The sequence below is a fragment of the Streptomyces sp. NPDC008092 genome (assembly GCF_042957285.1).
In the GTDB taxonomy this organism is placed as follows: domain Bacteria; phylum Actinomycetota; class Actinomycetes; order Streptomycetales; family Streptomycetaceae; genus Streptomyces.
On the sequence record NZ_JBIBHY010000027.1, the window covers coordinates 1 to 56616 of the forward strand.

At 70.5% G+C, this 56616-nt stretch carries 51 protein-coding genes and 2 pseudogenes (1 of these 53 only partly in view); 29 read left to right on the forward strand and 24 right to left on the reverse strand.

Going from position 1 to position 56616, the window contains the following annotated elements; genetic code table 11:
* Window positions 1-216 precede the first annotated feature (216 nt).
* Window positions 217-612: pseudogene (locus tag ACFZB3_RS47895) on the forward strand (arabinofuranosidase catalytic domain-containing protein); the annotation flags it as partial.
* Window positions 613-705: 93 nt separating this feature from the next.
* Here ACFZB3_RS47895 and ACFZB3_RS47900 read toward each other — a convergent pair.
* The 8 genes from ACFZB3_RS47900 to ACFZB3_RS47935 form a co-directional block, all read right to left on the reverse strand.
* Entirely contained in the window at window positions 706-1545 is an 840-nt protein-coding gene (locus ACFZB3_RS47900; protein WP_391389774.1) for an oxidoreductase, read from the reverse strand.
* Between the two features lie 156 nt (window positions 1546-1701).
* A complete protein-coding gene (locus ACFZB3_RS47905) occupies window positions 1702-2478 on the reverse strand; it encodes an SDR family oxidoreductase (RefSeq protein ID WP_391389776.1) in 777 nt (258 codons plus the stop codon).
* A complete protein-coding gene (locus tag ACFZB3_RS47910) occupies window positions 2475-3953 on the reverse strand; it encodes an aldehyde dehydrogenase family protein (protein ID WP_391389778.1) in 1479 nt (492 codons plus the stop codon). The genes ACFZB3_RS47905 and ACFZB3_RS47910 overlap by 4 nt, the downstream gene beginning before the upstream one ends.
* Window positions 3950-4192 carry a ferredoxin gene (locus ACFZB3_RS47915; protein ID WP_391389780.1) on the reverse strand — a complete coding sequence of 81 codons (243 nt, stop codon included), beginning with the start codon at window positions 4190-4192 and terminating at the stop codon, window positions 3950-3952. The genes ACFZB3_RS47910 and ACFZB3_RS47915 overlap by 4 nt, the downstream gene beginning before the upstream one ends.
* A complete protein-coding gene (locus tag ACFZB3_RS47920) occupies window positions 4189-5421 on the reverse strand; it encodes a cytochrome P450 (protein WP_391389782.1) in 1233 nt (410 codons plus the stop codon). The genes ACFZB3_RS47915 and ACFZB3_RS47920 overlap by 4 nt, the downstream gene beginning before the upstream one ends.
* Window positions 5422-5613: 192 nt before the next feature.
* Window positions 5614-5802, reverse strand: coding sequence for a ferredoxin (locus ACFZB3_RS47925; protein ID WP_391389784.1), 189 nt, complete (start codon window positions 5800-5802; stop codon window positions 5614-5616).
* Between the two features lie 27 nt (window positions 5803-5829).
* Window positions 5830-7044, reverse strand: a complete 1215-nt coding sequence (locus ACFZB3_RS47930) for a cytochrome P450 (protein WP_391389786.1) — start codon at window positions 7042-7044, stop codon at window positions 5830-5832.
* Window positions 7045-7245: 201 nt separating this feature from the next.
* On the reverse strand, window positions 7246-7821 hold the full coding sequence (locus ACFZB3_RS47935) for a DoxX family membrane protein (protein WP_391389788.1): 576 nt from the start codon (window positions 7819-7821) through the stop codon (window positions 7246-7248).
* A gap of 71 nt (window positions 7822-7892) precedes the next feature.
* Between ACFZB3_RS47935 and ACFZB3_RS47940 the strand changes: the two genes are divergently transcribed.
* Complete coding sequence (locus ACFZB3_RS47940) at window positions 7893-8957, forward strand: MBL fold metallo-hydrolase (protein WP_391389790.1); 1065 nt, start codon at window positions 7893-7895, stop codon at window positions 8955-8957.
* Window positions 8958-8996: 39 nt separating this feature from the next.
* Here the strand turns inward: ACFZB3_RS47940 and ACFZB3_RS47945 are convergent, their stop codons facing one another.
* Together ACFZB3_RS47945 and ACFZB3_RS47950 are read right to left on the reverse strand one after the other, a co-directional pair.
* Window positions 8997-10142 carry a CoA transferase gene (locus tag ACFZB3_RS47945; protein ID WP_391389792.1) on the reverse strand — a complete coding sequence of 382 codons (1146 nt, stop codon included), beginning with the start codon at window positions 10140-10142 and terminating at the stop codon, window positions 8997-8999.
* The gene (locus ACFZB3_RS47950; protein ID WP_391389794.1) at window positions 10139-11191 is read right to left on the reverse strand and encodes an LLM class F420-dependent oxidoreductase; all 1053 of its coding nucleotides are present in this window, start codon (window positions 11189-11191) and stop codon (window positions 10139-10141) included. Before ACFZB3_RS47950 ends, ACFZB3_RS47945 begins: the two co-directional genes overlap by 4 nt.
* Window positions 11192-11327: 136 nt before the next feature.
* Between ACFZB3_RS47950 and ACFZB3_RS47955 the strand changes: the two genes are divergently transcribed.
* From ACFZB3_RS47955 to ACFZB3_RS47970, 4 genes are all read left to right on the forward strand, one after another.
* A complete protein-coding gene (locus tag ACFZB3_RS47955; protein ID WP_391389796.1) occupies window positions 11328-12494 on the forward strand; it encodes an acetyl-CoA C-acyltransferase in 1167 nt (388 codons plus the stop codon).
* A 99-nt stretch (window positions 12495-12593) separates the two neighbouring features.
* Window positions 12594-14090 carry an AMP-binding protein gene (locus ACFZB3_RS47960; RefSeq protein WP_391389798.1) on the forward strand — a complete coding sequence of 499 codons (1497 nt, stop codon included), beginning with the start codon at window positions 12594-12596 and terminating at the stop codon, window positions 14088-14090.
* A 241-nt stretch (window positions 14091-14331) separates the two neighbouring features.
* Complete coding sequence (locus tag ACFZB3_RS47965; protein WP_391389800.1) at window positions 14332-14640, forward strand: hypothetical protein; 309 nt, start codon at window positions 14332-14334, stop codon at window positions 14638-14640.
* 21 nt (window positions 14641-14661) lie between these two features.
* Entirely contained in the window at window positions 14662-16164 is a 1503-nt protein-coding gene (locus ACFZB3_RS47970; RefSeq protein WP_391389802.1) for an AMP-binding protein, read from the forward strand.
* A gap of 221 nt (window positions 16165-16385) precedes the next feature.
* On the opposite strand, the gene ACFZB3_RS47975 is transcribed toward ACFZB3_RS47970, so the two are convergent.
* Both ACFZB3_RS47975 and ACFZB3_RS47980 read right to left on the reverse strand, forming a co-directional pair.
* Complete coding sequence (locus tag ACFZB3_RS47975) at window positions 16386-17432, reverse strand: enoyl-CoA hydratase-related protein (RefSeq protein ID WP_391389804.1); 1047 nt, start codon at window positions 17430-17432, stop codon at window positions 16386-16388.
* Between the two features lie 9 nt (window positions 17433-17441).
* Window positions 17442-18572 carry an acyl-CoA dehydrogenase family protein gene (locus ACFZB3_RS47980; protein WP_391389806.1) on the reverse strand — a complete coding sequence of 377 codons (1131 nt, stop codon included), beginning with the start codon at window positions 18570-18572 and terminating at the stop codon, window positions 17442-17444.
* An 85-nt stretch (window positions 18573-18657) separates the two neighbouring features.
* On the opposite strand from ACFZB3_RS47980, the gene ACFZB3_RS47985 reads away from it, so the two are divergent.
* Window positions 18658-19890, forward strand: a complete 1233-nt coding sequence (locus ACFZB3_RS47985) for an acyl-CoA dehydrogenase family protein (protein ID WP_391389808.1) — start codon at window positions 18658-18660, stop codon at window positions 19888-19890.
* Between the two features lie 83 nt (window positions 19891-19973).
* On the opposite strand, the gene ACFZB3_RS47990 is transcribed toward ACFZB3_RS47985, so the two are convergent.
* On the reverse strand, window positions 19974-20963 hold the full coding sequence (locus tag ACFZB3_RS47990) for an LLM class flavin-dependent oxidoreductase (RefSeq protein WP_391389810.1): 990 nt from the start codon (window positions 20961-20963) through the stop codon (window positions 19974-19976).
* Window positions 20964-21078: 115 nt separating this feature from the next.
* Between ACFZB3_RS47990 and ACFZB3_RS47995 the strand changes: the two genes are divergently transcribed.
* The 11 genes from ACFZB3_RS47995 to ACFZB3_RS48045 all read left to right on the forward strand — a co-directional run bounded on the left by ACFZB3_RS47995 (window position 21079) and on the right by ACFZB3_RS48045 (window position 32297).
* Window positions 21079-22338, forward strand: a complete 1260-nt coding sequence (locus ACFZB3_RS47995; protein ID WP_391389812.1) for a MaoC family dehydratase N-terminal domain-containing protein — start codon at window positions 21079-21081, stop codon at window positions 22336-22338.
* A gap of 105 nt (window positions 22339-22443) precedes the next feature.
* Complete coding sequence (locus tag ACFZB3_RS48000) at window positions 22444-23748, forward strand: AMP-binding protein (protein WP_391389814.1); 1305 nt, start codon at window positions 22444-22446, stop codon at window positions 23746-23748.
* 85 nt (window positions 23749-23833) lie between these two features.
* The gene (locus ACFZB3_RS48005; RefSeq protein WP_391389816.1) at window positions 23834-24598 is read left to right on the forward strand and encodes an SDR family NAD(P)-dependent oxidoreductase; all 765 of its coding nucleotides are present in this window, start codon (window positions 23834-23836) and stop codon (window positions 24596-24598) included.
* Window positions 24599-24621: 23 nt separating this feature from the next.
* Window positions 24622-25386, forward strand: a complete 765-nt coding sequence (locus ACFZB3_RS48010; protein WP_391389818.1) for a crotonase/enoyl-CoA hydratase family protein — start codon at window positions 24622-24624, stop codon at window positions 25384-25386.
* Between the two features lie 29 nt (window positions 25387-25415).
* The gene (locus ACFZB3_RS48015) at window positions 25416-26186 is read left to right on the forward strand and encodes an SDR family NAD(P)-dependent oxidoreductase (RefSeq protein ID WP_391389821.1); all 771 of its coding nucleotides are present in this window, start codon (window positions 25416-25418) and stop codon (window positions 26184-26186) included.
* A 14-nt stretch (window positions 26187-26200) separates the two neighbouring features.
* Entirely contained in the window at window positions 26201-27304 is a 1104-nt protein-coding gene (locus ACFZB3_RS48020) for an acyl-CoA dehydrogenase family protein (protein ID WP_391389823.1), read from the forward strand.
* A 5-nt stretch (window positions 27305-27309) separates the two neighbouring features.
* Window positions 27310-28437: an acyl-CoA dehydrogenase family protein gene (locus tag ACFZB3_RS48025; protein WP_391389825.1), complete on the forward strand. Its 1128-nt coding sequence runs from the start codon at window positions 27310-27312 to the stop codon at window positions 28435-28437.
* Between the two features lie 31 nt (window positions 28438-28468).
* Complete coding sequence (locus tag ACFZB3_RS48030) at window positions 28469-29653, forward strand: acyl-CoA dehydrogenase family protein (RefSeq protein WP_391389827.1); 1185 nt, start codon at window positions 28469-28471, stop codon at window positions 29651-29653.
* Window positions 29653-30459: an enoyl-CoA hydratase-related protein gene (locus ACFZB3_RS48035; RefSeq protein ID WP_391389829.1), complete on the forward strand. Its 807-nt coding sequence runs from the start codon at window positions 29653-29655 to the stop codon at window positions 30457-30459. The genes ACFZB3_RS48030 and ACFZB3_RS48035 overlap by 1 nt, the downstream gene beginning before the upstream one ends.
* Window positions 30459-31562 carry an acyl-CoA dehydrogenase family protein gene (locus ACFZB3_RS48040; RefSeq protein ID WP_391389831.1) on the forward strand — a complete coding sequence of 368 codons (1104 nt, stop codon included), beginning with the start codon at window positions 30459-30461 and terminating at the stop codon, window positions 31560-31562. The genes ACFZB3_RS48035 and ACFZB3_RS48040 overlap by 1 nt, the downstream gene beginning before the upstream one ends.
* 114 nt (window positions 31563-31676) lie before the next feature.
* Window positions 31677-32297, forward strand: coding sequence for a TetR family transcriptional regulator (locus ACFZB3_RS48045; RefSeq protein WP_391389833.1), 621 nt, complete (start codon window positions 31677-31679; stop codon window positions 32295-32297).
* Window positions 32298-32301: 4 nt separating this feature from the next.
* Here the strand turns inward: ACFZB3_RS48045 and npdG are convergent, their stop codons facing one another.
* Complete coding sequence (gene npdG, locus ACFZB3_RS48050) at window positions 32302-33039, reverse strand: NADPH-dependent F420 reductase (RefSeq protein ID WP_391389835.1); 738 nt, start codon at window positions 33037-33039, stop codon at window positions 32302-32304.
* A gap of 151 nt (window positions 33040-33190) precedes the next feature.
* On the opposite strand from npdG, the gene ACFZB3_RS48055 reads away from it, so the two are divergent.
* From ACFZB3_RS48055 to ACFZB3_RS48065, 3 genes and pseudogenes are all read left to right on the forward strand, one after another.
* Entirely contained in the window at window positions 33191-35587 is a 2397-nt protein-coding gene (locus ACFZB3_RS48055) for a CoA transferase (RefSeq protein ID WP_391389837.1), read from the forward strand.
* A gap of 324 nt (window positions 35588-35911) precedes the next feature.
* Window positions 35912-36940: a DUF2889 domain-containing protein gene (locus ACFZB3_RS48060; protein ID WP_391389839.1), complete on the forward strand. Its 1029-nt coding sequence runs from the start codon at window positions 35912-35914 to the stop codon at window positions 36938-36940.
* A 113-nt stretch (window positions 36941-37053) separates the two neighbouring features.
* Window positions 37054-37614, forward strand: a pseudogene (locus tag ACFZB3_RS48065) (MFS transporter); the annotation flags it as partial.
* A gap of 94 nt (window positions 37615-37708) precedes the next feature.
* On the opposite strand, the gene ACFZB3_RS48070 reads toward ACFZB3_RS48065, so the two are convergent.
* The 3 genes from ACFZB3_RS48070 to ACFZB3_RS48080 form a co-directional block, all read right to left on the reverse strand.
* Window positions 37709-38269, reverse strand: coding sequence for a DUF6114 domain-containing protein (locus ACFZB3_RS48070; protein WP_391389841.1), 561 nt, complete (start codon window positions 38267-38269; stop codon window positions 37709-37711).
* 37 nt (window positions 38270-38306) lie between these two features.
* A complete protein-coding gene (locus ACFZB3_RS48075; protein WP_391389843.1) occupies window positions 38307-38915 on the reverse strand; it encodes a DUF6230 family protein in 609 nt (202 codons plus the stop codon).
* A 100-nt stretch (window positions 38916-39015) separates the two neighbouring features.
* On the reverse strand, window positions 39016-39288 hold the full coding sequence (locus ACFZB3_RS48080) for a transposase (protein ID WP_391389845.1): 273 nt from the start codon (window positions 39286-39288) through the stop codon (window positions 39016-39018).
* 295 nt (window positions 39289-39583) lie between these two features.
* On the opposite strand from ACFZB3_RS48080, the gene ACFZB3_RS48085 reads away from it, so the two are divergent.
* The 4 genes from ACFZB3_RS48085 (at window position 39584) to ACFZB3_RS48100 (ending at window position 43702) form a co-directional block, all read left to right on the forward strand.
* The gene (locus tag ACFZB3_RS48085; protein ID WP_391389848.1) at window positions 39584-40729 is read left to right on the forward strand and encodes a cytochrome P450; all 1146 of its coding nucleotides are present in this window, start codon (window positions 39584-39586) and stop codon (window positions 40727-40729) included.
* Window positions 40730-41180: 451 nt separating this feature from the next.
* Window positions 41181-41492 carry a DUF485 domain-containing protein gene (locus ACFZB3_RS48090; RefSeq protein ID WP_391389850.1) on the forward strand — a complete coding sequence of 104 codons (312 nt, stop codon included), beginning with the start codon at window positions 41181-41183 and terminating at the stop codon, window positions 41490-41492.
* Between the two features lie 2 nt (window positions 41493-41494).
* Window positions 41495-43132 (forward strand): transporter, encoded by a 1638-nt coding sequence (locus tag ACFZB3_RS48095; RefSeq protein ID WP_391389905.1) that lies wholly within the window; start codon window positions 41495-41497, stop codon window positions 43130-43132.
* A gap of 366 nt (window positions 43133-43498) precedes the next feature.
* The gene (locus ACFZB3_RS48100) at window positions 43499-43702 is read left to right on the forward strand and encodes a hypothetical protein (RefSeq protein WP_391389852.1); all 204 of its coding nucleotides are present in this window, start codon (window positions 43499-43501) and stop codon (window positions 43700-43702) included.
* 498 nt (window positions 43703-44200) lie between these two features.
* On the opposite strand, the gene ACFZB3_RS48105 is transcribed toward ACFZB3_RS48100, so the two are convergent.
* A complete protein-coding gene (locus tag ACFZB3_RS48105; RefSeq protein WP_391389854.1) occupies window positions 44201-45178 on the reverse strand; it encodes a LysR substrate-binding domain-containing protein in 978 nt (325 codons plus the stop codon).
* Between the two features lie 118 nt (window positions 45179-45296).
* On the opposite strand from ACFZB3_RS48105, the gene ACFZB3_RS48110 reads away from it, so the two are divergent.
* Window positions 45297-46133 carry an inositol monophosphatase family protein gene (locus ACFZB3_RS48110; RefSeq protein WP_391389856.1) on the forward strand — a complete coding sequence of 279 codons (837 nt, stop codon included), beginning with the start codon at window positions 45297-45299 and terminating at the stop codon, window positions 46131-46133.
* A gap of 101 nt (window positions 46134-46234) precedes the next feature.
* Complete coding sequence (locus ACFZB3_RS48115) at window positions 46235-46852, forward strand: NAD(P)H-binding protein (protein WP_391389858.1); 618 nt, start codon at window positions 46235-46237, stop codon at window positions 46850-46852.
* Between the two features lie 297 nt (window positions 46853-47149).
* Here the strand turns inward: ACFZB3_RS48115 and ACFZB3_RS48120 are convergent, their stop codons facing one another.
* The 4 genes from ACFZB3_RS48120 to ACFZB3_RS48135 all read right to left on the reverse strand — a co-directional run bounded on the left by ACFZB3_RS48120 (window position 47150) and on the right by ACFZB3_RS48135 (window position 52406).
* Window positions 47150-50071, reverse strand: a complete 2922-nt coding sequence (locus ACFZB3_RS48120; protein WP_391389860.1) for a tetratricopeptide repeat protein — start codon at window positions 50069-50071, stop codon at window positions 47150-47152.
* 132 nt (window positions 50072-50203) lie between these two features.
* Complete coding sequence (locus tag ACFZB3_RS48125) at window positions 50204-50440, reverse strand: hypothetical protein (protein ID WP_391389862.1); 237 nt, start codon at window positions 50438-50440, stop codon at window positions 50204-50206.
* 108 nt (window positions 50441-50548) lie between these two features.
* A complete protein-coding gene (locus ACFZB3_RS48130; RefSeq protein ID WP_391389864.1) occupies window positions 50549-51112 on the reverse strand; it encodes a hypothetical protein in 564 nt (187 codons plus the stop codon).
* 4 nt (window positions 51113-51116) lie between these two features.
* A complete protein-coding gene (locus ACFZB3_RS48135; protein ID WP_391389866.1) occupies window positions 51117-52406 on the reverse strand; it encodes a hypothetical protein in 1290 nt (429 codons plus the stop codon).
* 498 nt (window positions 52407-52904) lie between these two features.
* Between ACFZB3_RS48135 and ACFZB3_RS48140 the strand changes: the two genes are divergently transcribed.
* Entirely contained in the window at window positions 52905-53138 is a 234-nt protein-coding gene (locus tag ACFZB3_RS48140) for a hypothetical protein (RefSeq protein WP_391389868.1), read from the forward strand.
* Between the two features lie 4 nt (window positions 53139-53142).
* Here the strand turns inward: ACFZB3_RS48140 and ACFZB3_RS48145 are convergent, their stop codons facing one another.
* Entirely contained in the window at window positions 53143-54261 is a 1119-nt protein-coding gene (locus ACFZB3_RS48145) for a pentapeptide repeat-containing protein (protein WP_391389870.1), read from the reverse strand.
* A gap of 257 nt (window positions 54262-54518) precedes the next feature.
* Window positions 54519-56078, reverse strand: a complete 1560-nt coding sequence (locus tag ACFZB3_RS48150; protein ID WP_391389872.1) for a GH32 C-terminal domain-containing protein — start codon at window positions 56076-56078, stop codon at window positions 54519-54521.
* A 162-nt stretch (window positions 56079-56240) separates the two neighbouring features.
* Between ACFZB3_RS48150 and ACFZB3_RS48155 the strand changes: the two genes are divergently transcribed.
* Window positions 56241-56616, forward strand: the 5' portion of a protein-coding gene (locus ACFZB3_RS48155) for an extracellular solute-binding protein (protein WP_391389874.1). Its footprint extends 1034 nt past the window's final position; only the first 376 of its 1410 coding nucleotides appear in the window; the start codon lies at window positions 56241-56243; its stop codon lies beyond the right edge, outside the window.

Below are 56616 nucleotides of genomic sequence, written 5' to 3' on the forward strand. Positions count from 1 at the left end.
TGACCAGAGCGGTCTTGGTCATGAGGGTTCCTGGAGGTAAGGTGAACTTGGGTTCATCAACTACTATGAACCTCGGTTCACGTTAATGCAAGTCCGACGCTCCATGGCCGGTCATGGCTGGTGGCGCGGGGCCCGCCCGTGTGAGTCCCGCGGCGGGTATTGACGGCCGCTGTGAGATTCCTATGCTCGGGATGTCCGAAGCTTCGGGCGGTGTTCGATATCAAGGTCTGGGGCTACGGATCCGGCAACGTCCCCTGGATCATGGCCGACCTCGAGAACGGCCTGTTCTCCGGCGTGAACCAGCACTACAACGCGAACGACCCGTCGATAGGCAACCGCTACCTGACCGCCGTCATCAAGGGCGAGTCCAACCACTGGGCCATCCGAGGCGGCAATGCACGGTCGGGCGGTGTGTCGACCCTCTACAGCGGACCGCGCCCCAATGTCGCGGGCTACAACCCGATGAAGAAGGAGGGTGCGATCATCCTCGGCATCGGTGGGGACAACAGCCACGGTGCCGCCGGAACCTTCTACGAGGGCGTCATGACATCCGGCTATCCGTCGGACGCCACCGAGAACGCGGTACAGGCCGACATCACGGCGGCCGGGTACCGCAGGTGGCCCCTCGGCCCGGAAGCACGGATGCTGCTCGGATGAGCACCAGCGGGCCGGCGCACCGTCGGCCCCTGGTTCCGGCCGCCTCCCTCAAGCCCGGCTGCGAGGCATGCCGACGGCCCGGTTCATCAGGCCGTCGAAAGCCCGGTCCGAGATGATTCCGCGCAGGGTGATCAAGGGGCGGGCCCCGAATCCGGCGGCGTACCGGGTCTTGGGCCTGCGGGCGGTGACGGCCTTGGCGACGGCCTCCGCGATGACGGACGGCGGGGACTCGCGCCGGGCGTTCGCCTCCGAGGTGAAGGCGGCGAGCACGGCGGTGGCCTGGGTGGCGTAGGGGCCCGTCCCGGAGGCTTCCTGCAGTTTGGCGGCCGTGACGACGTTGCCCCCCGTTCTGATGTTGCCGGGCTCGATGATGACGACGTCGATACCGAAGGGCCTGGTCTCCAGGCGCAGGCAGTCGCTGAGGGCTTCGAGGGCGTACTTGCTGGCGTGGTACCAGCCGCCCAGCGGCGAGTAGAACTTCCCGCCCATCGAGGTGACGTTGACGATCTTCCCGCCGCGCTGCTCGCGCATGTACGGCAGCGCCAGCTGGGCCAGCCGCATCGCGCCGAAGACGTTCACTTCTGCCTGGCGGCGGGCCTCCTCCATCGAGACGTCCTCGACGGCCCCGTAGGAGCCGTAGCCGGCACTGTTGACCAGGACGTCGATGCGGCCCGTCTCGGCGATGATCTGCCGGAATCCGGCCAGCATCGACTCGTCGTCCGAGACGTCCATGATCAGGGGGATGACACCGGCGGCGGCCACGTCGGCGAGTCCGCCCTCGTGCCTCGCGGCGCCGTAGACGGTGTATCCGAGTTCGTGCAGTTTGATGGCCGTCGCTTCGCCGATTCCTGACGAAGCGCCGGTGACGAGAGCGGTCTTGATGGGCATGGCGGCTCCTCGCGTAATGTGAACCATTGCTCAGCTTAATCATGAACCGCGATTCATCTTTGTGCAAGGGGCGTCCCTCCCGGAGTCCGGCGAGACGGCCACGGGTCCCGCGCACGCATGCGCGGGACCCGTGGCGAACTGTGCCGTGCCGAACCGTCAGGGACGCAGGATCCAGCCTCCGTCGACGTGCAGGACCTGCCCGGTGATCCAGTTGCCCGCCGGGGCTGTCAGCAGGAGGAGCGGGCCGGCGAGCTCCTCCGGTGCGGCGAAGGCCTGCATCGCGACGACCCTCTTCATCGCCTCGCGGAACGCGGAGCCCTCCGGCACCAGCGCCTTCCCGGCCTCGCTCTCGACCAGCCCCGGCGCGATCGCGTTCACGGTGATCCGCGACGGCCCCAGATCACGGGCGAGCGTGGTGGTCAGCCCGACCAGGGCGATCTTCGTGATGCCGTAGAGAGTCGCTGCCGGGAAGGCCCCGCCGGAGGTCTGGTTGACGATCCGGCCGCCGCCACGCTCGCGCATGTGCGGGACGACGCTGCGGGTCATCAGGTAGGCCCCGTTGAGATTGACGTCCATGGCGAGCTTCCAGTGGTCGTACGCGCACTCCAGGACCGGGCCCCGGTGCAGCGTCGCCATCAGCGCGGCGTTGTTGACCAGGATGTCGATCCCGCCGAACCGCTCGACGGTCGCGCGGGTCAGCGCCTCCACCGATTCCGGGTCGGTGATGTCGACGCCCGCGCCGAGCGCCTGGAGGCCGGCCTCCTCCAGGTCGGCGGCGACCTTCTGCGCCCCGTCGTCGCGGACGTCGGCGCAGACCACGGCGGCTCCCGCGGCGGCGAGCGTACGGGCGTACGTCTCCCCGATGCCGCCGGGCGCGGCTCCGGTGACGATCGCGACCTTGCCCTCCAGGGACCAGTTCACCGTTTCGGTCATGCCGACACCCCTGTGAATCCGATGGCCACACTCTTGGTCCGCAGGAACTCCTCGAAGCCCTCGCGGCCGCCCTCCTTGCCCACGCCGCTGATGCCCCATCCGCCGAAGGGCCGGTGCACGCCGAGGTTGCCGGCGCCGTTGACGAGGACCTCGCCGGTGACGAGCTCCTCCGCGATGCGGTGGGCGCGCTGCAACTGCTGGGTGTACAGGTAGGCGGACAGCCCGAACGGGGTGCAGTTGGCGATCTCGATCGCCTCGTCGTCGGTGTCGAAGGGGATGATCGACAGCACCGGCCCGAAGACCTCGCGCTGGCCCAGCTCGGAGTACGGGTCGACGTCGGCGAACACGGTCGGCTCGATGAAGTACCCGTTCGCCAGGTCGCCCTCGATGCGGGAGCCGCCCGTCACCAGGCGGGCCCCGTCGGCCTTCGCCTTCTCGATCATGCCGAGGACGCGGGTCAGGGCGGCCTCGTTGATCAGCGGGCCGGAGACCGTCCTCGGGTCGAAAGGGTCCCCGCTGGTGATGGTCCTGGCGATGGCGGCGACCTTCTCGACCGCCGCCTCGTAGATCCTGCGTTGCACGAGCATGCGGGTGGGGAAGGCGCAGCCCTGGCCGGTGAGCGCACCGATGGACAGGAGGGTGCCCCGGGTGCAGGCGGCGTCCAGGTCGGCGTCCTCCAGCAGGATGTTGGCCGACTTGCCGCCGAGTTCCAGGACCACCGGCTTCATGGACTCGGCGCAGCTGCGCAGGATCCGCCGGGCGGTGTCCGGGCCTCCGGTGAAGGTCACCTTCTCCACCAGGGGATGGGAGACCAGCGCCTCGCCCGCCGCCGCGGTGCCCGGCAGGATGTTGACGACGCCGGGCGGGAAACCGGCCTGCTCCACCAGGTCGGCGAACAACTCCGCCGAATACGGGGTCAGTTCGGACGGCTTGACGACGACGGTGTTGCCTGCCGCCAGCGCTGCCGGAATCTTCATGGCCAGCGAGATGAGCGGCCCGTTCCAGGTGATGACGACGCCTATGACGCCGTACGGCTGGGCGAGGGTGTAGCCGAACTCCCCGTCCTGCCCGAAGGAGGCGGTGACATCACTGCCGATCTTGTCGGCCCAGCCGGCGTAGTAGCGCGTCCACTCGGCCGAGAGCCCGACGAACCGGGCACCGGACGCGAACGGCGTGCCGTTGTCCAGAGTGCCGCGGCGGGCGAACTCCTCGCCGTGCGCCTCGATGAGATCCGCAAGCCTCAGCAGCAGCTTGCGCCGTACGGCCGGCCGGGTGCGGCGCCAGCTCGCGAACGCCTCGTGTGCGGCGCGTGCCGCTTGGTCGACCTCGGCCGGCCCGGCCAGCGGAATCACCGAATGCGAAGTGCCGGTGACGGGGTTGATGTGGTCGAACGCGCCACCGGACCCCTCGCTCAGGCGTCGGTCGCCGATCCGTAGGTGGACGGCTGGTGGGGTGCGGTCTGTCGCGGTGGTCATGGCTTTGCTTTCGTTTCGCGGATCTGGGGGGTGGTGGTCGGACCGATGAGGGTGATGGCCCGCTCGGGGCAGGCCAGGGCGCCGTCCCGGGCGGCCTCCTCGTGCTCCGGGGCGATGGTGGCGTCCCCGCCGGACGCGAGCGCGGCGTAGCCGAGTTCGTCCAGCTGGAAGACCTCCGGAGCCGTCGCGTTGCAGCGGGCGTGTCCGGAGCACAGGTTGGGGTCGACCACGGCTTTCATCGGAAGTCCTCGGTGGTGGTGAAGCGCAGGGGCAGGCTGTCGAGACTGTGGACGGCGCCCCAGGTCTCGATGACGGCGGCGTCCGGATCAAGGCGGTAGTCGGGCAGGCGCCGGTGCCATTCCCCGAGTGCGACGGTGAGTTCCTCGCGCGCCAGGTGGGAGCCGAGGCAGCGGTGCGGTCCGGCGCCGAAGGCGAAGTGCGCCGCCGGCCGCCCGCGGTCGAAGCGGACCCGCCCCGCCTCCTCGAGTCCCTCTTCGTCGCGGTTGGCCGAGACGAGCGGGAACAGCACCATGTCTCCGGCACGGAACCGGTGGCCGGCTAACTCCACGTCCCGGGTGACCTTGCGGGCCACCTCGGGAATCGCGTAGTACCGCAGGAGCTCTTCGACGACGTCGCCCATGGGAAGTCGGGCGCGGGCCGTCGCGGCGACCTGCCGCCGGTCCGCGTCGTGCGTCGCCAGGTGGTACAGGGCGAAGGCCAGGGTGTTGGTCACCGTGTCGAGGCCGGCCAGGAACAACAGGAAGAGACAGTTGAGCAGGGCCTCGTCCGGGATGGGCTGTCCGCCCAGCTCCCAGGTCAGCGCCTGGCCGACGATGTCGTCACCGCCCCCGCCCGACGCTCTGCGCTCGGCGAGCACCTGCGTGAAGTAGGCCCGCACCGCCGCGACCCCGGACAGGTACCGGGTGGCGCCGGCCGGACCGTCGTCGCCGGGGCGGAGAATCTCGTGCTCCCAGGCGAGGAAGGTGTCCAGCTCCGAGGCCGGCAGGCCGACCAGTTCCAGGAACACGACCGTGGGGAAGCGGGTGGCGAACTCCCGCACGAAGTCGCACCCGTCCTGGCCCTCGATCGAGTCGATCAGTTCCCGGCAGCCGCGTTCCAGCCGTGGCCTGAGCGCGGCCATGCGCCTGGGGGCGAAGCAGCCCGCGAGGAGGTGCCGCCAGGGGCGGTGCTCCGGTGGGTCGAGCTGGATCGGGATCATGCTGACGGGCGGGTCCGGGTTCAGCGGCGTGATGGCGCTGCTGGAGAACGTGTCCGGATCCTGCAGGCACGAGCGGATCAGCTCGCGCTTGAGGACCACCCAGTACGCACCCCCGGGCTCCTCGATCCGCAGGACCGAATGCTCGCGCCGCAGCCGGTCGTATCTGTTGAGTCCCTGTCCCGCCGGACCCGAACCGGTGAACCGGAAGTCGGAATGCGGATGAGAGGTCCTCAGGTCTGTCGTGTTCATCGCGTCGGCTCCTCCAAGGGGCCTCGTCCAGGCCGGCGGGAGCGGAGAGCGCGGACCGGGGCGGTCCCTCGCTTGCGGCCAGGCTACGGCGCCGGTACCGAGATAGCTAGCTACGAATACCTGCCTATCTTGGTTAACTAGGACACAGTGGTCTGAGTTCCCGCGGCGAGCATGGTTCTGCGCGGCCGCTGCCTACCCCTGGATCTCGATGGCGAGCACGGGGCAGGCGCGCAGAGCCTGTTCGACCGCGGCCCGCTGGGAGTCGTCGGGTGTGGCGTCGTAGACGAGGTCGTCGTTCTCGTCGAAGTCGAAGACCTCCGGTGCGGCGAAGCTGCACTGGCCGTGCAGGGCGCACTTGTCCGTGTCGACATGGACCTTCATCGGGGCTTGCTCCTTGCTCGGTGCGTGTCATGCCCAGGCGACGGGCAGCTTCTCCAGCCGGTTGATGCTGGTGCTCCAGCCGCGCTGCGGTGTCCCGTCCAGCCGGAGCCCGGACTCCAGGGCGAAGTACTCCTCCAGGAAGATCCGCAGTTCGAGGCGGGCGATGTGACTGCCGAGGCAGTTGTGCGGCCCTCCGCCGCCGAACGTCATATGGCCGGTCGGGCTGCGGCGGGAGTCGAAGCGGTGGGGGTCGTCGAACACCTCCGGGTCGCGGTTGGCCGCGACGTACCACATCAGCAACAGGTCGCCCCCGGCCACGCGCTGCCCGCCGATGTCCAGGTCACGCTTGGCGGTGCGGGCGAAGCCCATGGCAGGTGTGATGTAGCGCAGGAACTCCTCCACCAGCTCGGCGGAACGGCCCTCCGCGACGGCGGCACGCGCCTGCTCCCGGATTCCGGTGTCCTCCAGCAGTAGCCGGACGATCTGGCCCAGTGCCGTGTGCGTGGTCTCGAACCCGGCGACGAAGAGGGTGATCACCCACCACCGGTATTCGCTGTCGGTCAGCTCGGCGCCCGCGTCGGTCTTGTTGACCAGCTCGGAGATCACATCGGGTCCGGGGCTGCGGCGCTTGAGCTCCCGCAGTTCGAAGGCGTACTGCGCCACCTCTCCCAGTGCCCTGAACTGGCGCTCGGGCCCGTCGGACTTGTCCATGGCGAGGATGTCGTTGCCCCAGTCCACGAGCCGCGGGCGATCGTCGCGAGGAACTCCCATCACCTGCCCGATGACCAGGGCGGGGATCGCGGAGGCGACGGCCTCGACGAACTCGAAAGCCTCCTCGCCGCGGACCTCCTGGAGGGTGTTCACCGTGGTCTCGCGGATCCAGCTCTCGAAGCGGCTCGCGACACGCGGACTGAAGGACTTGGCCACGATCTGCCGCAGCCGCGTGTGGCGGGGCGGATCCAAAGTCAGGATGCTGTCGCTCTCCTGTTCGAGCAGATCCTTGTTGATCGGATACATCACGCCGCGCGTGGTCGTGAAGTTCTCGGTGTCCTTGGAGACTTCGGCGATGTCGCGCGCCCGTGTCAGTGACCAGAACCCGTCCTTGAGGGTTCCGGTGGCGGCCGGCGTCCAGTGCACCGGATCCTCCTGCCGCAGCCGGTCGAAAGTCTGGTGCGGAACGCCGTCGGCGAAGCTCGCCGGGTCGGACAGATCGAGGATGACGGGGGTGGCGGGTGTGCTCACGGGTACTCCATCTCAACCAACCGGTTGTTTGACCGATGGCCTCGCGCGGCCTGGTCTGGGGCTACGATCCATGGCCTGGAGGTCGGTGTCAACGAGGTGTTTCGTCTTTGTATCCCTTGTTCTTCGTACTGTCGGCGCACGCGAAGGCCCAGATGCTCAGTCAACCGTTTGGATGGCTGAAGGCCCGGCCGGCGGGGTTGATCAAGAGATCGAGGCTGACTCCCCGGATGCTCTTTCCGTCTCCTCGGCCTCGCGGTCGGGCCGGTGGCAAGCGATGAGCAGTGCGGCCGCGCCCGCGAGGCCCAGGCCCGTGGCGGCGAGTGCCGCACCGCCGCCGGACCTGCCCCGGCGCAGAGCGGCGTCCAGGGAGTACCGCCCGTGCCCCAGCGCGGCCAGCGCCACCGCGGCGCCGCCCACGACCCCGACGTACTCCCAGCCGCCCTTGAAGACGAAGAACCCCTTGCCCCGGTGGTCGGTCGCCGCCGCGACGGCCATCAGCCCGACCGCTCCGGCCGCGGGCAGGGGCGCGGCGATCCCGAGCGCCAGACCCGCGCCCGCGGCGATCTCCGTGCCGGCGGCCAGCCGTGCGTGGACGGCGGCGGGCCTGAGTCCGAGTGCCTCGAACCAGCCTGTCGTGCCGGCAAGCCCTCCAGGCCCGGCGATCTTGTTCCAGCCGTGGGCGATCAGCATGGGTCCGAGAGTCGCGCGCAGAAGGAGAGCCGCGGCATCGCGGGCCGAGCCCGGGTCGCCGGGGGCGGGGCGGGGGAGGCGGGTCATGAATGCTCCTTACGGCCTCATGGGTTGGACCACGATGGTTTACTAGGTTGTCTATGTCGAGAGGGGGGGTCATGTCCAGAGACGGTGACCGGCTTTCCGGGACAGGGCGGCCGGTGAAGGGCGGCCGGCCCGGCCTCACGCGGGTGCGGCCCGGCCTGTGGAGCCTTCCGATCCCCCTGCCGGGTCCTCCCGGCCACGTCCTGGTGTACGTGCTGGAGACCGACGCGGGCCCCTACCTCGTGGACGCGGGCTGGGACACCGAAGAGGGCTGGGGCGCGCTGGCGGCCGGACTGAAGGCTCTGGGCACTCGGGTCGAGGACGTCCGAGGTGTTCTGGTGACCCACTCCCACCTCGACCACTACGGCCTCGCCCCGCGCATTCGCGAGGCGTCCGGCGCCTGGGTGGCCCTGCATGCGCTCGACGCCGTCGGCCTTTCCCAGTTCCGCAGTGATCCCGCCCTGCGGCTCGCGGCGTTGCTGCGCAGGGCCGGGGCGCCGGAGGAGGCCGTGACGAGGGCGCTCGACGACCTCGGACGGCGTCCCGGGGTGGACGCCGCACTCCCGGACCGGCATCTGGCCGACCGTGAGCGGCCTGAGGTCCCCGGCTGGGACCTGACCGCGCTGTGGACACCTGGCCATACTCCGGGACACCTCTGCTTCTGGGAGCCGCGTCACCGCGTGCTGCTGGCCGGGGACCACCTGCTGCCGCGGACCACGGTGGGGATGTACGAGCCGCGGGACGACAACGACGACCCCCTGGGGGACTACCTGGGAACCCTGGAGCCGCTGGTGAGCATGGAGCCGGACCTCGTCCTGCCCGCCCACGAGCACCACTACGCCGATCTCGCGACGCGCGTCGGGGAACTGCGTCACGGTCACGCGACCCGCACGGCGGTGGCGGCGTCGGCGCTGCGTGAGGGCCCCGTCACCGCGTGGCGGTTGGCCGGGCGACTGCGGCGCTCCGGCACCCTGGAGGGGCTGCGCGGCTTCCCGCTGCGAGCGACGGTCTCGCGGGCGCTGGTGATCCTGGCGCACCTGCGCCGCCTCGGCGCGGCGCGGGAGGTACCGGGCCCGCCTCCGCACTGGAAGGCCACTCGGCGCCTGGAACAGTGTGAGGCGGGTTTCTTCAACGGCTGAGGCGACCGTCTTCCGGGGCCGCGGCCGGGATTCGGCCGGTCACCAAGTACCCGGCCGCTGTACGACGGCCCCGCCCGACAACAGTTCCCGGGCTCCCCGCACACGCCACTCCTCCAGCACCTCCAGACTGTGCGTGCCGGGTACCGTCCGCGGTCCTGCGGCACGGGTCGGTGTGGCGGAGAAGCGCGGCGCCGGCGCGGGGACTGTTCCTCCCTCGACGGCCACATGCGCGCTCCGGGCCGCCAAGTGCGGATCGCGTTCCGCCTCCGGCCAGTTGAGCACCGGGGTCACGCAGGCGTCCGTGCCGTCGAAGACCTTCTCCCATTCGGCGCGCGTACGCGTGCCGAAGCAGGCGGCGAACGCCTCCCGCATCCGCGGCCACACCGCACGGTCGTGCTGCGAGTCGGCCCATTCCGGCACGCCCAGGAGTGCGACGAACTGTGCGTAGAACTTCGGCTCCAGGGCGCCCACGCTCATCCAGCCGCCGTCGGCGGTGGCGTACACGTCGTAGTAGGGGGAGCCGGTGTCGAGCATGTTGCTGCCGCGTTCGTCGCTCCAGCCGTTGTGCCGGCGCTCGGCCCAGACCATCGCCGCGAGATGCGTGACGCCGTCGACGATGGCCGCGTCCACGACCTGGCCCTCGCCGGTGACACGGGAGTGGTGCAGCGCGGCGAGGACTCCCACGACCAGATACAGCGAACCTCCGCCGAAGTCGCCGAGCAGGTTGAGCGGTACCTGGGGCGGCCCGCCGGCCCGGCCGATCGCCGCCAGCGCGCCGGTGAGGGAGATGTAGTTGATGTCATGGCCGGCCGTGGCCGCCCGTGGTCCGTGCTGCCCCCAGCCGGTCATCCGGCCGTACACCAGGCAGGGGTTGCGGGCGTGGACGGCGTCCGGGCCGATACCGAGGCGTTCGGCGACGCCCGGTCGAAGTCCCTCGATCAGGACGTCCGCTCGCTCCGCGAGGCGCAGCACCGTCTCCGCTCCGTCGGGGTGCTTGAGGTCGACGACGATCGACCGGCGACCCCGCTCCAGGAAGTCGGAGACGGGGGAGGGGACGGGACGGTCCACACGGACGACGTCGGCGCCGAGTTCGGACAGCAGCAGCGAGGCCATGGGCGCCGGACCGAGGCCGGCGAGTTCGAGTACCCGGACCCCGGCGAGCGGTCCGCGTGCCGTGGCACTCATGCGCTCAGCTCCTTCAGGGCGGCCACGTCGAGGACACGGCGCTCGTGGGTGGCGGCCAGCGGCTTGGCGTTCAGGGTGGTCGCACCGCTCTCCCTGAATGCGGCGACGCGTTCCTCGACCCAGCCGGGCGGGCCGATCAGCGAGACGCCGCGCACCAGCTCCTCGGGTACGGCGGCGGCTGCCTCGGCCTTGCGGCCGTCGAGGAAGAGTCTCTGGACCTCCGCCGCGGCCTTCTCGAAGCCGTATCGGCAGGCCAGGTCGTTGTAGAAGTTCCTGCCCTTGGCACCCATGCCGCCCACGTACAGGGCCAGATGCTCGCGCACCTGTTGTTCGGCAGCGGCGCGCTCGGCGGGGTTCTCCGTGATCGCGACGTGCGTGTCCACGACGATGTCGAGCGGCGGCAGTTCGGGTGCGCGGCGAGCCGTTCCCGTGGCGAGAGCATCGCCGAAAGCGGCTCGTGCGCCCTCGGGGTGATAGAAGATCGGTTCCCAGCCCTCGAAGAGTTCGGCGGCGAGGGCGACGTTCTTCGGCCCGAGCGCCGCCAGGACCATGGGGACGCGCTTGCGGACCGGGTGATTGATGAGCTTCAGCGCCTTGCCCGCGCCCGAGCCGCCGTGCTCCCAGCCGAGGGGCAGGTGGTAACGCGGTCCGTCGTGGACCACCGGTTCGCGGCGCCAGACCTTGCGGCATATCTCCGCAACCTCCCGGGTACGGGCAAGGGGAGCGTCGTACCGGATCCCGTGGAAGCCTTCGACGACCTGTGGGCCGGAGGCGCCGAGCCCCAGGGTGAAACGCCCGCCTGAGACGTAGTCCAGGCCTGCCGCCGTCATGGCGAGCAGTGAAGGCGTGCGGGAGTAGATGTTGAGGATGCCCGAGGCGAGCTGGACGCTGTGCGTCCGCGCCGCCAGATAGCCGAGCTGACTCACCGAGTCGAAGCTGTACGCCTCCGGGACGAAGACGATGTCGAGCCCCACTCGCTCATAGTCGACGAGCGCGTCGGCCGTTTCCGCGAACCCTCCGCTGTAGGCCATCGGCATCCCGATTCGCATGTCACTGGTCCTCTCGCACGTCGTTCCGGCATCTGGTCGCTGCGTCGCGGTCGCGATGTCAGCGGACCGGCTCTGGAGTCAGCATAGGTGACCTAGTAAACTAACCTACAGTTGTTGTGAGCGAGGAGGCTGCTCTATGTCCACACGTGACGCCGTCATCGTCGACGCGGTCCGAACTCCGGTCGGCAGGCGGAACGGATCCCTCGCAGACCGGCACGCCGCCGATCTGTCCGCTCATGTGCTCCGGGCGCTGATCGAGCGCACCGGGGTCGACCCGGCCCTCGTCGACGACGTCGTCTGGGGTTGTGTGCAGCAGGTGGGGCAGCAGGCCAACAACGTGGCCCGCATGGGCGTCCTCGCGGCCGGCTGGCCGGAGTCGGTTCCGGCCACCACTGTCGACCGCCAGTGCGGCTCGTCCCAGCAGGCGGTGCACTTCGCGGCGGCGGGACTGATCTCCGGGCAGTACGACGTGGCCGTCGCCGGCGGCGTGGAGATGATGAGCGCCGTGCCCATCGGGTCCTCGGTGCGGGACCCCGAGTTGGGCAGGGCCGGCGGTCCGCTCGTGCAGGAGCGCTACGGCAGGAGCTTCAACCAGGGCGTCGGTGCCGAGATGATGGTCGAGAAGTGGGGGCTCGGCCGCACGGAAATGGACGAGTTCGCCTCCGCCTCGCACGCCAGACTCGCGCAGGCGACCGACAAGGGCCTCTTCCAGGGCCAGCTCGCTCCGGTCACTCTCGCCGACGGCACGGTGTTCGCCACCGACGAGGGCCTCAGGCGAGGGACGAGCGCCGAGAAGCTGGCGGGGCTGCGGCCGGCCTTCAAGGAGGACGGCACCATCCACGCCGGCAACTCCTCGCAGATCAGTGACGGTGCCGCGGCGCTGCTCATGATGACCTCGCAGAAGGCCGCACAGCTGGGCCTAGCGCCCATCGCCCGCGTGCACACGGCCGTGCTCGCGGGCGACGACCCGGTGCTCATGCTGGGCGCGCCGATCCCCGCCACGGCCAAGGCCCTGGCCCGCTCCGGGCTGTCCATCGACGACATCGGCGCCTTCGAGGTCAACGAGGCCTTCGCGCCCGTACCGATGGCGTGGCTCGCCGAGACCGGAGCCGACCCGGGGCGGCTCAACCCCAACGGCGGCGCGATCGCCATCGGCCATCCGCTGGGCGCCTCGGGGGCCCGTCTGATGACCACCCTCGTCCATCACATGAGGGACAACGGCATCCGCTACGGCCTGCAGACCATGTGCGAGGGCGGCGGTATGGCCAACGCCACGATCGTCGAACTGCTCGCGACGGGGTGACGGCGAGCGCGGCGACCCCTCGGCCGCGCACTCGTTGGGGCGCAGGCTTTCCCAGACATAGTTATCTCAGTATGCTTTCTCTGGAAATGGAGGTGGCCTATGGGCGCTCGCAGTCGCCTGGCCGAACTGCTGGGCAAGGCTCCCGCGGACGCCCGAGCCGTGGAGTTCGAGGAAGCGTGGTGGCACTGGGGCGCGCTGCGCTCGACCGCTCGGCGTCTCGACACGTTGCTGACGGAAGCGGGTCTGGGACCCGGAGCGCGGGTCGGGGTCGTTCTCGAGAACCGGCCCGAGCACCTCGCCGTCGTCTGCTCGGTGCTCGCCACCGGCAGATGCGTCGTCACCCTGAGCCCGCTGCAGCCCCCCGAGCGGCTGGCCGCCGACATCACCCGCAGTGGGCTGCCCGTGGTCGTCGCGTCCCCCGGCGTGCTGGCCGAGGAGGGCGTACTGGACGCGGTCACCGGAACGGGGCTGGGCCTTCGCCTTGCACCCGACGGGAGCGTGGCGCCCGCCGGAGGCAGGCCCCGTCCGGACGCCGAGACCGCGCCGGGCGTCTCCGTCGAGATGCTCACCTCCGGTACGACCGGCCCGCCCAAGCGCGTCCGCCTCCTCGACCGGCAGTTCGACACGGCCCTGGAATCCAGCGGACAGAGCCCGAAGAAAGGTGTGCTGCTGCGCTCCGGCGTGAGCCTTGTGACCACGCCGCTCGTGCACATCGGCGGACTGTGGAGCGCCGTCTCGGGCCTCTACGCGGGTCGCCGTCTCGTCCTTCTGCGCCGCTTCGCGCTGGAGCCCTGGGTACGCGCGGTCGAGCGGCACCGGCCGCCGGCCGCCGGACTGGTCCCGGCCGCGCTGCGTGCCGTCCTCGACGCCGAGGTGCCGCCGCAGAGGCTGTCCAGTCTCCGCGTCGTCACCTGCGGCACCACCTACTGCCCGCCCGAACTCGCGGACGCTTTCTTCCGCACGTACGGCACCCGCGTTCTGATGACGTACGGAGCCACGGAGTTCGCCGGGGCTGTCGCCGCCTGGACGCTCCCGCTGCACGAGAAGTGGTGGGAGACCAAGGCGGGCAGCGCCGGGCGCCCCCTTCCGGGCGTCGAGATGCGCGTCGTCGAGGGCGACGGGACCGGCGTCGAGCCCGGTGAAGTGGGCCACCTGGAGATCCGTACCGCGCAGTCGCCCGACGGGAGCGACGCCTGGGTACGCACCAGTGACCTGGCCCGGCTCGACGAGGACGGGTTCCTGTGGATCCACGGGCGGGCGGACGACGCGATCATCAGGGGTGGCTTCAAGGTCCAGCCGGACCAGGTACGCCGGGCCCTCGAACGCCACCCCGCCGTTCACGAGGCCGCCGTCGCCGCGCTGCCCGACGCCCGCCTGGGCCATGTGCCGGTGGCCGCCGTCGAGCTGCGGCCCGGCTGCATACCGCCCACCGCGCAGGAGCTGACCACGTCCTGCCGTGAGGTACTCACGCCGTACGAGGTCCCTGCCCATATCCTGGTCGTCGACGCCCTGCCCCGGACGCCGTCGTCCAAGGTCAGCCGCGTCGAGCTGCTCGACCTCGTACGGGCCTCGCTGGCCGCGGACGGAGCGGCATGACCACCGGTGCGTCCCGCTCCCGGCCGGCAGTGGGGACGGCCGGCCCTCGGGCGGATGACCACGAGCCCGGACCGCCCCGCACCTCCCGTCTCCTCGTCCTGACGGGCGGCCCCCAGAAGTCCAGACCGCGTCGGTTTCCGCATGAGCCGCAGCCGACGCGGCCGGAGTCACCTCCGCCCGGAGCAGAGGTGCACGATCCGGCCGAGCCGCCAAGAATGAAACGCACACCTTGGGAGTCACAGTGAAGCCACGAGTCGGGCAGACACTCGCCAGCATCGTCGACGAGACGGCCGTCATCGTCGTCCGGGCCCCCGACGCGGACGTGAGGATCACCTGCGGTGGCGCGGAGATGTGCGACACACGTGAGAAGGCAGCCGTCACGGGGGTGCCGGATCCCACGCAGGCCGACGGGACGCTGCTCGGCAAACGCTACGCGGACGACGAACTCGGTCTGGAGCTCCTGTGCACCAAGCCCGGGCAGGGCACGCTCGCCGTGGACGGGCGTCCGCTGCCGGTCAAGGCCGCCAAGGCGCTCCCGGCCTCCGACTGACCGGCGGGAGGTGAGCCTGCAGTGAACGTGACGATGCTGCTCGACATGGCAGCCGAGGGTTTCGCGGATCGGGTGGTCACCGGCCGCCGGGACGGTGGTCTGACCGCGGCGGAGCTGCGAGCCTGCTCCCTCGCGGCCGCCGCCGGCATCCGCGAGGCGGGTGCGGACGCGTTGCTCTTCCTCGATGTGAACGGCCCCGCCTTCCCGGTCGCCCTGTGTGCGGCCGCCCGGGCCGGTGTACCGCTCGTTCCGGTGAACTACCGCCTGGGCGAGGAACAGCTCGCCCTGCTCCTGGCGAACCACCCCAAGGCGCTGGGGATCGCGGGCCCTGACCGACTGGAGGCGCTGGAGCGCGCCGGACTGCGGGCCCACACGTCCGAGGAGTGGCTGCGTGCCGCCCGAGAGGCCGACGTGACGGACGCCGAGGAGATATTCACCGAGCCGGACAGCCCGGCGGTCATCATCTACACCAGCGGTACCACCTCGGCCCCCAAGGGTGTGCTGCTCCGCCACGCCAACCTGGTCTCCTATGTGCTGGGCACGGTCGAGTTCGCCTCCGCCGAGCCGGACGAGGCGGCGCTGATGAGCGTGCCGCCGTACCACATCGCGGCCGTGGCGAATGTCCTGACGAACCTCTACGCCGGTCGCAGGACGGTCGTGCTCGAGCGTTTCACGCCCGAGGAGTGGCTGAGGCTGGTGCGGGACGAAGGCATCACGAACGCCATGGTGGTGCCCACGATGCTGGCCCGGATCGTGGACAGCGGCGCCGACAAGACGCTGCCGGCCCTGCGCGGCCTCGCGTACGGCGGGGCGCCGATGCCGTCGGTGGTGATCGAGCGGGCGCTGCGGACCTGGCCGCATGTCGGCTTCGTCAACGCCTACGGCCTGACCGAGACGAGTTCCACCATCGCGGTCCTCGGTCCCGAGGACCACCGGGCCGCGCTGGTCAGTGACGCCCCTGTCGTGCGCGCCCGGCTGGCCTCGGTCGGCCGCCCGGTGCCCGCGGTCGAGCTGGAGATCCGCGACTACGACGACCGTCTGCTTCCGCCGGGACAGAAGGGCCGCGTCTGCGTACGGGGCGAGCAGGTCTCCGCCGAGTACGTGGGCCACGGCAAGGCCGTCGACGCCCGTGGCTTCTTCGACACCCGGGACCACGGTTACCTGGACGAGGACGGCTACCTGTTCATCGCGGGCCGTGCGGACGACACCATCATCCGTGGTGCGGAGAACATCGCCCCGGCGGAGATCGAGGACGTGCTCATGCGACACCCGGCCGTCCAGGACGTCGCCGTGGTGGGCGTACCCGACGACGAATGGGGACAGCGCATCGAGGCCGTGGTCGTGGTACGGCCCGGCACCACTGCCGAGCCCGATGAGCTGCGCGGGTTCGTCCGCGAGGCGCTGCGCGGGAGCAAGACGCCGGACCGCATCGAGATCTGGGACGAACTTCCGAGGACGCCGACGGGCAAGTTGGTGCGGCGCCATGTCGTCACCCGGCTGCGCTCCGGCGCGGACGAGGTCTGAGCATGCGGGTCGGGGGCCGGGGGGGGCGGCCCCGGGGGGGCGCCCCCGGGGGGGGGGGGGGGGGCCTCCCCCCCCCGGGGGGGCCCCCGCCCCCCCCCACCCGCTGGGGGGGGGGGTGCGCGGGCCGGGGGGGGGGGCGCGGGGGGTCGGCCGTGGGGGGGGGGGGGGGGGGGCCGCGGGCCCCCCCCCCCCCCCCCCCGACCCGCATGTGGCCGGTGCTGTCAGCATCCCCCGCAGGTGTCGACCAGGCCCCACTCCAACGCGGTGCGCGCGTCGATCGGCACACCGCTGAGGACCAGGTAGGCGGTGCGCCACCGCCCGATGCGCCGCGTCACGCTCACCGTGCCCCCCGCCCCGGGAACCAGTCCCATGCGCAGTTCGGGGAGCTGGAAGTAGGCGTCGCGGGCGGATTCGACCCGGTCCGCGAACGCCGGGACCTCGATGCCCGCGCCGATGCAGGCGCCGTGCACGCGGACCCGGACGCGGCCGGCCGCCCGGTGCACCGCGTGGCCGGCACTCCGGCGGACGCGGATCAGATGTGCGGTCGACACGTCGGGGGCCGTACCGAACTCGTCGAGGTCGCCGCCGCTGCAGAACGACGGCCCGTTGCCGCTCAGCTCCACCTCGGCGATCGTCGGGTCGAGACGGGCGAGGTCGAGCGCCTCGACAAGGCCGTCCCGCACGTCCCGGCTGAAGGCGTTGTGGCGCTGCGGCCGGTTGAGGACGACGCGCAGGAGCGATCCGTCCCGGGAGACCAGGACCGGTTCGGGATGGTCGGGCACCGGTCGTCGCGGAGTGCGGGCGCGCCAGGCCGCGAACTCGGGGCCGGCCAGCAGCATCGAGTAGGACAGGGACTCGGCGGTCAGGCCCTCGGCGACCGGCAGCTGTTCGGTGAGCCGGAGGAGACCGGTCAGTGTCACCGCGGCCCTGGGCGCGAGGGCCGTGTACTCGGCGATGTGCTCGGCGGTCGCCCAGGGGTCGTCGACACCCACCCGCTCGGCGCCGCCGCCGTCCTCCCCGGTCGGCACGAGCGTGAACGTCAGCTCGCGCAGGAGCGGCGCGAGGCGGTCCGGCAAGGAGGCATTGGTCACTCCGATCAGTACACGGCGCGGCTCGTCGGCCAGGACGGGCAACGGATCGCTCGGGGCCCATTGGTCCAGGTCGACGAAGGCCACCGGGGCCACCGGGCGTCCGGAAGAGGTCAGCTCCAGCGCCGTGGAGGTCTCGTCCGCGAGCTCACGCGGACCGAGGCGGCCGACGGTGTCCATGGCGCGGCCTCAGGGGAAGACCGGATGCCGGGCCGCCAGCAGCAGCCGGCACACGCGTTCGTAGTGCAGGGCGGAGGTGCCGTACAGCACCTCGTCGGTCTTGACGCGCCGCAGGTACAGGTGGAGGTCGTGCTCCCAGGTGAAGCCGATCCCGCCGTGGATCTGCAGGGCCTCGCCGGCGAGTCTGCTCGCCTCCTCGGAAGCGAAGGCCTTCGCGGTGCTCGCGGCTTGCGAGGCGTCCGGTGCACCGGCATCGGCGGCCATGGCGGCGTAGTACACGGCTGCCCGCATGCCCTGGACGGCCAGGCGCATGTCGGCGGCCTTGTGCTTGATCGCCTGGAAGCTCCCGATGGGCCGCCCGAACTGGACCCGGACCTTGGCGTACTCGACGGTGGAGTTCAACAGCCACTCGGCCGCGCCGAGCGCGTCGGCGGCCGTCAGGACGGCTCCCGCGTCGCGCAGCCGGCTCACACCGGCAGGCCCCGCGCCGAGCCGCCTGCCGAAGGGGACGTGCACCTGGTCCAGGGACACCTCGTACAGGTTGCGGGTCAGGTCCAGCGACCGCTGGCGGCGCACGGTGACACCCGTGGCGTGGCGGTCGACGAGGAAGTTGGCCGGCTCGCCGTCGAGCTGCGCCGCTACCAGCAGCCAGCGGGCGCTGCCGGCGTCCTGGACGGCGGACTTGGTGCCACGCAGCACGAAACCGTCCCGCTGCGGGGTGGCCGTGGTGAACTGGTGCCGTGTGCTCCACTCTCCGCCGGCCTCCGCGAAAGCCCAGGTTGCACTGGCCGATCCGGCCGCGAGAAGGGGCAGGACCTCGGCCCGTGTCTCGGCGGAGCCGTCCCAGCTCACCGCGAGCCCGACGAGGGCGCTGGTGAGGAACGGGCCGCGGGCCACGGCCCGTCCCAGTTCCTCGGCGACCAGGGCCAGCTCCGTCAGGCCCTGGCCCGCGCCGTCGAACTCCTCGGGCAGGGCGAGACCCGTCCATCCCAGGTCCGCCCCCAGCCGCCACAGCTTGGTGTCCACGTCCTCGCCGGCGTCGATCAGGGCTCGTACCCGATCGGGGCCGGCGTGGTCCCGGAGGGTGGCGCGGGAGACGTCCCGGAGCATCCCCTGCTCGTCGCTGGGTTCGAAATCCACCGTCGCTCCCTCTCTCCGCCGGGGTGCGGTACCCGACACACGGCTCCATCTGATGAAGAGGTTATGCTATCACTAAGTTAACCAAGTGGATGAGGTCTGTGAGGGCCTCGGTACCCCCGTGGAGGCCACCGTGCGACTCGACACCTCCCCCGAACTCGATGCGTTCAGGGCCCGTGTGCGCGCCTTCATCTCCGATCATGCGCCGGGAATCAAGACGCATACAGGGGTACGCGCCCCGGAGCCCGAACTTGTTCCGGCGATCCGGGCCTGGACCGCCCAGCTGTACGCCGAGGGCTTTCTCGGGATCGGCTGGCCCGAGCAGTACGGAGGCAGGCCGGACGCCCATCCGCTGGAGGCGTTCATCGTGGCCGAGGAACTGACGCGGGCGCGCACCTGGGAGCCGATCGGCGCCGCTTCGCTCGCCGCGGCCGCCGTGATCGAATACGGCACGGAGGAGCAGAAGGACCACTTCCTGCCCCGCATCCGGGGGGCCGCGGACATCTGGTGCCAGTTGTTCAGCGAGCCGGGAGCGGGCAGCGACCTGGCGGCGCTGAGCACCAGGGCCCGCCGTGAGGGCGACGAGTTCGTCGTGGACGGCCAGAAGGTGTGGACGACCAACGGCCAGCACGCCGACGTCGGCTACCTGCTGGCCAGAACCGACCCGGAGGCCCCCAGGCACAAGGGCATCACGGCCTTCGCCCTCGACATGCGCGCACCGGGTGTCGACATCCGCCCGCTGCGCGAGATCACCGGCACCACGGACTTCAACGAGGTCTTCCTCGACGGTGTGCGGATCCCCGCCGACCGGGTCATCGGCGAGGTGGACGACGGCTGGCGCGTCGCGATGTCCAGCCTCGCCCACGAGCGCACCGGGGTCGCCGGGCACGCCGCCGAGCTGTTCCTGTACCTGGACGATGTTCTCGGTGTCGCGGCGAACGCCACCGTCGCGGGGCGGCCCGCGCTCGACGACGCCTCCGTGCGACGGGACATCGGACGGCTCGCGACCCGGGTACACGTGAACAACCTCATGAACAAGCTGCAGCAGTCGCAGATGCTGGCGGGCAGGGAGGACCCCGCGGCCGCCCCCCTCGGCAAGATCTTCTTCGGCGAGACCAACCTGGCGCTGGCCGAGTTCGGCATGGCCCTCCAGGGCACCGACGCCCTGCTCACCGAGGGCGACTCGGGCTCGGTGGCCGACGGCTGGTGGCAGGACGCCTTCCTGTACGCACGGGCGTACACCATCGCGGGCGGGGCCAACGAGGTGCTGCGGACTGTGGTGGCCGAGCGGGCCCTGGGGCTGCCACGCGAACCACGGTGACGGTCGGTGCGGCGACCGAGGAGGAGGCCCACCCGGGAGAGCCGGGTGGGCCTTCTGCTGTGGAAGCCGGTCCCGGGGTGCACTCAGTCGAGCAGCGCCAGGCTTGCCCGCGCGTAGGCCTGCCGGCGGCGCTCGCTGACAAGGAAGGACGGGGGCGCGAAATAGGCCGCATCGCGGGCGAGTGAGTCGCCGCGCCGGCGCAGTGCCTCGCGGGCGTCCCGAGTGGAGCCGCAGATCGCGATCTCCTCGACCATCTCGTCGGTGACCGCTCCGGCCATGCCGTCGGTGTCACCGCGACGGAAGGCTTCCCGCAGCTCCTCGACCGGCTTCTGCCAGCCGTGATGCTCGACATAGGGGTCGTACGTCTTCACGGTGAGATAGAAGGCGATCATGCGCCGGGCATCACGGACGGCACGCTCGGGGTCGTCGTCGTTCACGGCGGTGATCACCCATCCGTGCTCGACGGGCCGCTTCTCGCGTTCGCCCCGGTCGGCTCCGCGTGCCACCGAGGGTCGTACCACCTCGTCCCACCAGCTGCGCGTGAACAGGCCGTGCCCGATCACCCCGTCCGCGACCCGCCCGGCGGCTCCGGCCATCTGCTTGTTGAAGCCGGCGAGCAGCACGGGCACCTCGATACGGCCCAGCACCGGCGCGCGCACGTCGGCGTCCACACGGTAGAACTCGCCCTCGTAACGAACCGGCTCGCCGTTCTCGGCGTACAGCCAGGCCCGCACGGCGCCGACGAGGTCGGCCATACGGGCCACCGGACGGTCCGCCTCGACGCCGAACCAGTCGCGGTTGATGCGGTACGCCCCCGAGCCGAGACCGAGAAACAGTCGCCCCGGAGCGTGCTTCCACATGCTGCGCAGGGCGGCGGCGTGGGCGTAGGGGGTGCGGGCGAACGCGTAGGCGATCGCGGGGCCCACCGTCGCCGTGCGCGTGGCGAACGCCATCTCCGCGAGCGTCGTGTACGCCTCGTGGTCCACGAACTCACCACTGCAGAACAGCGTCACTCCGGCCGCTTCCGCCTCGGCGGCGACCTCGGCACCCTGCCACGGGATTCCGTACTCCATGCCCTGTCCTCCTCGTTCCCAACCGCTCAAGACTCCTCTAACCTAGTTCACTATGATAGCTCTGTAGGTTCAGGATGTGAGAGCGGAAAGTCGCCGACACGAGGGAGAAGGACACGTGAGCAGCGCGCAGTCGACGGTGCGGGAGGAAGCGTTCGGCGTCTTGACCGAGGCCGCACTGGAGAGGTCCCGGCGGCGCCTCGGGGTGCCACAGCCGCAGCGGAACCCCCCGCACAACTACGAGGTGACGTGGGACGCCGCCCGTCACTTCGCCTACGGCTACGGCGACGACAACCCGCTGTACTGCGACCCCGAGTACGCGGCCGGCACCCGTTGGGGCAGGCTCCTGGCCCCGCCGACCTTCCTCTACACGATGGGGGAGGACGCCGCGCCCAAGCCCGACGCGGACACCAGGGCGCTGCTCAAGGGCGACCCGTTCGCCGGGCTGGGCTCCTACCAGGCGGTGATGGAGTTCGAGTGGTGGCGCCCGCTGGCGCTGGGCGACCGCTGCCGGGTGCTGCAGGCGCAGGTGGGCGTCGAGGAGAAGAAGTCCGGCTTCGGCGGTCGTACGGCCCACGTCACCAACGACTTCCTCTACACCGACGGCCAGGGCCGGATGCACGCCGTACGGCGTGGTACCTGGATCAACGCCGAGCGTCACACCTCGAAGAACCGGGCCAAGGAACAGCTGGAGCAGACTCCCTACACGCCCGGGCAGTTGGCGGAGATCGACGCGGCCTACGCGGCCGAGACACGCCGCGGCTCCGAGCCCCGCTACTGGGAGGACGTACGTGTCGGCGACGAACTGCAGCCCCGGGTCAAGGGCCCCCTGACGACCACGGACGTCGTCGTGTGGCATCTCGGCTGGGGCATGCAGCTCACGCCTCCCGGAGCTTTCCGGATCCAGTACAACACCCGCAGGAAGGCGCCGGGTCTCTACCCCGCCAACGCCCTCAACGTGCCCGACACCGTCCAGCGACTGCACTGGGAGCCGCGGCGGGCCCAGGAGCTGGGACTGCCGACGTCCTACGACTACGGCGGTATGCGGGAGACCTGGCTGGTGCACGCGATCACCGACTGGATGGGCGACGAAGCCTGGTTGTGGAAGCTGCGCTGCGAGCACCGCAAGTTCAACTACCTCGGTGACACCACCTGGGTGCGGGGAAGGGTCGTGGGCAAGCTTGAGGCCGACGGCCGTCACGAGGTGCACCTTCAGGTGTGGTGCGAGAACCAGCGCGGGCAGACCACCACGCCCGGCGTCGCAGTCGTGCTGCTGCCGACGAGGCGCGCCCCACGGGTGAACCTGCCCGAGCCGCCCGCGGCCGACCTGGACGGCATGGTGCGGCACGAACTGCGGCGTCACCGGGTCGCCGACTGACTTCCGGGCCCGGTCGCTCCCCGCAGGGTGCACGAGGGCCTCCGACCAGACTCGACCGGCGGCCGATGCCGGCGGGTACGTGAAGGGAAGAGCGGAGTGAACGAGATGTCACAGCAAACGATGCCGGCCGAGGCCCACCTGGCACGCCTGGCGAACTCCCCGTCCGTCGGTCTCCGTGTCGCGGCGTTGGAGCGCGGCCATGTCCGCCTCGTCTTCCACGGCGTGGCCTCGGTCGCGGAGGTGACTCTCGCGGAACTCCACGAGCGCGCGTGCAGTGTCGCCGCGGGATTCGCGGCCTTGGGCATCGGCCGGGGCGACGTGGTCGCCGTGCAGTTGCCGCACCGGGTCGAGGAGGCCGTCGCCCACGCGGCGGTCCTGCTGCGCGGCGCGGTGCTGATGCCCCTCGACCTCTCCTGGAGCGCCCAGGAGGTGCAGCGCGCGCTGCGGCGATCCCGGGCGGTCGCGCTGGTCACCTCGGCCTGGCGCTCGCACGACGTGCTCCGGGCCCGTAACGCGGCCGACGGACTCCCGTGGCTCCGGCATGTCGTCGCGGTCCCCGGCACATGGCCGACGGCCGGGGTGCCCGCCGACGGCATCGAATGGGAGATTCTCGAACGCTTCAGACCACAGCCCCCGGCGGCGGCCGCCCGCCCGGACGAGGTGGCGTTGATCGCGCACGCCCCGGCCGCCGGGCCGACGCCTTCGCGGGCCGTCCTGCACACCCATGCCTCGCTGCTCGCCGAACTGGCCACGATGCCGCCCGCGCCGGGTGTCGTCCCCGGGCGCGTCCACCTGGCACCGTCGGGTGCGGGTGACCTCACCGCCACGACGAGCCTGCTGCGCGCACTGGTGACCGGGCTGCCCACGGTGTTCCTCGAGCGCTGGGACGCGACCACCGCGCTGGAACTCGTCCGCCGGCATCGCGTGACATCGGTCGCCCTGAGCCGCTTCCGTCTCACCGGCCTGCTGGAGGCTGCCGCCCGCAGTGGTGAAGGCATGGCCGAAGTGACGGAATGTCACATCCTCGGCGCCATCACGCGAGCGGTCGTGGAGCAGGCCGAGCGTGCCGGGGTCGCGGCGTACGGCGGCTACGGCCGGGTGGAGCATCCCACCGTGGCCGTGGGGTCGCCGAAGGATTCGCTGCAGTTGCGTGGCGCGGGTGCCGGACGTGTGCTGCCGGGCAGCGAGGTGCGGATCGTGGACTCCGCCGGCCGGGAGGTACCGCCCGGGCGGGAAGGGCAGATCCTCAGCCGGGGACCGGAGCTGTTCCTCGGCTACCTGGAGCAGGCCGGGGAGCCGCCGATCGTCGACGGCTGGTTCGCGACCGGTGACCGTGGTGCGCTCGACGCCGAAGGCCGCCTGTACATGGCGGGCGCCGCGAGGGCGGAGGAGACCGCCGACGCGGCATGATCAGAAGACGGACATAGTTTACTAGGTGAGCTGGCACCGGGTATGGTGCTGGAAGACGCCCTTCTCCACCATCAGGAGATCTCCAATGCACATCGAGGGAATGTCCGCCCTGGTCACCGGCGGTGCGTCCGGCCTCGGACTCGGAACGGTCAACCGGCTGGCCGCGGCCGGCGCCCATGTGGTCATCGCCGATCTGCCGTCCTCCCCGGGCCAGAAGGCCGCCGACGAACTGGGCGACCGCGTCCGCTTCGTCCCCACCGACGTGACCGACGAGGACCAGTTCCGTGGCGCCGTCGCCGCGGCGGGCCAAGCCGGTCCGCTGCGGGCCCTGGTGCACTGCGCCGGGATCAACCACACGATCCGGGTCGTGGACCGCGAGGGAGAGCCCGGAGAACTGGCCGGGTTCGACAAGGTGATCAGGGTCAACCTGATCGGCTCGTACAACGCCCTGCGCCTGGGCGCCGCGGCCATGGCGGCGACCGAGCCGGTGGACGGCGAGCGCGGCGTGATCGTCCTGACCGCGTCCGTGGCGGCGTACGAGGGCCAGATCGGCCAGATCGCCTACAGTGCCTCCAAGGGCGGCGTGGTCGGCATGACGATCGTCGCCGCACGCGACCTCGCCGGCCGTGGCATCCGCGTGAACACCATCGCCCCCGGACTGATGAAGACCCCGCTCCTCGACTCCCTGCGCGAGGACGTCCAGGCGTCACTGGCCGCGAGCGTGCCGAACCCCAAGCGCTTCGGTACGCCCGACGAGTACGGCCGGACAGCGCAGTTCCTGATCGAGAACGCCTACGTCAACGGCGAGACCATCCGCCTCGACGGCGCCATCCGCATGGCGCCTCGCTGATCCCTCAAGGAGACCTGAGCGCCATGTCCGACGAGGTACTGGTGGAACACGCCGACGGCGTCACGCTCATCACCATCAACAGGCCGGAGGCCCGCAACGCCGTCAACCGCGCCGTCAGCGAGGGCGTCGCCGCGGCCCTGGACGAGTTCGAGTCCCGCAGGGACCTGACCGCCGCCGTCATCACCGGCGCGGGCGGCACCTTCTGCTCCGGCATGGACCTGAAGGCGTTCGTCGCCGGTGAGACGGTGGCCCTGGAAGGCCGCGGCTTCGCCGGCATCACCCGGCGCCCGCCGCGCAAGCCGGTCATCGCCGCGGTCGAGGGCTACGCCCTGGCCGGCGGCTGCGAGATCGTCCTCGCCTGCGACCTGGTGGTGGCCGCCGACGACGCCAGGTTCGGCATCCCCGAGGTCAAGCGCGGCCTGGTCGCGGGAGCGGGCGGGCTGCTGCGCCTGCCGAGGCGCATCCCCTACGCCGTCGCCATGGAGCTGGCACTCACCGGTGACTTCCTGGACGCCGCCCAGGCGCACCGCTACGGCCTGGTCAACCGGCTGACCGAGCCCGGCAGGGCGCTGGAGGGCGCCCAGCGGCTAGCGGCGCGTATCGCGGCCAACGGTCCGCTGGCGGTCGCCGCCACCAAGGAGATCATCGTCCGCTCGGCCGACTGGCCGGCGGAGGAGGCCTTCGACAGGCAGGCCGTGATCATGGAGCCGGTGCTCAGGTCCGCCGACGCGCGTGAGGGCGCGATCGCCTTCGCGGAGAAGCGCCCGCCGGTGTGGCGCGGCGAATAGACATTCCGATTCCGATACGAGGAGCAGCAATGGAGCTGGCTGGTGGCGTCGCCCTGGTGACGGGCGGGGCGGGCGGACTCGGCGAGGCGACGGTACGGCGCCTGGCGGCGGCCGGGGCCAAGGTCGTCGTCGCGGATCTCGCCGACGAACGCGGCGAGGCACTCGCCAAGGAACTCGGCGACGACGCGGTCTTCGCCCGGACCGACGTGACCCGCGAGGACAGCGTGCTCGCGGCGCTCGAAGTCGCCCGCGGACTGGGCGAGTTGCGGGTCGCCGTCAGCGCGCACGGCGGTCCGGTCGCCCATGCCCGCGTCCTGGACCGGGAGGGCAACCCGTACGCTCTCGACCTGTTCAAGCGCACCCTGGACGTGTACCTCACCGGCACGTTCAACGTGCTGCGCCTGTCGGCCGCGGCGATGGCGAGGAACACACCGAACGAGTCCGGCACCCGCGGGGTGGTCGTCAACACCGCCAGCATCGCCGCTTTCGAGGGCCAGATCGGCCAGTCCGACTACGCCGCGGCCAAGAGCGGCGTCGTCGGCCTCGGACTGGTGGCCGCGCGTGACCTGTCCGCGGTCGGCATCCGCGTCATGACCATCGCACCCGGCACCTTCTTCACGCCCGCCTTCCGCATCCCCGAGGAGCAGGCGCAGGAGACCTGGGGCTCCAAGGTGCCCTTCCCCAAGCGCATGGGGCGGCCCGAGGAGTACGGCGCCCTGGTCCAGCACATCGCCGAGAACGACTACCTCAACGGCGAAGTGATCCGGATCGACGGCGCCCTGCGCTTCGGCCCCAAGTGACGAGGGCGACGACGATGAGCACGGCAGCCGAAGAACTCCGGGCCTACCTGGACGAGGTCACCCCCGCACTGCACCGCGCCTGGCCGGACAACCGCTCCTTCGCGGCCCGTCTCGCCTGGCAGCGCGCCCTCCACCTGGGCGGCTGGGCGGCACCGCACTGGCCGGTCGAGGACGGCGGCCGGGGTCTCGGCATCCTCGACCGCCTGGCGTGCGACGCGGAGCTCGCCCGCGCGGGAGCCCCCGACATCGCCGGCGTCTTCGGCATCAAGAACGTCGGCCCCACCATCTCCCGGTTCGGTACCCCCGGACAGCGCGCCTCGCTTCCCCGGATCCTGTCCACGGAGGAGATCTGGTGCCAGGGCTTCAGCGAGCCCGACGCGGGCAGCGACCTCGCGTCCCTGCGCACTCGTGCGGAGCCGGACGGCGACGGTTTCCGGATCAACGGCCAGAAGGTGTGGACCTCGGACGGCATGCGGGCCACCCACTGCATGCTCCTGGTCCGCACGGATCCTGGGGCCCGGCCGCACCAGGGCATCTCGGTCCTGCTCGTACCCCTCGACACCCCCGGCATCGAACGCCGCCCCCTCCGTCAGATCACGGGCGACCACGAGTTCGCCGAGCTGTTCTTCACCGACGTGCACGTCCCGGCCGACTCCTTGCTCGGTCCCCTCAACGAGGGCTGGCGTGTCACCATGACGACCCTCGGCCATGAGCGAGCCGGTGTCGTCGAACTCGCCAACTCCCTCCAGCGCGACGTGAAGAAGGCGGTGGCCGGGTTCCCGGACGGCGTGGCCGACCCCGTGCTGCGCCAGGAACTGGCCCGCCGCTACGTCGAGGCGCGCACGGTCGGCCTGCTCGGCCGGGACGTGCTGCGTGCCCTGAGCGCGGGGGAGCAGCCCGGCCCCGCCCAGTCCGTCATCAAACTCGGCTGGAGCCTGACCACGCAGCGCCTGGGCGAGACCCTGCTGGACGCGGCCGGTCCCGCCGCCATCGCTGCCGGGGACGGCCCCGAGGTACACCGCTTTCTGCGTGGGCGTGCCTCGACCATCGCCGCGGGCACCACCGAGGTCATGAAGAACATCCTGGCCGAACGCGTCCTCGGCCTCCCGAAGGGATGAGTGCCGTGAGCGACCGGAACGACGAGCACGACGAACTCCGCAAGGTCGTCCGTGCCTTCCTGGAGAACGCCTCGCCGAGCAGCGAGGTGCGCCGGCTGGCGGAGACCGACGAGGGCTACGATCCCGACGTCTGGCGCCGCCTCGCGGACGAGCTGGGCCTGGTCGGCCTCATCGTCCCCGAACGCTTCGGAGGGGCGGGCGCCGGAGCGGCCGAACTGGCCGTCGTCATGGCTGAGATGGGCCGCACATTGCTGTGCGCCCCGTACCTGTCCTCGGCCGTGCTCGCACCGGCCGCGCTCCTGGAGAGCGGTGACGACGCGGCCTGCGCCGAACTGCTCCCGAACATCGCGGACGGCTCGACGATCGCGACCCTCGCGGTGGCCGAGGACAACTCGGACATCCGCGACCTGGACGCCGTATGGACGACCGCGCGCGCCGACGGGGACCGCCATCTGCTGTTCGGCACCAAGGAACGGGTCACCGACGGATACACGGCAGGACTCCTGCTGACCGTCGCGCGCACGGAGAAGGGGCTCTCCCTCTTCGCTGTCGACCCGGAGGCCGTGGAGCGCCGGCCGCTGCCCGCGCTCGACCCCACCCGTAAGCTGGCCCGGGTCCACTTCGACCGGACGCCTGCCCGCCTCATCGGCGCCGAGGGTGCGGCCGAGGGGGCCGTCGCCAGGGTTCTCGACCTGGGAGCCGTCGCCCTCGCCGCCGAGCAGGCGGGTGGCGCCGAACGGTGCCTCGAACTGTCCGTCGGGTACGCGAAGACACGCGAGCAGTTCGGCCGGCCGATCGGCGCCTTCCAGGCGATCAAGCACAAGTGCGCCGAACTGCTCTACGAAGTGGAGTCCGCCAAGGCGGCCGCCCAGGACGCGGCCCGCCTGTGGTCGGCGGACGCGGCCACGGGCGAGCAGGGCCTGGCCGCGTCGGTGGCCCGGGCGTACTGCTCCGAGGCCTACGTCCATGCGGCGGCCGAGACCATCCAGATCCACGGCGGCATCGGCTACACCTGGGAGCACGACGCCCACCTGTACCTGCGCCGGGCCAAGTCGTCGGCACTGCTGCTCGGCAGCACCTCGTGGCACCTGGAACGGGTCGCCGCCGACATCGGCCTCGTCCCCACCGCATGACCCCCCGACCCTTCGACTCCAAGGAGGCCCGATGGCCAGCGCCACGGCCCAGGAGGCCGGTACGTCCGCCGCGCGCCAGGCGCACTGGAGCGTCCGCCTGGCGGAGTTCCTGGACGCCCATGCGGGCAGGCCGCCCCGCGACAGGAACGCACGCCTGGCCTGGGCCCGCGCCTTCCACGCCGACCTGGAGGAGGCTCACCTCGCCGCGCCCGGCTGGCCGGCCGAGGCCGGCGGCATGGGACTGGACCTGTCCGACCAGATCGCCTACCACCAGCAGATGACGGCCGCCCGCGCCCCCAAGCACCCCTGCGGTCTGTCCTTCATCGTGGCACCCACCCTCATCAGGCACGGCATCCCCGAGCAGAAGGAGCGGTACCTGCGGCCTCTGCTGCGCGCCGACGAATTCTGGTGCCAGGGCTTCTCCGAACCGGACGCCGGAAGCGACCTGACCTCGCTGACCACCCGCGCGGAGCGGGTCGGCGACGAGTACGTCGTCAACGGTCAGAAGCTGTGGACCACCATGGCCCATCTGGCCGACTGGATGTTCGCCCTGATCCGCACGGGCCCCGCCGGACCCGGCGGCGCCGGGATCACGTACCTGCTCATCTCCATGAAGAGCAAGGGCATCACCGTACGCCCCTTGAAGGACATCAGCGGCGGCACGCACTTCTCCGAGGTCTACTTCGACGACGTACGCGTGCCGGTCGGGAACCTGGTGGGGGAGGAAGGCGGCGGCTGGGCCATCGCCCGCACCAGCCTGGGCCACGAGCGGGCCACCGCGTTCCTGTCCGACGAGTTCCGGTACCGGCGGGTCGTGAGCGAACTGCACCGGCTCGCCAAGACCTCGGGCGCCGCGGACGACCCCGTCGTCCGGCAGGACCTGGCCAGGATCGAGGCCTCGGTACGGGTGCTCGCCTCCAACAGCCGGCGTGCCCTCGACGCGGTGCTGGAAGGCCGGGACCCCGGTCCCGCGGCCTCGGTCAACCGGCTGGTGCGTGCCGAGTTCGACCAGCGTCTGCACGAGGTCGCGCTGCGCGTCGTCGGACCCGACGCCGTACTGGGCCAGCGCGAGCCGACCGCCCCGGAGGGCGGACGATGGACGTACGGCTATCTGATGAGCCGCTCCTCGACCATCGGTGCCGGCACCGCGGAGATCCAGCGCAACACCATCGCCGAGAAGGTCCTGGGCCTGCCCTCGTGGAGGAAGGAAGCCTGATGACGCCACCGAACGACCCCGGCGGACTGCCGGTCCTCGGGACGATCCTGGCCGAACTCGGTGAGGACCACGTCCTGACGGTGACCCTCAACCGTCCCGAGCGGCTGAACGCCTTCAACCAGCAGACGTTGGACGACTTCGCCGCGCTGTGGCGGTACGCCGCCCAGGAGGACGCCGTGCACGTGGTGGTCCTTCGGGCGGAGGGCGAGCGGGCCTTCTGCACCGGCGTCGACGTCGGGGAGGGCATCGACCGGCACCCCAACCCGTTCAGCGACCTCGATCCCGGCACCAGCCTGTCGCCCAAGCTGAACCGCTGCTGGAAGCCCCTCGTCTGTGCGGTGCACGGCATGGTGGCCGGGGGAGCCCTCTACTGGCTGAACGAGGCCGACATCATCGTCGCCGCCGAGGACGCCACCTTCTTCGACCCGCACACCACCTACGGGATGGTCGCGGCCCTTGAGCCCATCGGGCTCGTCCGCCGCATCCCCATCGGGGAGGTGCTGCGGATGGTGCTGCTGGGCAACGACGAGAGGATGTCGGCGCGCCGGGCCCTGGAGATCGGCTTCGTCAGCGAGGTCGTCGAGCGGGAGCGACTGCGGGAGCGGGCGCACGAACTGGCCGCGCTGATCGCGGCGAAGCCGCCCGTCGCGGTGCAGGGAAGCGTGCGGGCGATCTGGGAGTCCCTGGACACCGGACGCAGCCAGGCCCTCTCCTCGGGTCTCGCCTACACCCAGATCGGCAACCCGATCGGCAAGGCGCAGATCGACCGCGATGCCGTCAAGAACCGGAAGTACGAGGTGCGTTGATGACCGTCGACGCGGAGATCGAGAAGGAACTGCGGGAAGCGCTCGGCGGCCTGTTGCGTCGGCGCTGCGACATCGAGACGGTGGCCGCCCTGGCCGACGGGACCGAGAGCTGGGACCGGGACCTGTGGCAGGAGCTCAGGGGCATGGGCGTACCAGGGCTGGCGATCCCGGAGGAGTACGGCGGCGAAGGCGCCGGCTTCTCCCTCGCGGTCGCCGCGCAGGAGGAACTGGGGCGCCGGCTCGCGCCCCTGCCGACGGTGTCCGTGGTCGCGGCCCAGGCCGCCCTGCTGGCGGCGGGGACCGACGAGGCCGCGCGATGGCTGCGCCGGATGACGGGGGAGGGATTGACGGCCGCACTCGCCGTCGGACGCAGCGCCGACGGCTGGAGCCAGGACGCGGGGATACGCGCCGAGGACGGATCCGGGGAATGGACCGTGACCGGAATCGTGCCCGTGGTCGCCGACGCGCCGTGCGCGGCCGTGTTCCTGGTGGCGGCGGAGACCGCGGCCGGCCCTGCCCTGTTCGCGGTGGAACCGCAGAACCGGTGTGTGACGACGCCCGTCGACGCCCTGGACCCGACCCGCCCCCTGGGGGCCGTCGCCCTGACGGACTGCCCCGCCCGGCGGGTGGCCGGACCGGACGTCTTCGGCGACGTCCTGCGCGCCGCCGAACGGGCCGCGCTCGTCCTGCTCGCCGCGGACGCCGTGGGCGTCGCCGCCGAGGCCATGGACCTGGCGGTGGAGTACGCCAGGACGAGGCACCAGTTCGGCCGCGCCATCGGTACTTTCCAGGCCGTGTCGCACCGCTGCGCGAACATGCTCATCGCCGTCGAGTCGGCCCGGGCTCTGGTCGCCGCCGCGGCCGCCGCACTCGACGAGCCCGGTCCGGACACCGACACCGCGGTGTGCCTGGCCGCCGCCGAGGCCCTGGAGACCGCCGTCTCCGTCGCCCAGGGGTGCGTACAGGTGCACGGCGGCATGGGCTTCACCTGGGAGCACCCCGCCCACCGCTACCTGCGCCGCGCCAAGGCCGCCGAGGCGCTGGTAGCACTGCCGGACCGGCTGCGGGAGCGTGCGGCGACCGACTTGCTCGCTGCTGTGTAGATGCCCAGCCGCACGGTGCCTGTCCGCCCCTCGCCCGGGTGCACCGGGGCCGGACATGGTTACCCTGGTCGTCCCGCCTGGTCGTGCGGGACAGACGGAGAGGAGGCCGCGCCCGTGCCTACGGAGTCCGCGGAGCGTGAGCGGATCATCAAGGCGGCCTACCGCTGCCTGGCCGAGGCGGGAGGCGCGGGTGCCTCGGTAGGCGACATCCTGCGCATCGCAGGGCTCGGGACGCGCGCCTTCTACCGGCACTTCGACTCCAAGGACGACCTGCTCCTCGCCATGTTCCGGCGGGACAGCGAGCGGCTGCTGGCCGAACTGCAGAGCGCCGCGGCGAGCGCGACCACTCCTGTCGAGGCGTTGCAGGGATGGATCGAGGCGATGCTGCGTCTGACGTCCGAGGCGCGTCGGCGCCAGCACGTACGGATCCTGTCCTCCGAGGGAGCCCGGCGCGCTGCGGGGTACGCCGCGGAGCGGGCCCGGGTCGCTGCGGGGCAGGAGGCCGCACTTGCGCAGATCCTGCACCGGGGGCGCCAGGACGGATCGTTCCCGTGGGCCGACCCCGAGTCGGACGCCCGGTTCATTCGCGCCGTCATCGCGCAGGCATTCGACGAGCAGATGGCGTCGACGGCGTCCATGAGCGCGACCGAGGCCGCCGCCCGGGTGCGCGACTTCGTACTGAGGGCGTTGGGGGCGACGGCACCGGCTGTGGCGGTGGAACCGCAGAAGCGCTGACGCTCTACACGTCGGTGACGCGGAGTCCGGCGTGTGCCTTGTAGCGGCGGTTGACCGAGATCAGGTTCGCGACCAGGGACTCCACCTGGTGGGCGTTGCGCAGCCGTCCCGCGAAGACGCCGCGCATCCCGGGGATCCGCCCGGCCAGGGCCTGCACGATCTCGACGTCGGCCCGCACCTCGCCGAGCACCATCACGTCGGTGTCGATCTCCTCGATCTCCGGGTCCTGGAGCAGTACCGCGGAGAGGTGGTGGAAGGCGGCCGTGACCCGCGAGTCCGGCAGCAGCGCCGCGGCCTGCTGCGCCGCGCTGCCCTCCTCCGGCCTGAGCGCGTAGGCGCCCTGCTTGTCGAAGCCGAGCGGGTTGACGCAGTCCACGACCACCTTGCCGGCCAGTTCCCCGCGCAGCGACTCCAGCGTCTTGCCGTGCCCTTCCCACGGTACGGCGACGATCACGAGGTCGCTGCGGCGCGCGCACTCGGCGTTGTCGGCGCCCTCGACACCGTGCCCGAGCTCGTCGGCGGCGGCCTGCGCGCGCTCGGCGGCCCGGGAGCCGATGATCACCTTCTGGCCGGCCCGGGCCAGCCGGTAGGCGAGGCCCTTGCCCTGCGGCCCGGTGCCGCCGAGCACCCCCACGACCAGACCGGAGACGTCGGGCAGGTCCCAAGGGCCCTTGACCGGCGCTTCGCCGAGCCGTTCGGGCGCGGCCGCGGAGGACTCGGTGGCGTTGTCTCTGATGGTCACGGCAGTGCCTTCCGTATGGCGAGTGGGAGATGGGCGCGGCCGGTCCGTTCATGTCTCTTGACGCACTCTTCAGCCCGCGGCCAGACTCACTATAGGTGAAAATGCTGTTTTCGCGACGATCGGAGAACCGGCGATGGAGTCGCAGGAACGCGTGAGGACAGGACCCCTGGAAGGGCTTGTGGTGGTCGACCTCTCCACGACGGAGCCAGGAGCCTTCGCCACCCAGTTCCTCGCGGACTCCGGTGCCGACGTGGTCGGCATCGAGCCTCCTGGAGGAAACCCCCTACGCTCCCGGGCGGCGTGGCCGGCCCTGGCGCGCGGCAGGCGGAGCGCTGTGCTGGATGTACACGACGAGGCCGACCGCAGCGCCCTGTTCCGGCTCGTCGAGCAGGCCGACGTGTTCGTCACCACCATGCGGCCCCGCACGCTCAAGCGGCTCGGCCTGGAACGGCAAGACCTGGAGCGATGCAATCCGCGGCTGGTCAGCGCGGCCGTCACCGGCTGGGGATCCGGCGGTCCCTGGAGCGATCTGAAGGGCTACGAGGGGCTGGTCATGGCCAAGTTGGGCATGTTCCATGTGAAGCGGGACATCGTCGCCAGGTCCGGGCCCGCGTTCCTGTCGGTGCCGTTCGCGACCTGGGGGGCGGCTCACACCGCGGTCCACGGCATCCTGGCGGCGTTGCTGGAGCGCGAGAGCAGCGGGTGCGGGCAGCATGTGGAGGCCGACCTGGTGCGCGGTATCGGCACGCTGGACACCTGGACGTGGTTCACGGAGCTGGTCGGGCTGCGCTGGCCGGATGCGTACCGCACGGTCGAGGCCTACACCCCGGAGGGGGAGCCGCATTCGACCTTGGTCTACCCGCTGCTGGTGGCGCGGACGAAGGACGGGCACTGGCTTCAGTTCGCCCAGCTCGGGCCGCGCCTGTTCGCGGCGTTCCTGGTGGAGCTGGGACTTGCGCAGCTGCTCAAGGAGCCCAAGTGGACGGGGTATCCGGACCTCTGGACACAGGAACTGCGCACCGAGTTCTGGGAGATCCTCCTCCGGAGGGTCGGTGACCGCACCCTCGCGGAATGGCAGCAGGTGTTCGAAAGGAACCGCGACGTCAACGCGGAGGTCTTCCGCTCCGGTCCGGCTGTCCTCGGACACCGGCAGCTCGCCCACGACGGACGTGTCACCGTGGCGGGCGGGGTACGTCAGCCCACGACCCTCGTGCACGCGGACGGGAACCCCCTGACGCCGGCCCGGCCCGCACCCCGTCTGGACGAGCACGGGGATTCGGTCCGGGCACGGTCGATGAGCGGTGGGCCGGTTGTCCCGCCCGCGGATGGGACCGGCGGCCTGGCTTTGCAGGGGGTCACGGTTCTGGATCTGGGCGTGATGTTCGCCGGCCCGTTCGGCGCCACGCTCCTCTCCGACCTCGGGGCCAGGGTCATCAAGGCCGAGCCACTCGAAGGCGACGCGATCCGGCGGGTGTTCCCCTTTCCCGAAGCGGGCGGAGCCAAGGTGATGCAGGGCAAGGAGAGCATCTGCCTCGACCTCCGCACGGACGAGGGCCGCGCGATCGTCCATGAACTCGCCCGCCGCAGTGATGTCGTACTCCAGGCGTTCCGGGCCGGAGCCGCCGAACGCGCCGGCGTGGATGCGGCCACGCTCAAGGCGGTCAATCCCGACCTCGTCTACGTCGACGCCTGCGGGTACGGCGACGGCGGCCCGTACGGGGCGCGACCCGCGTACGCCCCTTCGATCGGCGCGGCGGGCGGGGTGGCACTGACGGACGCACCCCACGCGGGGGCCACGGCCCGCTGCCTGGCGGAACTCAAACGGGGCGCCGTGCGGCTGTACGGCGCCGCGGCGAAGCCCTCCCTCCAGGCCGACGGCCTGGCGGCGTTGGCCGTCGCCTCCGCGGCGCTGCTCGGCCTGCGGGCCCGCGGCCGTGCGCTGGCACCCTTGACGACCTCCATGCTTGCGACGGTCACCCACGCCCTGCTCGACCGGGTCGTCGACTACCCCGGCCGTCCCGCCTCCCCGGACGTCGACGACGAAGGCTGTGGCTTCCACGCCCTCTACCGCATGTACCGAACCGCCGACGGCTGGATCTTCCTTGCGGCGCCGGCGGCGAAGGAGTGGAAGCCGCTGGCCGCCGCGCTGGAGCTGAGCGACGCCGGGCGCTTCGACACTCCCGAGGCGCGTACCGCGCACGACGCGGACCTCACCCGAGCCCTGGCGGAGCTCTTCGTCACACGCCCCGCGGCCGAGTGGGAAGAGCTGCTCACCGGGGTCGACGTGGGCTGCGTCCAGGTCACGGAACAGCCCCCCGAGGTCGTGATCCAGACACACGAGGAGCTGGCCGTGCAGTATGCCTCCACCGCCGAGAGCCCGGTCTTCGGCGAGCACTTGCGCCCCGGTCCCACGGTCCGCTTCTCCCGGTCCGCCACGCAGGCGAAGGGCGGCTGCCTCGCCGGGGAGCACACCGATGCCGTGCTACGTGAACTCGGCTACGGCGACGGGGAGATCGCGGGCCTGCGTAAGCGCGGAATCGTCGGCTGAGCCCAACGGCGTCGGCGGTCGCCGGTTGACAGACGTGGTCTTCTGGCCGATTATGAAAATGACGTTTTCGATGTATTGGGCAAGTGTGTGTCGTGCGGTGTCGCCGGAACCGGGGTTCTCGTCGCCCTCGACGATGGCGACCTGCGGATCGCGGCCGCCTCCACCTGTCGCGGGGCAGCTCCGACGGTGATGCGCCTGTGGCCGGCTCATCCTGGCCGTGCGGGACGCCGTCCCGTACGGCGCTGCGGTCACCGATCCGAACGGGGCACCCCAGGCCCGTCCCGTCGTACCGCACAGCCCTGCCCCGCCTCCGGGAGTTGAAGCATGGTGATGACCGGCCCTTCGCGTGAGCTGCATCCCCGCCACGGCACCCATGAGCCGACGGTCGGCAGTCCCGCTCGCTCGCCGGGATCGATCCGCCGCACCACCAGCATCGACATGCTCCGGCCGGAAGGCCTGGACGGTCCGCTGGTCCTGGCCGGACGCGGTCGTGATCTGCTGACCGCTGCTGACGGGACAGCGAGCGTGGTCGCGAAGGCCGCTTGCCGTGCCGTGGTCGACTACACCGGCGGCTGGGCTCTCCGGGAGTTGACGACCGAGCCCTGTCGTCCTCGGCTCGCCACCCTGCTCGGCGGCCGTACCGCCTCCGGCTTCCGGGCCCGGCTGAACGCATCCGACCCGTCCCTGACCGCGCAGCACAACCTGCTTCACCTGCTCCTGGACGAACTTCCCGTGGTGACTCTGGTCTCCGGGCACGCGGTGAACGCAGGCCGCACCGGACCGGTCGCGTCGCCAGGACGTCCGGCGCTCCGGGAGAACCAGTGCGCCGGGTTCGCGACCGGCGGGACCATCATGGTCGAACTGCGGCGAGACGGGAAAACGCCCGTAGTCACGGGTCCGGAAGCGCCGCGGCTCACCGTCGGGACGGACCCGCTCGCCTGGCACGGCGCCGAGCCCCTGCCGCCCGGGGCCATGCGCCGGGTCCGCCGCACCGACGTGCGCCCGGGCCTCCGGGCGACCGTCGACGGTCTCTTCAGGGACTTGTACGTGCTGCCCGACGGCACCGAGACCGTCATCCACGAGTACACGCTGAGCGCGGTCGTCGACACGAGGGCCGGCTCGGTGGTCTCCTGCGAGGCGACACCCCGTGTCCTGCCCTGGACCGAGTGCCCTGCCGCGGCGGCGAGTGCCACCCGCCTGGCCGGACAGCCCCTCGCGGACCTGCGCCGGCAGGTACGGGAGACCTTCGGTGGCACGGACACCTGCACGCACCTCAACGACATGCTGCGTGGACTGGCCGACGTGCCGGCCTTGTTGTCCACGCTCGCTGCGGACGGCCCTGCCGACACGTGAAGCGACGACGAGAGGTCGCCATGTCCGTTCTGGTTCTCCCTACCGGAGGGGGAGCGCCTGGGCCTGACCAGACATCTGTTGAGTCCCCGGCTGACGGACACCCCGTGGGACGTGCGTCGCTCGGCTTGTCCGGACTCGCACTCGCCGCACGGGCCGTCCGCGAGTCGCCGCTACGGCAGCCGGGACGGTTCGACATCGGTGGCGCGCTGGGCCTCGCCATGTGGCTGGTGTGCCTGCTGCTCGCGGTCTCGCAGGGCGGCGAGTGGGGCTGGGGGACCGGGCGCGTCGTACTGCTCTTCTCGGGGGCCGGACTTGCCCTCGCCCTGTGGATACGGCAGCAACTGCGGGCACGGGAGCCGCTAGTGGACATCAGGCCGTCCTCCCGTCCGCGCGTGGCGCTCCCGCACACAGCTGCCCTGCTCGTCGGATTCGCCTTCTATGCCAACTCCCTCGTCACGGCCCAGCTCGTGCAGGCGCCCACCGCCACCGGATACGGCCTCGGACTGTCGATCGTCGCCGCCGGCCTCTGTCTGCTGCCCGGCGGTGTCCTCATGGTGTTGCTGTCCCCCGTCTCGGCCCGCATCTCCACGACGCGCGGGCCTCGCTTCACCCTGGCCCTCGGCGCACGCGTCATGGCGTCGGGATACGTCTTCCGCATCCTGGAGAGTCACGACCCGGGCCAGGCGATGTCCTTCGAGAGCGACGCCGCGGTGTTGTTGGACGCGCCTCTCGAAGACCTCGGCCGCCACCTGGTCCGGCAGGTCCTCGTCAGTCGGACCGAACACGGCGGCGATCCGCTTCTGCACGTCGTCTTCGCCTCGTTGCAGAGGGGGGCTGGGCGACTTCCTCGTCCTGCGTGCGAACGTCCGTCGCCAGTGCCGTGACCGCCGCGCCGGGCGCCTCGACGGCCCTTGACGGGTGAGCAGATGCCGGCTGACCGGGAGTCCAGGCGATGGACAGAGAGGCTCCGATCAGGCTCAGGAGGAGGCCGAGGAAGAAGCCGCCCAAATTGGAGACCGGAATCGATGCAAGGGCCAGCAAGATGACCCCGGAACCTGCGAATACATGCATGACTGGCTGTAGCCACATCGTCAGGCCAAGCATGACGACAAGCCCACCGATGACCAGCGAACCGCAACCAGCAGTTGTCGCCATGCGAATGGGAAGTTGGCCGATTGTAAGGCCCGCGTAGGGTGGATAGAGAATCGAAATCGCGCCCATCGCAGTGAGGACACCGGCCAGGAATGGTCGACCCGCCCGCCAGCTGTTGAACCGTTCCCGGGCGTCGGCAAGTCGATATCGAGAACCTCTAGGACGATCTCCGCCCATCTGTCACCTCTCTGGATGTCCACCGTGGGTGGGCGGGCTAGAAACATTCATCGAGACCCCTATGAATTCTCACACTGACCCCACTTGACTCGCTGCTGCCGGTAGTCGTTGCCAGCACGATCTGTTTGGAATCGGTCACCACGATGGAATCGGAATCCCGTGCGGCGCCGGCGGGATCAACTTTGTCTCCCGCCTTGATTCCCGGACCTTCTGTGTCGGCCCCTGCGGCGACACCGCTACGCTCGCCCCTGACCGTGGTTGCTCCGGCGACAGTCCGAATAACGTCAGAGTATGAATCGTGCGCCGTGGACTCCTCCGTGGTCACTCTTACCGTATATGTGCCGATCAGTGGGATGTCTCGAAAGACCGTGGACTGGCAGATTCCTTTGGACTTTGAAAACCTAAGACCCGAGACGAGAACCGGGATCCTTTTTCCGTCATACCGCCTGTCTGTGGCGGTGTATTGAATCAAGCCGGCCCCCTCTGCTCGTTCGGTGAAAATCTTCATTTCCTGATTGGAGATGGTGAATGAGGCTGCAAGGACACCCTGGGCCACGGCGATGAAGAGTCCTGCGCTGGCAGCAAAACTTGCGACCATAACGCCGGCGAAAATTCCCCATCTGATCCTGCTGGGCTCGCTGGGCATATTGTTGCTCACTCCCTGAGAAGATTGCATATTGCGGCCAGGAGGGCATCGGTGAATCAATGTATTGATCTCCGGCGAGATAGGTGTCGACGCGAGACATTCAACATCCCAGGCGTCCCCGGCATCGTAGGTCAAGGCTCACTGATGAGCGAATCACGGAATGTCCGCCAATCGGGTGACGATGTCGAGTCTGCTTGCCGTCCTTGCCCGGCCGGGCGGCCATCGGCTCCACCGACTTGCGCCGCCCGTCCAGCAGCAGGCCGCGCAGATGCAGCGCGCCACACCCGCGCTGATCCGCCCGCGTGAAGGGCTCGAACATCTCCGCCGCGAGGGTCTGCAGATCGCATTGGACCGCCGCCAACTCCTCAGCCATCACACCCGCTCAACAGCACCGGCAATGAAAGCGACACGCCACCGGCGAGTGAACCTGACCAGGCACTACTAGCCTTCCGGTCACCCGTAAAGAAGTGCGGATCGCAATGAGAAAAGCGGTCAAGTGATGCATCGCACATGGGGTCGGGGCCGGATCAGGGCCGTGTTAGCGTGCGGCCGTGAATTCCCCTGGAAGGCTCGACACCACTGACCCAATCGGATTGCTCGACCTGTTCGGCGACAGCTTTATCAGAAACCCTTATCCCTGGCTGGACCTTCTGCGGTCCGCGTCTCCCGTGCACCACGACCCCGTCACCGGGCTGTGGCTGGTGAGCCGCCACAAGGACGTGCGACAGGTACTCCTCGCCCCCGACCTCTTCCTCCCGGACAACGCCCAACACGCGGTCAGCCCGCTGCCCGTCTCCGTACTGCGGGTACTGGCCAGGGCCGGCTTCTCGCTCCCGCCCGCACTCGCCAACAACGGAACCCCGAACCACCCCGGACTGCGGAGAGTCGTCACCAGGTTCTTCCACGCGCAGCGCGTCGCTGAAGCCGTACCGGTGATCGAGCGCATCGCCATCGAACTGCTCGCCGACGTACAGTCACAACTGGCCGCCACCGGCGGCTGTGATCTGTTCACCTCATACGCGCAGGTGCTCCCCTGCAGAGTGCTCATGGAACTCCTCGGCATCCACGGCGTGGACCCGAGCACCCTGATCCGTTGGAGCGATGCCTCATTGGAGCTGTTCTGGGGCAGACCCGCGCCCGAGCGGCAACTGGAGCTGGCAGAGCTTGTGGTGGCCTTCCACCAGTGGCTCACCAAGGCCGTGCGTACCGGCTCGGTCCCCTCCGACTCCTTCATGGGAGCGCTGAGCCGTCACCGCCTGCCTGACGGCACGCCTCTGGACGTCGAGACAGCGGTCGGCGTGTGTTTCTTCGTCTTCGTCGCCGGTCAGTCCACCACCGGGCAACTTATCGCCACCGCGCTGCGCGGGGCACTGTTCGAGCCAGGTACATGGCCGCGCACAGCGTCGGAGGCAGGGCTGGCCGAAGCCTGGGTCGAGGAGATACTGCGGCGTGAGCCGCCGGTGACCACCTGGCGCCGGGTCACCGCGCGACCGGCCGAAGTGGACGGGAACGAACTCCCCACGGGTGCACACGTATTGCTCATGCTCCTGGGCAGCGGCTCCGACCCGGAGGTCTTCCCCGATGCGGAACGGATGCACCCGAACAGGGCGAACGTCCGCCATCATCTGGCCTTCGGCGCGGGACGCCATCGATGCCCCGGTGCCTCGCTGGCGCGTACCGAGGCTGCTCTGGCCGTGCGGGCGGCAGCACGCGCTCTCCCCGACGTCCGGCCGTCAGCCGGGGCTGCAGCGCCCCCGATGCTGGGCCTGCTGTCCTTCAGGGCACCTCTCGAGGTGGTGGTAGAACAGCCGTAGCAGCCGCGTCCCGGGTCTTGACACCACCTGCGACCTGCGGCTGCTCGTTTGTGAGCGCGCCGGTGACATGTCGCACATATACAGCGCGTTGACGGAACATCACCGGATCCACGACTCTCTTGATCACGACACGACGCTGCACGGCAACAGCCGCTTGAGCGAATGCACGACCTCGCGAGCGCCCCAGAGCGCCCGACCCGTGCCCGGTCGTTCGTACGCGATCCTTCGCCAGAGATCCGGCCCAGCACCCTGTGCGTCGAGTGGCGAAGGACTCCGGCAGCGTCCTGTGCCGCCTGCGATGCGGCGGCTCAGGCGCGCCACCTGCCGGCTTCGCGTGCCGTCATCCGTTCCCACCGTGCCCGGAGGATCCGTGCCCCCGCAGTACTCCCCGAACACCCCAGGCCGTCCCCCGGTACCGCGGCACACGCGCGGCGCCGAGCAGCGGACCCGCGTGGACGGCCTTCGCAAGGCCGTTCACCGGACCCAGCGTGCCTTTGTCGCGGTCAACCTGGTTCCCTTTGCCGCCGGCATAGTGCTCTCCTGCTTCACCGACGTTCCCGCGGTCGCGGTGTTCGGAAAGCTCACACTCGGCCTGGTGTGGGGCGTCTTGCAATGCGTACTCTTCGTCGCCACCGCCTGGTGGTACGAGAGCCGGAGCACGCGGTTGTTCGATCCCGTCGAAGAGTCCCTGACGGCTGTTGTGCACCGGGCCGAGACGACGGGAGTCGTTCCCGGCAACGGCTCTCCGGCGGTGACGCGGTGACCATGGACATCCTGAGCTCGGGCGTGGTCGATCCCATCGGTTCGGGCGCGAGACGCCCGGTGATCCTGGCGTTCCTCATCTTCATCGGGCTGTGTCTGCTGTGGCTCTTCACGCTCGCCACGGCGGAGGAGGAGACTCCGGAGAGCCTCTATGTCGCCGACCGGTCCCTGTCTCCGGTCTTCAACGGATTCGCCATGGCCGGCGAGCAGATCTCGGTCGTCACCCTGCTCACGGTCCCGGGGACCATCGCGCTGTTCGGCTACGACGGATTCACTTTCGCACTCGACAGTCTGATCGTGCTCGGCGTGCTGCTGCTCCTCGGGCAGAAGATACGCAACAGCGGCGGCTACACGCTCGGCGACATCTTCTCGCTGCGCGCCTCTGACAGGGCGCCCCGAGTCGCCGCGACCGCGGTGACGCTGGCCATCACCCTTCCCATCCTGATGATCCAGCTGCGGGCCGCCGGCGTCAGCACAGCACTCCTGATCGGTACCCCGACCGATGGGGCCGAGGTGCTGTGCACAGTGCTGATGGGCTGCCTCGTCGCCTGCTTCGCCGCGGTGGCAGGCCTGAAGGGGAACAGTTTCATGCACGTCGCGAAGGTGCCGGTCACCATCGGGACGCTCGCCGCAGTCACTTTGCTGGCACTGAGGAAGTTCCACTGGGACCCCGGAGCTCTTCTCTCGGCCGCGGTCGAGAAGAGCAGCGCCCCGAACGGCTACCTCCGTCCTGGGGGTTGGCCGTACACGGCGAGTCTCGGTTCGCTCAACACGTTCTGCGACCACATCGTCGTCATCCTCGGTACGGCCGTGATGCCTCATCTGATCCTGCGGGTCGGCGCGTCCCGATCCGGGCGTGCGGCGCGGCGATCCATGAGTATTGCCACGGGGCTGGTAGGTGTCTTCATCCTTCTCCTGATCACCACGGGCTTCGCTTCCGTGGCCGTGGTGGGCACCACGAACCTCACCGCGGTCGACCCGGGCGGGCAGGCCTCCCCGATCCTGCTGGCCTCGGCGGTACTCGCCGGTGGGTCGACCGGCCGTGTCGTGCTCATCACGATCATGGCGTGTGTCGTCTTCGTCGCCGTGCTCACCACGGTGACCAGCGTGACCTTCGCTGCTGCCGTCTCGTTCGCCCACGACGTTTTCACGCGAGGCAAGCGCCGTCGCACTGACACCCAAGAGGTGCGGGCAGTGCGGGTGGCCGCCGTCGTCCTGTGCACGGTAGGTCTGTCCCTTGCCGCGGCCGTCCACCGGTACCCGACCGAGTTCCTGATCGCCTTCTCGATCAGCGTTGCGGCTTCATGCGTCTTCCCCGTGCTGATCTATTCGTTGTTCTGGCGCCGGTTCAATCGCAGAGGACTGCTGTGGTCCGTCTACGGCGGGCTGCTGCTGTGCACCGCTCTCACGGCCTTCTCGCCCATCGTCTCCGGGTCCCCGTTCGCGCTGTGGCCGGATACGAGTTTCGACTGGTATCCGTACCAGACCCCGGGGCTGGTCTCCGTGCCTGCGGCGTTCGTCCTCGGGTGGTTGGGCAGCATCACCGCACCAGCAGCCCCCGAAGCCGGCTTTCAGCGCATGCAGTACAGAATCCTGACGGGACGGGAGGCCGAGCCCGAGGCCGTTGATGCACGGCGATAGGAACTGAGCCGGCCGTCCGAGCCGATGCACAGTGGCTATGGGCGGGCGGCCGCGACCACGCGGTCGAGTTTCGGGAGTGAAGCTGTCCCCGCTGAGCCGACCGGTTCGGAGCCGGCCGGTGTCGCGGCGCTTCCAAGAGGCCGCGGCGCGCTTCAGGGGGCGCTCGCGGACCTCGATACGGCAGGCCGACATTGAGGTGATCGCGCCCTCGGCGGTGGCCGGCGGGAGACGGTCGCCGTATCGAGCTGCTCGCCCTGGCCATGGTGGCCAGGGACGGGCGATCCAGCAGACAGCTGGGTGAGGAGGGCCGATCCCTCAACGGCGGGAAGCCGCCTCCGCCAACCGACAGGCGAGGGCAGAAGCGACATGGGTGACGTCGTGGTGCCGTACGGTCAGCAGCAGTTCACCTTGATCACATGGTCGCTGCTGAGGTCAGCAGGTGCGCGGCGGTGGAAGCAGCACAGCGGTTTCGACCGGATGCCACTCGGCCGCTCCGTTGTCGTGCCGGACCTGGCCGAAGGGCTGATCGCCGAAATGAATCCCGAATCTGAAGGTGTCCGGTTCGCTTGAGGAGTTGTCCGGCACCCCGGCCCCCCCACCGGCTTGCCCGAGGCGGCCTTGACGCCACGTTCAGAGCGACTGGGGAGTGAGACCGGCGTGGGATGTGAGTGCGAGTCCACCGTCCGGCGGGAGCGTGTACCTGGGCAGGTCGTCCCTCGCCGACCACGTGGGAGGAAGTCATGATTGCGGTCGATGCCTGGCCGTCTGCCGCAACGCATCCGGTGGCCGGAAGAACTGTGTACGGGATGTGCACGCGGTCCGTACGCGGGGCGCTGCCCCGCAGGTCAGATGGGCGAGCCGGAAGCGTGTCGTTCATGAGCACGGGCCGGTATCCGTGAGGGCGACCGAGGCACCGGCCACCGACAGGCCGACGCCGTTCCGCAGCGCCGACTCCGGCATCGGACCAAGCCCTTTTCTGCGCGCTCGAAGCAGTCTGCCCAGCCGCGCATGAGCTGGTCGGGCCTGATCGGCATGTGGCTGGAGTTCTGCCGCGCCGACGTACCGCGGTCAGCCGCTTTCCCCGTCGGCGGTGGGGGCCGAGGGGGCAGGGGTGCCGTCCGGCGGCCGGGCCGGGGCGGAGTCCGGGTCGGGGGCGGTGAGGACGGTGCGCAGTGCTGTCAGGAGTTCGGCGCGGAGCCAGGTGTGGGCGGGGTCGGTGTCGTAGCGGTGGTGCCAGGCGACGACGACCGGGACGGGGGGCAGGTCGAGGGGCAGGGTGCGGGCGCGTAGCCGCAGGTCGGTCCAGGCCGGCCGGCATACCTGTTCGGCGACCGCGGTGACCATGGTGGTACGGGCGGCGAGCTGGAGCGCCGCCGTGGTGCTGGGCAGGGCGGCGCGGACGCGTCGGTGCAGGCCGAGGCCGGCGAGGGCGTCGTCGATGGGGCCGGTGAGCCGGCCGCGGCGCGAGACGGTGACGTGTTCGGCCTCGGCGAAGCGTTCGGGGGTGAGCGTGCCGGTGGCCAGTGGGTGGTCGGCGCGCATCACGGCGACCATCCGGTCGGTGCCGATGCGGCGGGCGGCGATCTCGGGCCGTTGCGGTGCGGTGGCCCCGATCTCCAGGTCGGTGTGGCCGCGCGCGAGGTCGGCGACATCGGCGGAGGGCTCGGCGAGGAGCCTGATCGAGACGTTCGGTGCGGCCTCGGCGACGGCCGCGATCAGGATCGGGGCGAGCGCCGACACGAGCGCGTCGTGGCAGCGAAGGGTGAAGCTGCGCTCCAGCGTTTCGAGGTCGAGCGCGGTCACGGGGGTGAGCACGGCGGTGGCGCGTGCGACCAGGTCCCGGGTCTCCTCGCGCAGCGCGAGCGCGTGCGGGGTCGGGGTCATCGTGCGTCCGGTGCGCACCAGGATGTCGTCGCCGGTGGCCTTGCGGATGCGGGCGAGGGTACGGCTCATGGCGGGCGGGGACAGGTGCAGCCGGTCGGCGGCAGCCGCCACGCTGTTCTCCTCCAGCAGGGCGTCCAGGGCGACCAGCAGATTCAGATCCACATGCACCACGGTAACTGATGACCTTACAAGAGTGCACTGGCGGTCATGTGACTGTCCTCCTAGCGTTTGCGGTGTCAGAGGCCAACAGGTCCCGGACACCACCTGAGAGGACCGCATCATGAACACTTCCACCACCACGACCGCCACCGACGCTCCCGCTGCCTCGGCCGAGGACCGGGAGCTGCTCACGGCCGTGGTCGACCTCGCCGCCGAGGCGGGCCGCGCTCTGGAAGCCAGGTACACCACCGACGCCCGCCCGGCGACCCGCCATGACATGTTCCAGGCCGGCACGGCCGACGGGCAGGTCTCGCTCGACATCCTGCGGCCGGGCCTGACCGCGCTGCGCCCGGAAGCGCGCTGGCTGACCGACGAGTACGAGACCACCGAACTGCCCTCGGGCGAATGGTGGGTCGTCGACGAGGTCGAGGGCAACGTCAACCACGTGCACGGGCTGCCCGAGTGGGCCGTGACCGTGGCGCTGGTGCGCGACGGGCAGACGGTGCTGGCGGTGGTGCGCCAGCCCGTCGGGGACCTGACCTACACCGCCCTGCGGGGCGGCGGTGCGCACCTCAACGGCACCCCGCTGAAGATCTCGGCGAAGACCGAACTGAACGCCGCGATCGTGGTGACCGGACAGGCCGAAGCCGACCAGGACGGCACCTACCGCCGCATCGGGGAGTCCATTTCCGCGATGCTCGACAAGGCCCTGCTGGTACGCGCCACCGTGCCCTCCACCTTCCCGATGCTGCTCGTGGCCGCCGGTCACAACGACGTGTTCTGGCAGTACGAGCCGGTGCTGCCCGGCATCGCGGCCGGCGCCCTGATGATCACCGAGGCCGGCGGCACGGTCACCCGGATCGACGGCACCCCCTGGGTCCCGGGGTCCGACACCGTCCTGGTCGCCGCTCCGGCACTGCACGAGCAGGCCGTCCAGGTCCTCGCGAAGATCGCCTGACCGGGCGCACGGCCACCGGACCACCTTCAGAACCGGAACCCGGAGCACCTTCAGAACCGGAACCCGGACCACCTTCAGAACCGGAACTTGGGGAAACTGCCATGAACGTGACCATCCTTGCCGCCTCCGGCGGCGTCGGGCTCGCGCTGACCCGTCAGGCCCTCGAACGCGGGTACACCGTCACCGCCCTCGCCCGCACCCCGGCACGCATCGACCTGCCCGACTCGCCGCAACTGACCCGCGTGGCCGCCGACGTACGCGACCCCGACTCCCTCGCCAAGGCACTCGACGGCAGCGACATCGTCCTCTCCGGCCTCGGGATCGCCCAGGGCGACAAGCCCGGCGCACTCACCGCCGGCGCCCACGGGGTGATCGACTCGCGCCCCGGCCGGATCATCTGGCTCGGCGCCTACGGCACGGGCCCGTCCGCGCAGGCCGCCGGCTTCGCCACCCGTACCCTGCTCAAGGCGATGGGTGCCGAACTCACCGACAAGATCGCCGCCGACGCCGCGGTGCTGGCGGCCGGGGGCACCGTCTTCCACTCGGGGCCGTTCGCGAACGGCCCCGCCAGCACGACACGACGCACCGTCGGACTCCACGAGACCCCCAAGCGGTTCTTCCCGGCACGCATCAGCCGCGAGACGGTCGCCGCCGCCATGCTCGACGAGGCACAGACCCCCCGCTTCCCCGGACGAGTCGCCGTCCCTCTCGCCCTCTGACCTCCGGAGCGGCGCCGGCCCGCCCCCGGAGGCGCACGGGTGAACCCTGGCCCTGGTCCGCCACCTCGGCCGCCGCGAGTACATGAACGACCGTCGAAGCCATCGCCGGCCTGTTGTCCCGCCAACAGATCACGGACCTCGAATCCGCACGGCAGATGTGAACCCGAGCCCCACTGAAGTCGTCGATGCGTCACCGGCTACCGTGCACGGACTCGCCGGCCAGATCTCGGCGGCCCCCTGCTCCTGAGGGGGCTGGCGTGCGGCGGCGGCGACCGTGTTGCCCGATGCTGCCGGTGGTCAGTCCGGTTCCCGGTGCGTGGGAGATCCCCAGGGGGCGAGGGCGCGCAGGATGGGGGTCAGGATTTTCCGAGTCCAGGTGGTCCGTTTGACGTCCGCGCCCTCGGACGGGTCGTCGAGTGCTGCGGCGACGCGACGCAGTATCCGGGAGCCGCCGGTCAGCAGCCCGAGGCTGGGGCGCAGGGCCAGCACGGCGGCTGCCTGCCGGGGCACGCCGGGCCACTGCACCTGGTGGGTGAGGAGTGCTGCGAGTCTGATCGCGGCCGTGATGGCGGCACGGTTTGCAGGCAGGTGCTGCCGTAGCAGTTCCACCAGGGGCCGGGCGATCTCGTTCTCGGCGTCGACGATGCCGAACTGGATGGTGAAGGCCCGGGTGAAGTCGTCGACAGCCTCTTCGTACCGCCCGGCGTAGAGACGGACCGTGCCACGGCCGCTGAAGGGCCACGGCCACAGTTGATCGTCGGCAAGGGCCCGGTCGAAGTCCCGTTCTGCTTCCGCGAGCCGGCCTGCCTCCCACAACAGCCAGCCACGCATGGCGTAGGAGAGCGGGTACCCGTCGTCGACGGAGATCGCACGATCGAGGTCGGCCAGAGCTTCGGTTTCGCGGCCGAGTCCGTGCAGGGCCCAGGCGCGGAGCGCGTGCGGCCAGGCCCGGTCCCGTGGCCCGTGTTCGTACGGCGCGGTCAGGGCCCGGTCCACCTCCCGCAGGGCCTCCGTGTGCCGGCCGAGGTCGAGGAGCAGGTCGGCGAAGAGGGCGCGGTGCCACTGCGATTCGGAGTCCAGATCGGCCGCCCGCGCCATGTCGCGGAGCGCTTCGTCCCAGCGCTCCAGGCCGCGCAGGCACCGGGACCGCTCCGCATGGGCCCAGGTGTACTCGGGGTCGATGGCGAGCGCGCGGTCCAGATCCGCCAGCGCCTCCTCGTAGCGTCCTTCGATGCGGTGGACCTCGGCACGGCTGGCGCGAGCCCACTCCTGCCCGGGGTCGAGTTCGAGGGCATGGTCGAAGTCGGCGAGCGCCGTGGCGCGGTGCCCGGCCGCCAGGTTGACGTGTCCCCGCACCACGTGCGTCCAGGCATCGGGACAGACGCGGATCGCCTCGTCCATGTCAGCGAGAGCGGCCGCTGTGTTTCCCATCTGCTCGTGGGTGAAGGCGCGTTCCACCAGTGCGTCGGAGTGCCGCGGATCCAGCGCCAGGGCCGCGGTCAGGTCGGCGAGCGCTGCCTCGTTCCGCTCGGCGCGCCGGTGCAGTCGCCCGCGCACGACTCGGGCGCGCAGCTCCCCCGCGGTACCCGTACCGGAGTGGGCGAGCAACGCGTCCAGGATGGCCAGGACAGCCGCGGTGTCGTCCCGGGACGCGCCGGACAGCCGTGCTCCCCAGGTCTGCAGACCGTCGTCCTCGGTGTCCGCCCCGGCCTGGGCCAGTAGTTGAGTCCAACGCCGTGCCGTGGCGCTCCCGTGCTCGCAGGCGTGGACGGTCTCGGTGAGCGCGTCCGGGAGCGCGCGGCGCGGATCGGCGCACAGGTGGTGGTAGGTCTCGTTGTACCGGTGTTCGCGCCAGGCCGCGTCGCTCCAGTGTTCCGTGCTCGGCAGGCTCTCCTCCCGCTGCGTCCGCCAGGTACGGAAGGTCTCCGCGAGCAGCTCGTGCGCGGCACGCCAGCGGGCCGGGGACTGCAGGCGCTGCAATCGCAGCATGGGAGCGCGTACGACGTCGTGGTAGCGGCACCGCCCGGCCTGGTCGGTGACGAAGGCGAGCCGACTCACCCACGCGTACTGCTCGGCGGCCGTCGGCGGGGCGACGGCGCGGTAGACGTCCTCGTCGAACTGAAGGGGGAGGGCCAGGGCCAGGGCGGCCGCCCGCCGGGCCGGGTCGGTCTCCCATTTCAGGAACCGCTCCACCGCAGTCCCGGAGGGATCGCCCACGGTGCGGTCGGAGTTGGGCCGGGCCTGGGCCAGGGTGTGCACCAGTACGGGGAGCCGGCCGGACAGGCGCAGTACGACCTCGACCACCCGCTCGTCGGTGACGCCCCGCAGGGCCAGCAGCGAGCGCGCCTCCTCCTCGGTGAACACCTCCAGCGGTACCTCCGTGACCAGGTCGAGCCAGTCGCTCCAGCTCCGGGCGTCCAGCCGGCCCTGTCCGGACAGCACGATCTGGACATTCGCCGGCAGGACACCGTGGATGTCGCCGAACGCGATGTCGCGCAGCCACTCGTCCAGCACCGGGCCGGTCCGCTCGTACACGTCGAAGAACAGCACCATCCGCGGCCGACGCCGTGCCACCTCCGCCAGCTCCTCCAGGAACACCGGGGTCAGGACGCGCACCGGCTCCATGACAAGCCGTACGTCGTCGTGGGATCGCAGCCGGGCGCCCAGCACGGCCCGCAAGCGGTCCGCGCCCTGGGCGACCTGTTGTGGATCGACGGCACCGGCGAACGCCCCGACGACCGGGATCATCCCGAGGCCGGCCAGACCCACCTGCGCGGCGACCGACGCCGGGAGCGAGGCCGCGGGCAGCTGCGTGGCGCCGGCGTCCTCCGCGGCCGTCTGAGCATCCCGGGCCGACTGCGCCTCGTGCTCGCGCTGGCGGAACGTCGTCAGCAGCTTGTCGAATCGACGTAGCTCCAGACCCTGAAGGCCGAGCCGGCCGCCGATCTCCGCCATCGCCTCCACGGCACTGTGCACACCGTCGTCGAGATACACCGTGGCCGCGCCCTGTTCACGGGCGACCGCCTCCCACTGCCGCAGCAGCGAGGTCTTGCCCACTCCGGCGTTGCCCCGCACATGGAAGAAGAACTGGTAGTCGTCGCCCGACGGATCCCGTGCGAGGTTCTCCCGGAACGCGTTCAACTCGCCGCGCCGACCGACGAAACCGCTCCGGCGCCGGCGCCGGATCAACTCCTGGCGTGATGGTGGCTGTTCTGGCATCCCGCACCCCCGGCCACCACTATGGCAGGGGTGCCCTGCGGTCGGGGCAAGGGTGATAGTGCCTCCGTGGTCGACGATTCTCCCCACCGCCAGTTCGTCGGCGATCGTTCTTCGCCTGGAGCCGGAGGCCCACTACCGCACGGCGACGCGGATCATCCGGCACCGTTCCGCACGGGAGCCGCCGGAGTTGGGGCCCTGACCGTGTTCCACGTTTCCCAGGACCGCGGCCGTCGTCGTGGGACCGCCGCCCCAGCTCTCACCGAGGAGACGAGCAGCATCGCGCCAGCCGTCGCAGGCCGCGGAGGGACCGGGAGTGGTCGACGCGGAGTCCCGCGCCTCGGTGTCGAGGCTGTGGCCGACGGCGCGCACCAGACCCCTCGACCCTTGCGCGGCCCATGCTGCATCGGCTTTCTCGTGGCCGGACGCGGCCACCTGTTGCGGCAGCCACTGGAATTCAGGCCGGCCGCGGCGGGTGTCTCAGCCTGTTTCCTTGGGCGGCGCGATCTTGATCTCGTTGACGCAGCGCAGGTCCTGGCGGAAGGTTCTGGTTCCCTGCCGGTAGCGGAACCGGCAGGTGGTCAGTTCGCCGTGGACGGGGCCGGTCACCTTGATACGTGCCAGGTAGTAGACGTCCGACCTCTGGTGCGGCTTCACCACAACCGGCTGTCCTGCGTAGTTGTGTGACCGCTCCAGGACGCCTCCCTCGGCGCCGATCCGGGCGACGCCCATCAGCTGGCCCTCCGTGTCATGTGCGCTGACGGCTCGGTATCCGAGGATCCGGACGCCCTTGGGCTCGGGTGCGAGTGTCGCGCCGAGGACGCTGAGCGGTTTTCCGGAGGTGTTGGCCGGCGCCGGCAGGGCCACCCAGTACTCGTGGCCCAGCTCGGCGGCGTCGTAACTGCCATCGACTTGGGACTGCATACCTCCGTCCAGGGCGGTGCCCTGGACGTCACCCGTTCCTGACGGCGCGCGGTCGCACGACGCCAGGGAGGCGATCGCCGTCACCACCAGCAAGAGGCAGGTGATCAGGCGCAGCAGCATGGCGCTACTTGGAGTACATGACGCCGGCGCGTGCGGCTGCGAACGATCCATCTCTGCCCCAAACCCAGTGCTTGCCCGGCTTGCTGCCGGCCGTGATCTTCTGCCTGTGATTGCTGTCGTAGCCGGTCTTGGAGCCGAGCGACAGACCGTACACAGACACCGAGCCCCCGAACTTCGTGCTCTTGCCGTTGGCGAGCTGGAACGCTTGGTGAGGCTCCAACCAGACTCGGTTGTCCTTCGGGGAGTGGTTGAAGTTGGCGGTTCCGTCATGGCTGGAGACGTCCTTGCCGGTCAGTCCCACAGCGCCCTGGGCGGGAATCCTGTAGCGGCCGACCTCGACCGTGTACCAGGTCGCCTTCGTCACCCCGGAGCAGATGTGATGGTGCACGTACTTGATGTACTCGATCGGCACCTTGTACTGGTGGGCATAGCACGGTCCCCTGTTGGGCCAGCTGGGAGTCTGTCCCATGCTTGAGGTGAGTTCCTTCGAGCCGCCGATCGTCCAGTCGCCGCTGCTCTTGACGGCGATGTCGATCGAGCTGCTCATCGACGAGTCGTACTCGAAGGTCCCCGTGGCGTCCCATCCGGCATGGGATTCACCGACGACCGCGTACTTGATCGACGAGCTGACTTTCAGCTTGACGTCGTCGCAGCTGCCGGAGTTCAGCGGGGTGACCGACTCGGCGCTGACGTCCTTGCCGTTGACGACGTAGGCGTCGTAGTCCGCGGCGAGGGTGCTGTGGTCGCTCTGCCACTGCGGGTCCGTCAGGCCCGTCGCCGCCGGGTCGGCGGCGAGCTGTCCGGCGTAGGTGGCAAGCTCGGTGGACGCGGAGTAGGTGTCCGGGGCCATGCCGTCGATCTGAAGGCTCAGCGTTCCGCCGGGGGCGATCTGCGCCTTCGGAGCTCCGGTTCCGTTGCGGGTGTCCAGGAGCCGGCTCTGGGAGACGGGCACGTACCCGCCGGGCGAGGTGGTGCCGTCACCGGAGGTGAAGTACCCGCTGACGTTCACGACCAGATCGACGGTGCCGCTGTTGTTGTAGACGTCGACCTTGCCGTTCGCCGCGACCGCGACGATCGCCGCGTTGCTCGTGGTCTCGCCGCTGGAGTAGTGGACGGTCGAGCCGGGAGCGGGCCTGCTCGTCCCGTCGGGCCGCATCTCCAGATAGCTGCCGTTGGCCGTGGCGTTCACGGCCTTGACGACCAGCGACACCGCCGACACTCCGGAGGCCGGCACCCCGCCCACGCCCGCCACCTGGAAGGACGTGGTGGAAGCCGGACCGAGCGTCGCGCTCACACCGAGAGCCGACCGAGTGTCGACGATCTTCGACGAAGGCGAGACGGGGAAGAACCCGCCGCCCGCGGCGGTAGTGGCACCCGCGTGCTCAAGGCTCCCCAAGCCGAGCCACGCGAGTGTCGAGAAGAGTACGACGGCCAGCACCAAGGGTCTGTGCCGAGTACGTCTGGCTTGAAACATGTACTAATGCCCCACGCTTTCATGGACTTCTCCCGAACCGTGGATCATGTCCGGTGCAAGCGGAGGGTAAGTTTTTCCTATGAACGGTCAATGGTCACTGATTCAAGGAAGTGTAAAGCCTGCGACGAATGCATCGGTGCTGACCTGCAAGAATCAAGCGTTCCGAGACTCATCAGGCGCACCCCGGAGCTCCGTGCGCAGGTTCACCGAGGGAGCTGCGACCGGCTATGGCGCGCTAATGCCGAACGTCCTGACCGGATCCAAACACTGCGCCAATCCGCCCAACGGGAAGGCTAGTTACAGCCATATCTGTTAGCTGTGCCGCCCGACCCGATCGAGGCGCACTTCGGCCCGCTGTGGTGGTTCACCCTGGCGAACTCAAACCACCGCAGCCGCCCCGCGCAGGCCCAGACCCCGCACCGCTCCCTGCACCGGCGCAACGCCCACGCCCGTCACCCAGACGTGCTCTCTGCCCAGGGCAGGGGAGGCGCCGGTATCCGCAGTGAGCAGGGCATCCGCTGGGGCGGGCGGCCCATCGACTGTGCTGCCTGATGGGTCAATTCGCCGACGCCGGCGGATCAGGCACCGGCTCCGACTGCAGCAGTGGGACCCGCCTCGTGAGTGCGGCAGCCGGAAGCAGATGGTCCGGTTCGATGCCGGGGTCCGCAGTGACGACGACGCCGGCCGTCTGAGCGTCGAAGCCCGTCGGCCAGATCGTGCGGTCGCTTGCCAGCGTGCCTTCCAGCCTCGCCTCCCGGAGGTCTGCGCCGGTGAGGTCGCAGCCCCGCAGGTCGGCCGCCCGCAGGTCCGCGCCGGCGAACACGGCACCCTGGGCCCGGGCCTTGCGCAGGTTCGCCTCCCGCAGGTCCGCACGGGAGAAGTCCGCCGAGCTCAAGTCGGCCTTGACCAGGCGCGCGCCACGCAGGTCGGCCCGCAGACAGCGGACTTGACGCAGAATCGAGGTGCCGAGTTCGGCATGCCGCAGGTTGGCGGCGATCAGGGACGCCTCGCTCAGATTGGCCTGGTAGATGCTCGCCGCCTCCAGGCATGCGCCGTCGAAGTTGACCCCGTGCAGCCACAGTCCGTCGCAGTCGGCTCGGCGCAGGTCGGTCAGGCTGGCGTTGAGCCACTCCGGGCGGCGATGCTGGTACAGGACCCCGAGGCAGGTCAGCGCCGTCTGGGCGTCCGCGGCGCGGGTCTCCAGCGGGGACACCGAGTTGACGGACACGTCCGCCGCCGGAACTGAGGGTTCCCGCGGTGGCCAGGCAAGGTGTGTTCGCAGATACGCCGCCATGATGGAGACGACCGCCTCGCGGTCGCGGTCGGAATGATCCGCAATCCGCCACAGTGCGTAGACACCTCCGATCCGCACGTCCAGCTTGTCACTGCCGAGCTGATCCACGGCCCGGCTGAAGCGATCGGTGATGTTCCCCTCTCGGGTTGCGTTGAGTCCGTCCTGGCTGACGCGCAGCTGCCGCCACGTGGCATAGGCCCCGAACAGGACGACCGCACCGCCCACCGCCTGCAGGAGCGTGGTGCGCACGTCGTTCACCGCGTTCAACCGGTCCACCACTGTGAGGTGGCCACCTGCGAGGTCGTGGTCGACTATCAGCCCCGGAAGAACCAGCAGCACGATGCCCAGTAACACGATCACGGCCAGTGCGGCCAGCGCCACAGCAACGGCACGAGTCAGGCGCCACCGGTCACCAAAGGATCCCCCCATAGCCAGAGGATCCTAGGACAAGACCGAACCCGGTGGACCTGCGCGGTCACAGCACTGGCCACCTACGGCAGCATGAGCACATGCCCGTCGTCATCGGCGGACTGCCTGGAGCCGGCAGGACCGCACCTGCGCGGCTCCTGGCCCCGCCGTACCGGTGTTGTCGATCGGGTTCACGCGAGTTCTCGGTGTGCACCCGCCCCCGGCCGGTCTCACACCGAGAACTCGCGTATCACTGTGTTGCGGAACACCGCGCTGCCGCCGATCGTGAACAGTGCGAGCCGGGTGTCCAGCAGGTAGGGGAAGACCTGGCTGGTGTGCACGTAGCGGCCGTCGTCGACGAACATCTCCACCGATGTGCGGTCCACCAGGATGCGCAGCTTCACCGTGCCTGCGGACGGGTCGAACGGGGTGTGGCTCTCCTGCCACTTGCCGGACGTGTCGGCGTTCACCGTGTTGCGCCGGTTGAGGAAGGCGTAGTCGGCGTAGATCCCGGCGTCGATGTGCCGACCGCCGTCCGGGGAGCGCCTCAACTGGAGGCCGGCGCCGGTGAGCCGGGACCAGGTGATCTCGGTCGTCACCTCGTAGGAGATACCGGTGTAGTCGAGCACCTTCGTGCCGTCCACGGTCACGTCGCCCAGGTGCACGGTGCGGGAGACATGCGCGTCGAGGCCGGCGACGGGCCGGGAGGCGAGGTAGTAGGTGTTGTCGGATGCCTTCTTCAGGGTCACCTCGCGGACGACGGAGTCGGTGCCGTTGAAGCCGTCGCAGTCGATGGTGGGGGTGGTGTGGGCGTAGTCCCAGTTGTTCACCCATCCGATCGCGTACCGGGCGGCCGCGTCCACCGCGCCGCCCGCGTCCCGCTTCTCGAAGGTGACGGCGGCGTACCAGTCCCAGCCGTGGTCGAGCCACTGTGGCTCGCCCGCGTCAGCGGTGAACGCGCTGCCGTCGAAGGAACCCGTCCAGTAGGCGTAGGTGTTGGGCAGCCCCGAGTTCTTCCCATTGGCGCTCGCGCCGAGCACCCATTTCGCGGTGCCGTCGCCGGCGGTGATGCGGAACAGGTCGGGGCACTCCAGGACGCCGATGCCGGCGTGGACGAAACCGTTCACGTACGTCCAGGACCTGAGGTCGTCGGAGTGGTAGAAGCCGATCTTGTCGTTCTCGGCGAGGGCCATCACCCAGCGGCCCCGGTCCTCGTCGCGGATCACCTTGGGGTCGCGGAAGTCGGCGACGCCGGGGTTGGGCAGGACGGGGTCGGTCCCGTAGTTGCCGAAGGTGAGACCGCCGTCGGTCGAGTAGTACAGGAACTGCTCCTGGTGGTCGGTGCCGCCGCCGGGGGACATGGTGACGATGACGACGACCGCGCCCGCGCCGAATCCGGCCGTGTTGCCGGTGTCGACCACCGCCGAACCCGACCAGAGATCGCCGTTGGGTGTGGTGTCCTTGGGCACGGCGACCCCGCGGTCGGCGAAGGAGACCAGGTCCCTGGTGGTGGCCAGGCGCCACGCGGTGCCGACGGCACCGGTGAAGTAGTCGGCGTTGTAGAGGTAGTAGTAGTGGTACTCGCCGTCGATCCAGACGGGCCGCTGCGGGTCGTTCTTCCACTGGTCGGGGACCGTGAAGTGGTATGCGGCGCGGTAACTCGCGCCGCTCACCGCGGACCTGGTCCTGGTCCTGGCCGTGGCCGCTGCGGTGGGCAGCAGCGCGGCGGCGGTGCCCGCCGCCGATCCCGTGAACAGTGATCTCCTGGAAATCCCCGAGGCTCCGGACATGACGCATCGTTCCTCTCGTGGCGGCTCATGTGAACGCATGTGAACGAGGACTGTAGACCTAACTCGTTAAAGGTCAAGCGTTTCCGACCCTTGACAGGCCTGTTGCCCGGTTCCCATCATCTGGGGCATCAACCCTGATCTAACACGAGTTAGGCCCATTGGATGACTGACTCGCACCTCCCTCGCCGCACGCTGCTGCGGTACGGCGCCTACGGGGCCGGAGCAGCCGCCCTGGCCGCGACCGCCGCGAGCTGGGACCGGCTCACGGGAGCCGACATCCCCGGCCGTGACGACGGCTCCCTCGTCGTCGCCACCCTCGGCTCCGCCTTCGACCCGGCCACCGTCGACGCCCTCACAGAGGGCTTCCACCGGCTCCACCCCGACATCCCGCTGCGGGTGAACGCGGTGCAGGCCGTCGACTGGTCGGACTTCTTCGCGAAGATCCTCACCCAGATCGCCGCGGGCAGCGCCCCCGACCTGGTGTACGTGGCCACCGAGGGCGTGCAGTTGTTCGCCCGGCGGCTCGGCGTGCCTCTGG

Coding starts and splice junctions, on each gene's coding strand:
- ACFZB3_RS47900 (WP_391389774.1), bottom strand. CDS start 1,545: ATGCCCATCAAGACCGCTCTCGTCACCGGCGCTTCGTCAGGAATCGGC.
- ACFZB3_RS47905 (WP_391389776.1), bottom strand. CDS start 2,478: ATGACCGAAACGGTGAACTGGTCCCTGGAGGGCAAGGTCGCGATCGTC.
- ACFZB3_RS47910 (WP_391389778.1), bottom strand. CDS start 3,953: ATGACCACCGCGACAGACCGCACCCCACCAGCCGTCCACCTACGGATC.
- ACFZB3_RS47915 (WP_391389780.1), bottom strand. CDS start 4,192: ATGAAAGCCGTGGTCGACCCCAACCTGTGCTCCGGACACGCCCGCTGC.
- ACFZB3_RS47920 (WP_391389782.1), bottom strand. CDS start 5,421: ATGAACACGACAGACCTGAGGACCTCTCATCCGCATTCCGACTTCCGG.
- ACFZB3_RS47925 (WP_391389784.1), bottom strand. CDS start 5,802: ATGAAGGTCCATGTCGACACGGACAAGTGCGCCCTGCACGGCCAGTGC.
- ACFZB3_RS47935 (WP_391389788.1), bottom strand. CDS start 7,821: ATGACCCGCCTCCCCCGCCCCGCCCCCGGCGACCCGGGCTCGGCCCGC.
- ACFZB3_RS47940 (WP_391389790.1), top strand. CDS start 7,893: ATGTCCAGAGACGGTGACCGGCTTTCCGGGACAGGGCGGCCGGTGAAG.
- ACFZB3_RS47945 (WP_391389792.1), bottom strand. CDS start 10,142: ATGAGTGCCACGGCACGCGGACCGCTCGCCGGGGTCCGGGTACTCGAA.
- ACFZB3_RS47950 (WP_391389794.1), bottom strand. CDS start 11,191: ATGCGAATCGGGATGCCGATGGCCTACAGCGGAGGGTTCGCGGAAACG.
- ACFZB3_RS47955 (WP_391389796.1), top strand. CDS start 11,328: ATGTCCACACGTGACGCCGTCATCGTCGACGCGGTCCGAACTCCGGTC.
- ACFZB3_RS47960 (WP_391389798.1), top strand. CDS start 12,594: ATGGGCGCTCGCAGTCGCCTGGCCGAACTGCTGGGCAAGGCTCCCGCG.
- ACFZB3_RS47975 (WP_391389804.1), bottom strand. CDS start 17,432: ATGGACACCGTCGGCCGCCTCGGTCCGCGTGAGCTCGCGGACGAGACC.
- ACFZB3_RS47990 (WP_391389810.1), bottom strand. CDS start 20,963: ATGGAGTACGGAATCCCGTGGCAGGGTGCCGAGGTCGCCGCCGAGGCG.
- ACFZB3_RS48000 (WP_391389814.1), top strand. CDS start 22,444: ATGTCACAGCAAACGATGCCGGCCGAGGCCCACCTGGCACGCCTGGCG.
- ACFZB3_RS48005 (WP_391389816.1), top strand. CDS start 23,834: ATGCACATCGAGGGAATGTCCGCCCTGGTCACCGGCGGTGCGTCCGGC.
- ACFZB3_RS48010 (WP_391389818.1), top strand. CDS start 24,622: ATGTCCGACGAGGTACTGGTGGAACACGCCGACGGCGTCACGCTCATC.
- ACFZB3_RS48015 (WP_391389821.1), top strand. CDS start 25,416: ATGGAGCTGGCTGGTGGCGTCGCCCTGGTGACGGGCGGGGCGGGCGGA.
- ACFZB3_RS48020 (WP_391389823.1), top strand. CDS start 26,201: ATGAGCACGGCAGCCGAAGAACTCCGGGCCTACCTGGACGAGGTCACC.
- ACFZB3_RS48030 (WP_391389827.1), top strand. CDS start 28,469: ATGGCCAGCGCCACGGCCCAGGAGGCCGGTACGTCCGCCGCGCGCCAG.
- ACFZB3_RS48035 (WP_391389829.1), top strand. CDS start 29,653: ATGACGCCACCGAACGACCCCGGCGGACTGCCGGTCCTCGGGACGATC.
- ACFZB3_RS48040 (WP_391389831.1), top strand. CDS start 30,459: ATGACCGTCGACGCGGAGATCGAGAAGGAACTGCGGGAAGCGCTCGGC.
- ACFZB3_RS48060 (WP_391389839.1), top strand. CDS start 35,912: ATGGTGATGACCGGCCCTTCGCGTGAGCTGCATCCCCGCCACGGCACC.
- ACFZB3_RS48070 (WP_391389841.1), bottom strand. CDS start 38,269: ATGGGCGGAGATCGTCCTAGAGGTTCTCGATATCGACTTGCCGACGCC.
- ACFZB3_RS48075 (WP_391389843.1), bottom strand. CDS start 38,915: ATGCCCAGCGAGCCCAGCAGGATCAGATGGGGAATTTTCGCCGGCGTT.
- ACFZB3_RS48080 (WP_391389845.1), bottom strand. CDS start 39,288: ATGGCTGAGGAGTTGGCGGCGGTCCAATGCGATCTGCAGACCCTCGCG.
- ACFZB3_RS48095 (WP_391389905.1), top strand. CDS start 41,495: ATGGACATCCTGAGCTCGGGCGTGGTCGATCCCATCGGTTCGGGCGCG.
- ACFZB3_RS48100 (WP_391389852.1), top strand. CDS start 43,499: ATGGGTGACGTCGTGGTGCCGTACGGTCAGCAGCAGTTCACCTTGATC.
- ACFZB3_RS48110 (WP_391389856.1), top strand. CDS start 45,297: ATGAACACTTCCACCACCACGACCGCCACCGACGCTCCCGCTGCCTCG.
- ACFZB3_RS48115 (WP_391389858.1), top strand. CDS start 46,235: ATGAACGTGACCATCCTTGCCGCCTCCGGCGGCGTCGGGCTCGCGCTG.
- ACFZB3_RS48120 (WP_391389860.1), bottom strand. CDS start 50,071: ATGCCAGAACAGCCACCATCACGCCAGGAGTTGATCCGGCGCCGGCGC.
- ACFZB3_RS48130 (WP_391389864.1), bottom strand. CDS start 51,112: ATGCTGCTGCGCCTGATCACCTGCCTCTTGCTGGTGGTGACGGCGATC.
- ACFZB3_RS48150 (WP_391389872.1), bottom strand. CDS start 56,078: ATGTCCGGAGCCTCGGGGATTTCCAGGAGATCACTGTTCACGGGATCG.